This is a genomic window from Kitasatospora sp. NPDC059599, from assembly GCF_042735125.1.
Lineage (GTDB): Bacteria > Actinomycetota > Actinomycetes > Streptomycetales > Streptomycetaceae > Kitasatospora.
In genome coordinates, this window is record NZ_JBHWCL010000024.1 from 1 (window position 1) to 57,671 (window position 57,671).

The following is a 57,671-nucleotide window of genomic DNA, read 5'->3' on the forward strand; positions in this document are numbered from 1 at the left end:
CCACCCGGCCGTCCTGGTGCTGGTGGACGGCCGGGTGGCCGGGGTCCTGCCGGGGGAGGCGTTCGCGGACTGACGCGGCGTCAGATGTCGCTCGTGGGGGCGAGGATGGCGGAGACCACCCGGTCCAGCGTGCGGTCGAAGGCCTTGTCCGGGTCGGCGGGCGGGCCGGCGGTCGCGAACGCCTGCGCCAGGTGCGGGAATTCGCCGCCGGCCGCCGCCCGGCCGAGGTAACCGACCAGCTCGGCCTGCCACTTGGCGCCCGCGGCGGCCGTCTGCTCGTACTGTGCGAACTGGGTGACGAACCCGTTGAACAGCGCCATCGCCTCCATCCGGGCCCCGCCGCCCAGGCCGGTGGGGGCGGTGACGGCCAGGAAGTGGTCGGTGTAGCGCAGCGCGTTGGGGCCGATGCTGGGTCGGGCCAGCAGCAGTGTGGGCAGCCAGGGGTGGCGGCGGGAGATGCCGAGCTGCTGGTGGGCGAGGTCGGCGAGGTCGGCCCGGACGTCGCCGCTCGGCGCGGCCGGCAGCCGGTACTCGCCGGCGACCGCGTCGAGCATCAGGTCGAGCAGGTGCTCCTTCTTCGGCACGTAGTTGTAGAGCGACATGGTGCCCGCGCCGAGCACGGCCGCGACTCGGCGCATGGAGACCGCGTCCAGGCCCTCGGCGTCGGCGATCCCGATGGCCGCGGCCGCGATCGAGTCGCGGCTGTGGGCCGGGCGCGGGCCGCGGCCGGTGCGTTCGGGGCGCAACCAGATCAGTTCGGGTGCCTCGGGGGGCGTGGGCTTGGCCGGCCCGGGGCCGCCGGTCGCGGGCCCGCCGGTCGCGGAACTGTCGGTCACGGGCCCGCCGGTCACGGAACTGTCGGTCACGGGCCCTGCCTGGTCGGACGCGGCCGTGCTGGACGGCGTGGGCTTGCTGGACGGCACTGGAAGATCACCTCGCCCTCCCATCTTAGATACGTACGCCGTACGTAGTAGGGTGGCGTCCGCACGCACTTCTACGTACGCTGTACCTAGAGAAGGGCAGAGTCATGTCCGGCACCACCCGGCCCGCCATCGAGATGGCGGGCGTGGAGAAGCGCTTCGGCGCCACCGAGGCCCTGCGCGGCCTCGACCTCACCGTCCCGGCCGGCACCGTCTGCGGCCTCCTCGGCCCCAACGGCGCCGGCAAGACCACCGCCGTCCGCGTGCTCGCCACCCTGGTCGCCCCCGACCGCGGCGTCGCCCGGGTCGCCGGACACGACGTCGTCCGCGCCGCCGAGGACGTCCGCCGCGCCATCGGGCTCGCCGGGCAGCACGCCGCCGTCGACGAGGGCATCACCGGCCGCGACAACCTCCACCTGCTCGGCCGGCTGCACCGCCTCGGCGCCCGCCGGGCCCGGGCGCGCGCCGACGAACTGCTGACCCGCTTCGGGCTCGACGAAGCCGCCGACCGCCTGGTGCGCACCTACTCCGGCGGCATGCGGCGGCGCCTCGACCTCATCGCCAGCCTGGTCACCAGCCCGCCCGTGCTCTTCCTGGACGAGCCGACCACCGGGCTCGACCCGCGCAGCAGGCAGGAGATCTGGGACACCGTCAAGGAGTTGGCGGACGGCGGCACCACGGTGCTGCTCACCACCCAGTACCTGGAGGAGGCCGACCGGCTCGCCGACCACATCGTGGTCGTCGACCACGGCGCCGCCATCGCCACCGGACCGCCGGACCGGCTCAAGGCGGCGATCGGCAGCCAGGTCTCCGTCACCCTGGCCGATCCGCGGCAACTCGCCTCCACCGCCGTCGTGCTGTCGGCGATGACGGGAGGCGACGCGCGGGTGGACGTCGCCGAGCGGACCGTCACGGTGCTGACGGCCCCGGGCGCTTCCGTCCTGCTGCCCTCGCTGGTGCGGGAGTTGGACGGTGCCGGGGTCGTCGCGGAGGACGTCGCGGTGCGGGCGCCGTCGCTGGACGACGTGTTCCTGGCGCTGACCGACCGGCCGGCCGGAGGCTCCGGTGCGCCCGGAGGGTCCGCCGGGGGCGCGGAACCTGTCGGGGCCGCGGAACCTGCCGGGGCCGCGGAACCTGCCGGTTCCGTGGGGTCCGCCGGTGCCGCGGTGTCCGCCGAGGCCGGACGGGCCGCCTGATGGCCGCCATCGGGTCCGTGGCACCGCGCCCGTCCACCGTCGGCCGACTGGTTTCCGACACCTGGACGTCGATGCTCCGCATCCTGCTCAACTACCGCCACTCGCCGGGCTTGTTGGCCGCATCGCTGGGCGTCCCGGTGGTCATGGTGGTGGTCTTCGGCTACGTCTTCGGCAGTGCCATGCAGGTGCCGGGCGGCGGTGACTACCGGGAGTTCCTGATGCCCGGGCTGTTCGCCATGGTCGCCACCAACGGCGTCATGCCCACCATGGTCGGCGCCGCCCGCGACGTCGGGCGCGGGGTCACCGACCGGCTGCGTTCCATGCCGGTCTCCCGCACCGGCCTGCTGCTCGGGCAGACCCTCGCCGACCTGCTGGTCAGCGTGGTCGTGCTGGCGCTGCTGGCCCTGGTCGGCCTCGCGGCCGGCTGGCGCGCCCGGCACGGACTCGCCGACGCAGCCGGGGCGTTCGCACTGCTCCTGCTCTTCCGGTTCGTGATGACCTGGCTCGGCACGCTGCTCGGCCTGGCCGTCGGCAAGGAGGAGGCCGCCGGTCAACTCTCCGTCGTGGTCTTCCCGGTGGCGATGATCACCAACGCCTACGTGCCGACCCTCGGCATGCCCGGCTGGCTGCGCTTCGTCGCCGACTGGAACCCGATCAGCTCCGTCGTCCAGGCCTGCCGGGAGCTGTTCGGCAACCCCTCGGCAGCCGGTTCCGCCTGGCCCGTGCAGCACGCCTTGCTTGCCGCACTGCTCTGGAGCGCCGTGCTGCTCGCGCTCTGCATGCCGCTCGCCGTACGGAAGTTCGCCACGCACGGGCGCTGAGCAGGGCACCCCGGCGCGCCCGCGCAATGTGCTGGACAGGGCGGCCGGTGTGGTCTTGGGTGGGGCGCCATGGAGTACACCCACCTCGGCCGCACCGGCCTGACCGTCTCCCGCCTCTGCCTCGGCACCATGAACTTCGGCCCGCACACCGAAGAGGCCGACGCCCACCGCCTCATGGACACCGCCCACGAACGCGGCATCAACTTCTTCGACACCGCCAACGCCTACGGCCGCGACAGCGAGGGCAACCTCAAGGGTCGCACCGAGGAGATCATCGGACGCTGGTTCGCCCGCGGCGGCGGCCGTCGCGAGCGCACCGTCCTCGCCACCAAGGCCTACGCCGAGATGGGCGACTGGCCCAACGACGGCAAGCTCTCCGCGCTCGCCATCCGCAAGGCCGTCGAAGCCAGCCTGCGCCGGCTGCAGACCGACCACATCGACCTCTACCAGATGCACCACATCGACCGGGCGACGCCCTGGGAGGAGATCTGGCAGGCGATGGAGGTCCTGGTCGCCCAGGGCAAGATCGTCTACGTGGGCTCCAGCAACTTCGCCGGCTGGCACATCGCCCAGGCCCAGGAGGCGGCCCGCTCCCGCCACTTCCTCGGCCTGGTCAGCGAACAGTCGCTCTACAACCTGCTCGACCGCACGATCGAACTGGAGGTCGTCCCCGCACTCCAGCACTACGGCCTCGGGCTCATCCCGTGGTCCCCGCTGCGCAGCGGCCTGCTCGGCGGCGTCCTGCGCAAGGAGCGCGAGGGCACGCGCGGCCGCAGCGCCATGGGCTACGCGAGCGAACTCCTCGACAAGCACCGCGACCGCCTCCAGGCCTACGAGGACTTCGCCGACGAACTCGGCACCCACCCCGCGGACCTCGCCCTCGCCTGGCTGCTCTCCCGACCCGCCGTCACGGCCCCGATCATCGGCCCCCGCACCCCGGCCCACCTCGACGCGGCCCTCGCCGCGCTCGACCTCCGGCTCGACCGGAAGACCCTCGACCGCCTCGACGAACTCTTCCCGGGCCACCAGCCCGCCCCGGAGGACTACGCCTGGTAGGCGGCGCGGTCCCCGTGGTCAGGCCCGGCCCGGCTGTTCGGCCTGGGCCTGGGCGTGGGCCTGGGCCTGACGGCCGGAGCGGGCCCGGCCCGCTCCGGCTGTGGTAGCAAGGCAGGCATGAGCGAGACGAGGGGCCGGGGGGCGTACCACCACGGGGCGTTGCCGGAGGCGCTGGTGGCCGCGGCGTTCGAGGTGCTGGACGAGCAGGGGCAGGAGAGGGTGAGCGTCCGGGAGGTGGCGCGGCGGGCGGGGGTGTCCGCGGGCGACCGGCAGGCGCTGTTGACCGCGCTGGCGGACCGGGTGCTGGCGGACTTCGTGAGCTGGCAGGCGGCACAGGTGGCGGCCGCCGGTCAGGACGGCCGGTCGGTGATGCGGACGATCGGTCTGGGCTGCGTCCGGTACGCGCTGCACCATCCGCGGCGGTTCGAGCTGGTGCGTTCGCGGGTGTTCGCGGCCTCGCGGGAGCCCGAGCTGCGGGAGCAACTGGACGGCATCGACCGGGCGTTCACGGACCTGATCGTCGCGGACCAGGAGGCGGGCCGGTTGCGCCCCGGGGATCCGGCGCTGGTCGGCCTGGCCGGGCAGGCCCTGGTGTACGGGCTGGCGCAGATGATCGTGGACGGGTACCTGCCGGCCGGGAAGGCGGAGGAGGTGGCCGCGCAGGTGCTCGACACCTTCGGCCAAGGGATCGCCAACCGGCCTGTGCAGTAGTCGAATTGTGGCTGTAGCGAGCCTTGACCGGGTCATCGCGCGCTGATGTAATCACCGCTTACATGGATGCGGGTGCCGGTGCGGGGGCACCCGCGGTCAGCTGCGGGGAGGCCGGGATGTCCACGGATTCGACGGGGAGCGGGTTCGTCCGCTCGATGTTCGCCAAACCGCTGCCGGGCTACACCACCGCCGCCGCCACCGGCGACACCGTGGTGCTGCTCATCGGCATGCGGATCAACCGGTTCTGGGCCGTGCACCACTGGGGCCCGGTGATGTTCGCGATGTTCCGGATGCTGTACGAGCTGCGCCGCGGCTCCGCGCGCGGCCGCGAACGCGGCCTCCTCGGCCGCATCCTGCTCACCGCCTCGCCGCGCACCTACTACGTCGTCCAGTACTGGGAGTCGAAGGAGAAGCTGTACGGCTACGCGAGCGCGCCGGACGGCTTCCACCACACCGTGTGGGGCATCGCCAACCGCAAGCTGCGGGAGGGCAAGGCCCGCGGGCACGTCGGGCTCTGGCACGAGACGTACATCGTGCCGGAGGGCGGCTATGAGTCGATCTACTTCGACATGCCACCGTTCGGCCTGGCCGGCGCCACCGGTGCGCTCCCGGTCGAGGAGCGCGGACGCCACGCGGCCCAGCGGCTGGCCTACCGGTCGAGCGAGACCGGCGGCGCGGGGGACGCCGGCGGCGCCGGGAAGCGGGACGGGGACGTGGCCGTCGGGGACGGCGCGGCGGGCGCGTAGGTGGCGCCGACGGGCGAACCGGTGCCGTGATCGATCTCGGACTGAAGCCGGGCGGCCATCACCATCCAGACCACGAACGGGATCACGAACGCGATCCCCAGCACCGCCGTCACCCCGCCGAGTACGCCCAGCGCCGTCCTCTTCATGATTCCTCCCGCATCCCGTGCCGCTCCCGGCCCTGTGCCGCTCCAGGTCCTGTGTTGCTCCCAGCCTGTGTTGCTCCCGGCCTGGGTCGCTCCCAGTCCTGTGTCGCTCCTCGTCGGCGGCGTGATCACGTTAGGAGAACCCGCAGGTCGGCCGCCTGAGTACGGGTACTCAGGGAGTGTCGTGAGTCGGTCGGGCCGCCCGGCGTGAGAGCGTCGGGGGATGGTGGATCAGGGCAGCGCCGCGCGGCCGGTGCGGGTGGTGCACGAGGTGCCGTACCGGGCGCAGTGGGAGTCCCCGGAGCTGGTGCGGGAGATCGTCGACGGGCGGCTGGACGCGGCCGCCGACCCGCGCTGGGGGCAGTCCGGGGCGGTCGGCCCGGAGGAGTACGCGTGGTGGTCGTGGCGGCTGTGCGGGGTGGCCTGCCTGCGGATGGCGTTGGAGCACTGGTGGGGCGTGACGCCGACGGCGATGGCGCTGGCGGGCGAGTGCGTGGCGGCCGGCGCGTACGTGCGGGACGGTGAGAGCCTGCACGGGCTGATCCACGCGCCGTTCGCCGACTACGTCCGGCGGCGGTGGGGACTGGCCGCGCGGGCACGGGAGTTGACGCCCGAGGAAGTGTCGGCCGAGGTGGCCGGCGGGCGGTTGGTGATGGTGTCGGTGCACCCGTCGATCCGGGAGCCGGGCGGGCCGGAACCGGTGCGCCCCGGCGGCCACCTGGTGCTGGCCGTGGGCGCCACGGACACGGCGCTGCTGATCCACAACCCGTCCGGTTTCCCGGGGGAGTCGCAGTCCTTCGCGCGCGTGCCGTGGCGGTCGTTCGGGGCCTTCTACGCCGGGCGGGGGGTCGTGCTCGGCCCGCCCGAGCGCCGCGAGCCGTAGGTCGCCACGGGCCGCACGCCGTAGATAGTGGGTCGTGCAGGTCGCCGCGGGTCGTGCGGGCCGAGCGCCGCGGGCCCCGGCGGCGCTACGGATTGTCCGGCAGACCCACCGGGTTGACCGGCAACTCGCTGCGACACAGCGCCGACATCGGCTTCAGCGCCGCCGCCAACCGGTCGAGTTCGGCGCGCGGGTAGTCCTCCCACACCCGGGCGGCGGCCAGATCGGTGGCGGCCTCCAGGGCCTGGTGACGGATCCGGCCGAGCTCGGTGATCGCGCCCCCGGCGGTCAGCCAGCCGCGCTCGACCAGGCGCTCCGCGGCCGCCTCCCACTCGGCGTCCGTCCACCCGCGCAGCGGCTGCAGCGCCTCGCGCCGCACGTCCATCGCGCAGCGGACCACCAGTGCCTCGCAACCGTCCAGCCCGGCCGCCACCAGCGCGGCCACGTGGCCGTCCCCGCGGTGCTCGCGCATCACGGTCGCGGCCTGCCAGAGCCGCTCGTACACGCCGCTCGGCCGGGGCAGCCCGGCGTTCGCGGCGGCCAGCACCCGGCCCGCGCAGTCCAGCCGGGACGCGGCCTGCTCCAGGGTCTCCGCCACCAGCTCGACCTGCGCCCGGTCCACGTGCTCCAGCAGCCGGGCCAGCGTCGCCGCCGAGCCCTTCAGCCGGGCGGCCAGTGCCTCCTCCGGGCTCGCGTGCGACCACACCTCCGGCAGGGCGCGTTCGACCATCGTCGGGGAGAAGCTGAAGAACGCGGCGACCACCGGTGCCGCGTCCACCGCGCCGAGCGGGGCCGAGCGGCTCGCGAAGTAGCTGTGCAGCCGGCCGTGCAGCCCGGCCTCCTCGAAGGCGGCGCGGCCCTCGGGCAGGAAGTAGGTGACGGCGTGCACCGGCTCGAAGAGCCACCACAGGGCGCGGGCGGGGTGGACGAGATCGGCCATCGAGGGACCTTCCTCGGACGGAGCTCCGGGCGGGAGCGGGAGCTCGGCTGGTCGGGACGGCCCGGCGGGCGCCGTGACGGTCCGTGGCCCGGACCGCTGCGGCGGGTACGAGGACCGCTTCAAGGGCTGATGACCACGGCGACGGCCCCGGTAACCCCGGACGGGGTGTGATGACGGTCACGCGGGGGTCGCGCGTGCGGTCGGCGGTCGCACGGCACGAGATGATGGGGCGAGGCGCCCGTACCCGGGGAGCCCCCCAGCCCTCATGTGAAGGTAGTCGGTCATGGCCCAGATCAACCCCAGCATCCTGTCCGCGGACTTCGCCCGGCTCGCCGACGAGGCCGAGGCCGTCCGGGGTGCCGACTGGCTGCACGTGGACGTCATGGACAACCACTTCGTGCCCAACCTGACCCTGGGCGTCCCGGTGGTCGAGTCGCTCGCCCGCGCCACCGACACCCCGCTCGACCTCCACCTGATGATCGAGGACCCGGACCGCTGGGCCCCCCAGTACGTCGAGGCCGGCGCGGGCTCCGTCACCTTCCACGTCGAGGCCGCCGCCGCGCCCGTCCGGCTGGCCCGCGAGATCCGCGCCAAGGGCGCCCGGGCCTCGATGGCGCTCAAGCCCGGCACCCCGATCGAGCCGTACGAGGACCTGCTGCCCGAGCTCGACATGGTGCTCATCATGACCGTCGAGCCCGGCTTCGGCGGCCAGGCGTTCCTGGACATCATGCTGCCGAAGATCCGCCGCACCCGGGAGCTGATCGCCAAGCACGACCTGGAGCTGTGGCTGCAGGTGGACGGCGGCGTCGCCGCGAGCACCATCGAGCGCTGTGCCGAGGCGGGCGCGGACGTGTTCGTGGCCGGCTCCGCCGTGTACGGGGCGGAGGACCCGGCGGAGGCGGTCCGCAACCTGCGCGACCTCGCCGACCGGACCTCGGCGGACGCCTGGTGGTCCTGCCGGCACTGAGGCCCTGCGCCCCGGCGGGAACGGCTCGGGGCCGGACGGCCGCCGGACGGCCGTCGGATGGCCGGGCGCGAGTGGAGGAACCTCGGACCGTGATGGATGATCGGTGACGACGGACCCCTCTCCGCCCGGCCTTCCTCGTACGGTGGTGGAACCGCGATGAGCAACCTCGACCTCAAGCCCACCCCGACCGCCTGCGGTCGCGAGGCCAGCACCGGGCCGGTCCGAGACCTCCTGGCGGCCCGTCAAGTCCCGTTGGGTGGAAGCACGGTGGTGCGCCGCCTGCTCCCCAACCTCGGCCGCCGGATGGTCGGCGCCTGGTGCTTCGTCGACCACTACGGGCCCGACGACATCGCCGACGAACCCGGCATGCAGGTCCCGCCCCACCCGCACATGGGCCTGCAGACGGTCAGCTGGCTCCACCAGGGCGAAGTGCTGCACCGCGACAGCCTCGGCAGCCTGCAGACCGTCCGGCCGTACGAACTGGGCCTGATGACCTCCGGCCGCGCGATCTCCCACTCCGAGGAGTCGCCGCGCCCGCACGCCCGCCACCTGCACGGCGCCCAGCTCTGGGTCGCCCTCCCGGACGCCCACCGGCACACCGCCCCCGCCTTCGAACACCACCCCGACCTGCCCGTGGTCACCGCCCCCGGCCTGCGCGCCACCGTCATCCTCGGCACCCTCGACACCGCCACCTCGCCCGGCACCACCCACACCCCCCTGGTCGGCGCCGACCTCGCCCTCGCCGAGGGCGCGGACCTCCGGCTCCCCCTCGTCCCCGACTTCGAGTACGCCGTGCTCGCCATGTCCGGCCGCGTCGACGTCGACGGCGTCCCCGTCGAACCCGGCTCCATGCTCTACCTCGGCTGCGGCCGCCCCCACCTCCCCCTCCACGCCCGCACCGACGCGGCCGTCCTCCTCCTCGGCGGGGAACCCTTCGACGAGAAGATCGTCATGTGGTGGAACTTCATCGGGCGCTCCACCGAGGACATCGCGCGGGCCCGGGCGGACTGGATGACCGGCAACCGCTTCGGCGAGGTCCGCGGCTACGCCGGCGACCGCCTGCCCGCCCCCGAACTCCCCGCCACGCCGCTGAAACCGCGCGGACGGGCGCGCTGACCTGCGGAGACATAGCTCTCGGGATTGTGTCTGGGGCCTGCCGGCCGGTGTGCTCCGGGCGCTCCTCAGGTCCTGGAGCGAGGGACGCCCCCTCAACCGCGTCTCGCGGTCGGCGGAAATCCGGTCGTGGCTCGCGCCGGCAGCCACCAGGACGATCGGCCTGCGCTCGGCGCCGGCGAGGTCGGGCGGCGTGCCGAAGGTCACGGCGTCTTCTCCGTCGGGGTGGTTCGGGCGGGTCGCAGCTGCTGCGGGATCGGTACGTCCGGGGCGGCGAGGCGGAACAGCAGCCTCGGTCCGAGCCGTTCCGCCTGGTCGGTCCCGACGACCAGCACGAGGTCGCCCTCGGCGGCTGTCTCGAAGAGCCGCTGCTCCGGTCCGGGTTCGCACGGTCCGGAGCGGACGCGGTGGACGGATCCTGCTCCGAGCGCCCGGAGGGCGGCCTGCTCGACTGCGTCCAGCGGATCAGGTGTGAGGTGGGCGGCAAGCGGGGTGCTGACCGGCAGCAGCACCACGTGGTCGGCATCGCCGAGAGCGGCGCCGAGCTCGTCGGCGTGCGCACTGGTGCGGGCGAGGCCGTCCGGCTCCAGGACCACGATCAGCGAGCCCTCGGTGAGCATCCGGGCGGCCGTGACGTCCTGCGCGATCTCGCGAGGGTGCCGGGCACGGGAGTCCACCACGGTGATGCCGGACTGCGTGCCAACCGTGGCCAGCGAACGCTCGACGCCGCGGAAGGCGCCGGCTCGCTCGGCGAGGACCTGCGGGCCCTCGCCCAGGATCAGGGCGGTGGCGATGGCGGCGCACACGGCCAGGGCGTGGTGGCGGCCGGTGACCGGGAGGACGAAGGCGTGGTCCGTCCCCTCGTATCGCAGGGTGACGCGGAAGTCCTCGCCGGTCCAGCGGGGCCTCGTGATCCACACGACGTCGGTCGGGTCGGTGCCGACGGTGACCACATGCGGTCCGGGCCGGTCGCTCAGGCGCTCGCGCAGGATCTTCGCGCCGTTGTCCCAGGTGGGCAGGACGACGGTGCCGGCGCGGCGGGCGAGGAGCTCGGCGGCGTCGAGGCCGGCGATGTTGTCCTCGTAGTGCGGGGCGTTCGCGTCGGTGGTCAGGATGAGCGCGGCGGCGAAGCGGGGGCCGTGGTGGAGGAAGTGCGGTGCGGGGCGGTGCTGCCAGGCGCCGGGCGGAGCGGCTTCGTGGGTGGTGGTGTCCGGGCAGAAGTCCGCGACGATACGGCCGTCCCCGGCGTGGCCGGCGCTGCCGCCGCCGGCCGGGGTGTTCAAAACCCAGCCCGTCTGGCCGTCATCCAGCACGGCCGCCAGGGCGGCTGCCGCGCTCGCGGTGCTGTGACTGCCCGCCACCGCCACCGCCTCGGACCCCGCCCCGGCACAGATGGCCGTGAGCGCGACGGCCCGGCCGAGGATCGGCAGCCGCAGCACCTGGGCGTGGTCGAGCTCGGGATGTGCCCCGGCGAAGACACCCGACCACACCACGGCCGTCCGGTCGGTGCGCACGTGCTCAGGCTTGAAGCCCAGCCGCACCTGGACGCCGGCAGCGCTCAGCGCGGCCACCGCCAGGCTGTCCCGGTCGGCCTCGGGGACGCTGCCGGTGACGTCGGCGCCACTGCCGGCCAGCCACAGAGCCAGGCCCTCCATGCCGGGAGCGGCGACATCGACCAGGTGTACGGCCCTCAGCAGATCGGGCACGGCAGACGTGGCCGGGCCCGCGACGGGGTGGCTGCCGGGGTGGGTGGTGGTGTCCATCATGGTCTCCAAGGGGAAGTCAATGGAAGGAAGTTGAGCGAAGCGGGGAGGGAGCGACCCGCCGCCGATCCGGGGCACCGGGGACGCATGGCCGGCGGCGGGGCTGTGCCGGACCGAAGCGTGTCCGATCGGTGGACCGTGCTGTGTTGCCTTGGTCCTCTGCTGACCGCCGTTCAGCGTTGCGAGGTACTCGGTCCCGAGTTCACCGCCTCTGGCGGGTGAGGCATCGTCGAGGCTGTCCGTCCGGCCCTGGGCGCGCGGTGTTTTCCGCGGCTGCGGTGCCCGGGGGTTCCGGGGAGCGTCTGCGACCAGGTGGCTACCGGGTTGCCGAGCCAGCGGGTGGCGGGAGGGACCGCCTCGCCGCGCATGACCAGCGAGGCCGCGCCGACCGACGAGCCCGGCCCGAGGGTGGCGCCCGGAAGGATGATCGAGTGCGGTCCGATCGACGAGCCCTCGGCCAGGCGCACCTCGTCCAGCCGCATCACCCGGTCGTGGAACAGGTGGGTCTGCAGCACCACCCCGCGGTTGACGCTGGCGCCGTCGTCCACCCGCACCAGGTCGGTCTCCGGCAGCCAGTGCGTCTCGCACCACACACCCCGGCCGATCCGGGCGCCCAAGCTGCGCAGCCAGATGTTCAGGAACGGCGTGCCGATCAGGGTCGAGCCCAGCCACGGCATGGCGAGCTCCTCGACGAAGGTGTCGTAGAGCTCGTTGCGCCAGACGAAGGTCGACCAGAGCGGGTGCTCGGCGGCCCGGAACCGGCCCAGCAGCAGCCACTTCACCAGGGTGGTGGTCAGGCAGGCGGCGATGCCGGCGCCGAGCAGCACCGGACCGCCGCAGGCGATGGCGGCCGCCAGGCCGTCGGTGCCCATCACGTCCTGCAGGGCGGCGAAGGTCAGGTCGCCCAGCAGCGCGCTGCACACCACCGGCAGGAACCGGCACAGCTCCACCGCGGCCCGCGCCAGCACCAGCCGCCGGGGCGGGTCGTAGGTGCGGCTCGGGTCGCCGGTGTCCGCGACTCGGGGCAGCGCGATGCCCGGCCGGCCGAGCCAGGACGAGCCCGGCGTGGCGTGCGGCGGCGTGTCGGCCAGCACGCCGACCAACGCGTCGTCCGGCAGCTCGCGGCCGGCCGCGACGATGCCGGAGTTGCCCACGAAGGCCCGTCGGCCGACCCGGGCCGCCCCGAGCCGCAGCCAGCCGCCGCGCACCTCGAACGGTGCGACCAGGGCGTCGTCGGCAAGGAACGCGCCGTCGTCCACCCGCATCAGCCCGGGCAGCGTGAGCACCGTCGAGGCCTCCACCCGGCGCCCGACCGTCGCGCCCAGCAGCCGCAGCCAGACCGGCGTGAAAAGGCTGGCGTAGAACGGGAAGAGCGAGCCGCGCGCGGTGTCCATCAGCCGCGCGACCACCCAGACGCACCAGCCGACCCGGCCGTGCACCGGGTGGTACCCCGGCCTGATCGGCCGGCTGAACAGCCGGACCAGCAGCGCCAGCAGCAGCGCGTGGCAGCTTACCGCGACCGCCACCAGCACCGGCGTCACCAGCATCAGCTGCAGCAGCGCGGAGCCCAGCGTCCGGTCGGTGTCCAGCAGCGGACAGGCGAGCGCCAGGGCCGGCGCGGCGGAGGCCGGCGGCAGCAGACCGAAGCCGAACAGGCCGAGGCCGTAGGCGAGTTCCCAGCGGCGGGACCGGTGATGCTCGGGGCGAGGCCAGCCGGAACCCGCAGGGGCGGCGTCGGGGGCCGGGCGGGCCGGCGAGCCGTGCACGTGCGCGTCGGCCGGTACCGGGTCGAGTACGCAGCTGCCGGGGGCGACGTCGGCCCGGGCACCGACCCGGGCACCCGGCATAAGGGTGGACCGAGTGCCGACCCGGGCGCCCTCGCCGACCTCGACCGCGCCCAGGTGCAGCAGGTCGCCGTCCAGCCACCAGCCGGCCAGGTCGACCTCGGGCTCGATCGAGCAGCCCGCGCCGAACCGGCCGAGGCCGCTCACCGGCGGCATCGCGTGCATATGGACGTCTTCACCGATCTCACAGCCAAGTGCTCGGGCGTAGTAGCCGGCCAATGGGGTACCAGCCACTACTGCGACGTTGAACATCGCGACCGTCCGCTCGGCGGCCCACAGCCGCAGGTGCACCGAGCCGCCGCGCGGATAGCTGCCGGGCTTCACCCCGGTGGTCAGCAGCCGGGCCGTGCCGGCCCCGATCACCAGCCGCCCGGGGACGCTGGACAGCACCGCCCAGCCGATGAGGATCAGCCACCACGGGGTGTACGGCGACCGCAACAGGGTGCCGCCGGACAGGTTGTCCAGCGCGGCGAGGCCGAGCACCCAGCGCAGGCTGCCGACCGTGTACAGCACGGCGAGTACCAGGAACTGCACCGGACCGGCCCGGCGCGGGGTCGGCCGGACGGTCCGCTGCTCGCGCGGCGGGCCGCCCAACTCGTCCAGTCTGGCGGCCATGTCGAGCAGGCCGGGGTGGGCGTAGAGGTCCGCGATCGAGACGGCGGGGTACCGCTCCCGCAGCGCCGAGACCAGCTTGGCGGCGGACAGGCTGGTGCCGCCGAGCGCGAAGAAGTCGCCGCCGGCGCCGACCGGGGTGCCCAGCAGCGCCTCCCATTGCCCGGCCAGCCAGCCGGCCGTACCGGTCGGGCGCGGGCCGTCGGCGCCGGCCGGGCCGGTGGTGGCGAGCGGCCAAGGCAGGGCGCTCCGGTCGACCTTGCCGGAGGTCTTGGTGGGCAACCGGTCCACCACGCCGAGCACCGGTACCAGCGACTGCGGCAGTCGCTCCAGCAGGAGTGAACGGGCGGCGGCCGGGTCGAACGGGGCGCCGTCGTGCAGCACCAGATAGCCGACCAGCACCTCGCCGCCGGCCGGGGTCCTGCGCACGGCCGCCGCGGCAGCCCGTACCCTCGGCAGTGCCTGCAGCGCGGCGTCCACCTCGCCCAGTTCGATCCGACGGCCGGCCAGCTTGATCTGCTCGTCGGCGCGGCCTATGAAGACCAGGCCCTCCGGCTCGGCCCGCACCAGGTCACCGGTGCGGTAGACCCGCGGGCTGCGCAGGTAGGGGCTGCGGCCGTACTTCTGTGCGTCCTTCTCCGGGTCCAGGTAGCGGGCGGCTCCGACGCCGCCGATCACCAGCTCACCGGTCTCGTGCCAGGCGACCGGCTTGCCCTCGCCGTCCACCACGCCGATCTCCCAGCCGTCCAGCGGGGCGCCGATCCGCACCGGCTGCCCGGGATGCATCTGCGCGGCGGTGGCGACCACAGTGGTCTCGGTCGGACCGTAGGTGTTCCAGAACTCCCGGCCGGGCACCGCGATCCGCTCGACCAGCTCGGGCGGGCAGACCTCGCCGCCGACGATCACCAGGCGGACCTGGGCCAGGCACTCCGCCGGCCAGAGCGCGAGCAGCGTCGGCACGGTGGAGACCACGGTGATGCCGCGCTCGACCAGCCAGGGCCCGAGGTCGGTGCCGGCCTTGACCAGCGAGCGTGGCGCGGGCACCAGGCAGGCGCCGTGCCGCCAGGCCAGCCACATCTCCTCGCAGGAGGCGTCGAAGGCGACGGACAGGCCGGCCAGCACCCGGTCGCCCGGGCCGAGCGGCCGGCGCTGCAGGAACAGCCGGGCCTCGGCGTCCACGAAGGCCGCCGCCGAGCGGTGGGTGACGGCGACGCCCTTGGGGCGGCCGGTGGTGCCGGAGGTGAAGATGATCCAGGCGTCGTCGGCCGGCGACGGCCAGGCCGGCTGCCCGCCGGGGTGGACGTGCGGGGTGGGCGTGATGGTGCGGCCGGCCCCGAGCACCGCGCAGACCTGGGCGTCCTGCCAGATCATCTCGGCCCGCTCGTCCGGGTCGTCGGCGTCCACCGGGACGTACGCGGCGCCGACCCGCAGCACGGCGAGGATGGCGAGGTAGAGGTCGGCGGTGCCGGACGGCACCCGCACACCGACCCGGTCGCCCCGGCCGATCCCCGCGGCGGCGAGCCGGCCGGCGAACTCGACGACCCGGTGCAGCAGCGTGCGGTAGTCGAGCACCTCGCCGCCGGCGTCCAGCGCGGGGGTGTGCGGGCAGGCCTCGGCGGCCGCCACGAGGGTGTCGAGCAGCGTGCGGGCCGGGGCGGCCGGGGCGAGCGGCCAGAGCGCCCCGGCAGTTACGTCCGGAGCGACCTCGCCGGGACTTTCCGCCCCGAAATACTCGCATGTCTCCATCGAATTTCTCCATCGGCAGGGCTTCTCGACTCTCTGCCGACGGGACTCCTCATCCGCCGGCAGTCGAGAGGGCGTGCGGACACCGCGGCAATCACTCCGAAGTACACGGATGAACAGAGCATCAAATGCCATTCCATGCCGGGTCTGATCTGGGGTTCGATCTCACGAGGGTCAGATGCCGGACTGAGCATCGTACGGCGGGCTGACGTAGGAATCCGGTGGGTGAGAGGTGTTCTCGTATCCGCTGAAGGGCAGCGGCTGGGGCTGGGGAAGGCCTGTCGTCGTGATCTTCATACCTCCTGGCGGAATCGACTGCGGAGGGTCGGCTTCGTGATCGCACGTGCCGTTCGTGGCCGTTGCACCGTGATGGGTTGAAACCGGGTCGGTGTCCGGTCCGGCGGATCGATCGCCAGTCGTCACCTCGGGAACGGCAGCGGGGGCCCGTGACTTGGATGGCAACTGCGGGACGGGAGGGGAGGTTTCCGGCCTGTGGTGCGCCGCCGAGCGTATAGGCATAACGACGTCAAGGTCCGATGGCGGCGTATGCCTTAAGGGGCTGCTAAGGATTCGCTCATTCTCGTCCGTGGCCCGCAAAGGCGCTCGCTGGTGCAGGGCACCGCAGGTCGGGGCCGATGCGGTGGTGGCTGCGACGCCTTTGTCGCCATGGAGTGGCTCACCGGAAGCGTGTCGGAAATGTCGGCCGTGCCCGTCGGGCCGGGTGAGTACTCTCCTGAATGAGCAAAACCTTATGTGTCGTTTAGGAATGGCGCTGAACGGAGCATCGAGCGTGTGGATCTCCTAGCATCCATGTCACCAGCGCCGCACCTGCCAGCGGCATAACAGCGAAGAGAGTTGTGCCAATGCACTCCAGAGCACGATGTCAGCGCTGCAGTTTCGACGGGCCCGGCACCGGCCACATCTGCAATCCACAAGCCGACGCCTCGTTCCCACAGGACTCCCGCCTCGATCTGCGCATCCCGCCGTACCTCCTGGAGCTCGATGCTCCGGAGGCGGGAAGCGAGGCGGAGACAATCGTGCTCCCGGTCATCAGCGAACTGGATCCGTCCGCCGAGCGCCGCGCCGGTGATCCCGGTCCCGGAAGACGCCGAGATCCGCAGTCGTCCGGGGCTGCCGCCCGCCGGTTCACCCGCAGGACGGTGCTGATCGTCGCGCTGGCCCTGACGGTGGGGGTGGTCCTGTATACGCAGATATCGGGACTGACCGCGCCGGCCGGCTCCGGGGACGGGACGTCGGTGGCCATCCCCGGCGGCCCGGTTGGGCAGAACGACTTCTCGCTCCCGCCGTTCGCGTCGCCGTCCCCGCAGCAGGCCGGTACCACACCGGGTTCCGTCGCGTCGGCGCCGGTCGGCACCACTCGCTCGGACCCGCCCGTAGCCCCTGCCGCCCAGGTGCTGGTGGACGCCGCGTCCGGCAACTGCCTGACGGCCGGCCCGGACGGCAGCCTGCAGATCTGGACCTGCGACGGGCGCGCGACGCAGCAGTGGACCCATACCGCCGCCGACGAAATGCGCACAGCCAACAGCACGCTCTGCCTCGCTCCCGCACAGGACTTCGGGCAGGACGGTACCCGGGTGATGACCATCCTCTGCACCGGATCGGCCAGCCAGAAGTGGACCGTGCGCCCGGACGGCAATCTGGCCCACGCCAGATCCGGGCTGTGCCTGGACGTACTTGACGGATACCGGGCCAACGGCACCCCGCTCCAACTGTGGACCTGCCCCGGCCCGGCCGGCCCGGCCTGACAACGCCGTTGCCGCCGAGCCGAATCGCACGGTCCGCCCGCTCTGGGAACACGCCGCCGAAGTCGGTGCCCCCGCGGCGGTATCGGTGTACAGCGTGGGCCGGAACACCATCGGCGTCAACGCCAACCGCCGCCTGCCGGCCACCGATCTGACCACCCCGGGCGGGCGCGCGAACACCACGACATCCGGCGACCAGTTGCCGGTCTTCGGCGAATCCCCCGCCCTGCCCGCCCTCGACGTGGACCTCTCGCCCGGCGAATCCGCGGCCACCGAAGAACCCGCGAGCGCGCAACCCGCCACCGCCCCATGGGATACCGGCGAACTCAACGCGATGCTTGTCGCCGGGCGCCAGCAGTACCCGGCCGGACAGGCGGCGCTCCAACAGCAGCTCTACCCGGCCGTGGCCCGGACACCCGCCACGTTCTGGGCCCCGGCAATCGCGCCCGCGCTCGGTACCGCCACCTCCTTCGACGTCCGACGACAAAAGGATCAACGTATGCTCAGAACACTGAACAGACACCAGTCCCGGGCCGACGGAGGCCGGGTGTTCACGCTCAGCCTGACTCTCGGCGGGCTGCTCGCCGTCGGCGCGTCCTTGCTGAGCGTCTCCTTCGCCGACACCGTCCCCGTCGCCGCCCCGCCCGCCACCTCCGACCCGGACTGCACGCTCACCGTGCCCGACGCACCACTCAGCGACCGCGGGCTGGCCACCCCCTATGTTCTGACAGCCACCGACCCCGCCAAGGGCCCTTGCCACGAGAGCAACCCGCGCCAGGCGGTCTTCGTGCAGGCCACCGTGCTCGACCCGGACACCGGAGCGGTCTTCGTCTACAACCCGTTGGTGACCGACAGGGGCAGTGAGCCCGCCGTCGCCCCGGTTCTGCCCAAGCTGCCCGAACACGCTGTCGTCGGCATCTGGTTCAGCTTCGACGGCAATACCCTCACCCTGGCCGGCCACGCTGCCGCCGGCAAGTGCGCAGGCCGATCGCCGGTGCAGCCGTTCGGCCAGTTCGCCTCCTGCAATGCCGCCGAGTTCTTCAGGTCTGCGTGGTCCGCGCAGAGCGCCAGTCGGCTCGTCGTGCCGCCGCTGGGCACGGCGCGTGACGGCAGCCCCTGCCCGACCACCCGCGACCTGGGCATCGTCGGGCAGGACCACGACGGCAACGTGACCACCGAGTACCTGATCACTGCACGCGGCGCGACAGCACAGCGGACCGCTGCCACCACCGGCCGGCTTTCCGGCTCGACCGTGGCGCGCAGCGTCGTCGCACCGTCCGTCGGCAGCGACAACCTGCTGCTCACGAACTTCATCGACCCGGCGCTCGGCTGCACCCCGTGGACGGCTCCCGACTTGGCAGACCCGGGCAGTAGGGTCACCTCGCTCGCGCTGAACGAGCTCCAGGTAGCCAACTTCAAGGCATCGCCCGTGGGCCTGGCCCCGCTCACGGGAAGCCCCACCGGCCCAACGCGCGTGGGAGGCAAGGACCGGACCCGGCAGTTCCCCGCTGACGGCAACCCGCCGTCGGCCGATCACGCCACAACCGCCGATCTTCGTACCTACTGTCAGGCGCTCGCCACCGTGGAAACCCAACGGCTCCTACGAGACAAGGAGTTCACTGCCAAGGCCGCCTCGCCACAGCCCGGACGCACGCTGTTCGACTTCCTGAACCAGCGGTTGGCCGACTCCTTCACCGGCCTCGGCTGCCGCCCGGTCCTCGCGCCGGCCCCCAGCCAGGCAGCCGGCGGTACGCCGACCGCCATGCCCGGCCAGATCCCGTCGGCCTTCGGCAACCACTTCTGAGCTTGTCGCTCAACCTCGCCGGTCAATCGACCTGCTGAGATCCCCCGGGAACCGGGGACAGACGACGCGGCCGTTCTCCACGCTTCGAAATGTCAGGTGACGAAGTACGAGGGAACGGCCGCTGCGTGTGAGTCTCCCAGCCGACGAGATGCTGGTCGTCATGGGTCACGGACTGCGGCTACGACGTCGCTGACACGCAGGGACGGAATGCGTGGCGTGCGGGAGACCTCCCGCGCGCCACGCCGCCTGCGATCCGCGGGCGGTCCGGCCGTGCCCCCTGCGTGCGGTGCCGGTGTCCGGGTCCCTGGTCAGCCCATGGTGAAGAGGAAGCTGCCGGAGTTGTAGTAGTTCGGCAGGTGCACCAGAAACGATCCTGGATGCGGTGGATGCGCCTTCGTCCAGTCCTGGGGGCCCAGGAGGTGCGCGGGATAGTCGCTGGAGGGGACCGGTGGAACGAACAGGAGGTGGAATGCGGCTGCCTGGGCGTCCGGAGCGAATCGCCAGAGTTGCTCGGCCGTATCGGATCGGCAGGCCGTGAGGGTGACAGCGACACCGTTTCCGCCCGTGGTGGTGCCGTCGAGACACGTCCCGGTGCCGGTGTTGCGCAGCTGGTAGGTGTCCTGTCCGGCCGGTAGCCGCTGCCAGCGCTGGGCCGCCTGGCCGTTGCACGGCTGGAGCTGGAGCTGGAGCTGGAGCTGGAGCTGGAGCTGGCCGGCGGTCTGTGCGGCGGTCGTGGGGCCGACGCAGAGCTCCGAGCCGAGGTTGACGAGCGGAAGACCTGCGGCAACCGAGTGCGTGGGCGAAGGGGTGGTGTTGGTGGGCGTGGCGGTCATCGGTGGGGTGGGCGACGGGGAGGTGTCGATGGGAGCCGCGGCGGAGGCGGAGGGCGGCAGGGAGGACATGGCGGCCGGGCCGATTTCCGGGGGCGCATCGTCGGAGCCGTTGGTCGGCAGCGATCTGCTGGGAGCGGGCAGGGTCGGGGCGTCGACCGGCTGCGGATGTTCTCCGGCCCTCTCCACTGTGCTGAGGAGCAGTCCGGCGATGGCGAGTGCGGCCAGGGCACCGGCGCCTGCCGCGGCGAAGGGTATGAGCAGGCGCCAACCGGTTCGGCCGTCGGTGCGTGCCGCTCGGGGCAGGCGCCGGTTCCTGTCGTGGGTGCCGGGGTCGGAACCGTCGGAAGTCGGATCGATGGGCGTCGGGTCCTGGGGCTCCTGCCCGGGTACGAGGGCCGTGGCCGATGGCGGTGATCCCGCATCCCACAGCACCAGTGCGTTGAGCAGGGCGGGCCGCTGCCAGGTCCGGATGGTGTCCAGGTCCGCCCGGACACTTCGGCAGCTCTCGCACCTGGCGAGGTGGCGGTCGAGGTCCTTGGGTTCGCCGCCGGTGGTGTGCCGGACGCTGTCGCCGAGTTGTGCGGCCAGGTGCCGGCAGGAGCGCTGGGGCGCGCGGGAGGCGTATGTCTGGAGGCAGGCGTCCTGAAGGCGGCACTCGGCAGGGCTCTCGGCCCGCGGCGTACGGGCCGGCGACCCGGCCGCGTCATCGAGGCGCTGCCACAGGTCCTCCTGCCGCGCCGCGGGCAGGCTCTCGAACGCGCTCAGGATGAGCGAGTCCGCTTCCGCCGCGGCGAGCGCCGCACGCGCCGACGCAGCTCCGTCGCCAGAACGGGGAAGGTCTGCGAGCCAGGCGGTGAAGGCCGGGCTCAGAGCCGATCCGCGTCCCGTGTCGGCCCACTCGGCCGCAGTCCTGGTCACCTCGGCCAAAAGCTGCAGGCGGCTCGGGCCCGGGTGGCCGCCGGGACCGCCGGCTTCCACTGCTCGCTGCCACGCCTCGTTCGCGAGCTCCTGCGCGGTGCGGCCGTCGGCGCAGCACGTGTTGGCGTACGCCGACACGGCCTCCTGGTGGCGGTTCGTCGGCTGGGTGGCGCTGGGTTCGTCCGGCTGCCGGCTGCCCGGGAGCCGGTGTGCGGAATCGGCTTCCGGGATCGTCGCGGTCCCCGAATGTGGCATCTTCACTCCTGAGCATGCCGGTGGGAAGGCAAGTGGTCGGACAGTCACTGCTCGGCCCGGCGCGAGGGCGGGGCCAGGCGCTGCAGGCCGGCCGGAGGATGCCGTGGGTGAGGCACTCCGTGCGGCGCTGTGGCCAGTGGATTCAATGGCGGGCGTTCCCCCGGGGGGATCTCCGGACCCGGCGCCGCCGAGGTCCGCCGGTGGCGACCTTGGCGGGGGAATTTACCAGCTGGTAGCGGTCCGCAAAAGGTGATGATCCATCAGTGTGCGAATTAACTGTGAGACGCTCCGTCAGCAACGGGTTGGTCCCGGTCTGTTTTCGGGCTCGTGTCCAATGGAGTTGAGCCTCGCTGTGTTGCGGTCCGTCAGCCGTGTCGGCCGCGCGGCTTCTGCGCTGCCCGTCGGCGGTTGCGCCAACGGCGGCCGAGGGGCCGTCGGTCCTGGGCCGCCAGCCCGAGGTCCACCTCCACCCGTGCTCCGCCCAGCGGGCCGGGCCCGATGCGAAGGCGGCCGCGGGTGGACTCGGCCGCGCTGCGCGCGATGTCCAGGCCGAGGCCGGTCGATCCGGCACCGCTGGTTCCTCGGGAGAGCGCGACGGCTGGGTCCGCGATCCCGGGCCCGTCGTCCTCGACCACCAGGACGACGCTCTGGGCTGTCCGCCGTACGCTCACGGCGAAACGGGTGCCGTCCGGGGTGTGCCGGAACACGTTGCCCACCAGGGCGTCGACCACGGCCGCGACGTGATCGCCCGGCAGCTGAACGGGCGTCGGTTCGTCCGTCGCCTCGAAGGTGCAGGCCCGACCCTGTTGCTCGGCGAGGACGGCCCAGAAGCCGACGCGGTGGGCGGCGACCTCGGACACCTGGCATGACTCACCCGGGGCCGGTCCGGGCAGTCCGGTGCCCATGGCACGTGGCGCGTGGCCGGACTCGACCCTGGTGGACCTGGTGGACAGGGGCGTGCGGGCGGCGACGATGATCGCATCCAGTTCGTCCTCGAGTTGTTCGACCGCCGTCGCCAGCTGGGGCGCGGCCGGCGTGGGGCCGATCCGTTCGGCTGCGAGGCGCAGTGCGGTCATCGGGGTACGCAGGCGGTGCGACAGGTCGGCCACCAGCTCCCGCTCGGTCGCCAGCAGCTGCCTGACCCGGTCGGCCATGGTGTTGAAGGCGTCGCCGACCGCTCTGAGGTCGGGCGGGCCGGTGGGTTCGACGCGGACGTCGAGGTCGCCCGCGCCAAGGGCTGCTGCGGCGTGGGACAGCTTGCGGGAGGCGCGTACCACGCGGGCGCCGAGGCGGTCGGCGACCAGCACCGATCCGACGACCAGGCTCGTGGCGAGCAGGGCCATGATGGTCCAGGCCCGGGCCAGTCCGCGGTTCAGCTCCGAGTCGGGCACGAACTCCTCGACCACGGCGATCTGGTCGCGCCCGAGCAGGACGGGTTGGAGGTAGTCCCGGCCTCCGGGAACGTCGCCGATCAGAGCGGTCCTGCCCCACACCGCCCGATTCAGCAACGGGGTGCCGGAATGGGTGGTGCCCAGCCGGCTGCCGTCGGGCAGATGGATGCAGAGGCGGCCCGTCGTGTCCGTGCGGGCCACCGCCGCGGCGAGATCGGCCTGGTCCGGGACCAGCGTCAGCAGCGGCATCGTGGCGGCCACGCGCTGCTCGGCGGCGAGCATCGCCTGGGTCTGGACGTGGGTGCGCAGGAGCAGGGCAAGCGGGACGAGGAACGACACGGTGACCATGACCGTCACGGCGAGTGCGACCGTGGCAAGGGCGGACCTCACCGGGGCGAGACCAGCTTCACGCCGACGCCCCGGACGGTGTGGAGGAAGCGCGGCCGGGCGGCGCGCTCGCCCAACTTCCGGCGCAGGCAGGACAGGTGCACGTCCACGGTCTGCTCGTCCACGTAGGTCTGCCGCCACACCTCGGCGAGCAGCTGTCGTTTGGAGATCACCCTGTCGGCGTTCAGTGCCAGGAACGACAGCAGGTCGAACTCGCGTCGGGTCAGGCTGATCTCCCGGCCGGCGAGATGGACCGTCCGGGCGAGCGGGTCGATCCGCAACTCGCCGAGTACCAAAGGCTCGTGGTTCATCTTGGCGACTCCGTCCCCAGGTGCGAGCGTGCGGGCCGGGCTGCTGCAGCGACGCAGGACGGCGGTCAGGCGGGCGAGCAACTGCCCGCCGGAGAAAGGCTTGACCAGATAGTCGTCCGCACCCGCGTTGAGCAGTTTGATGATCTCGGCGTCGTCGTCCCGCGCGGTTGCCACCAGCACTGGGACCTGGGACAGTCCGCGGATCATCTTCAACGCGTCGGCGCCGTCGAGGTCCGGCAGGCCGAGGTCCAGCACCACCGCGTCCGGCTGCCACTGGGCGACCTCACGCAGTGCGCCGAACCCGTCGGGGGAACTGCGCACCACCAGTTGATGGCCGGCCAGCAGCTCTATCAGGGAGGCACGGATGGCGGGGTCGTCTTCCACGACGAGGACGGACGTCATGGCGCACACCGTAGCCGACGGGCCGATCCGGCTGACAGTGTCTTCGAACCGGTGGGCGGGCAGGGGCGGGTACACCGGGCCATCCGGTTGGCCACGGCCCCGGCCGTCATGGATTTCCGCTGGTCAGCGAGGTGATGCAGGCGGGATTCGGTGAATTTTAGCGGAGGCTTAGGGCTTTCTTAGTGGAGGCACAGCGAGCGCTCTCGGCCGGGTGGCCGCGGTTGCCGGAGTAGCATGGTCCGCCCTCAGGAGCTGTCGACACACCATCGGCGGTGGCATCGGTCGGCACCGTTCGTGGACGGTTCCGGCGGGCACGGTGGGATGCCGCGCGAGCTCGCCCGCCGCCTCCGTCGCCCCTGCCACCACCCGGCCGGGAGCACGAGCACGCCCAACGCGGCCGGTGTGGACGGGGGCTGCGTCGGGAAGTGATCGGGATCGGGAGACGGTCGAGCGTGCCCCAGGCCTTCGGCCGCGGTCGGCAGCGAGGAGAACGAAGCGGGTGCGTCCAGGTGCCGGATCCGCGGGACCGGCCAGACGATCGCAACCGCCCGACCCACCACGCTCGTCAGCGGAATGGTTCCTTGGCCCGGACTCCCCATGTGGAAGCGGGAGTCGGCGGACACATCGCGGTGGTCACCCATCACCCAGATCCGTCCCATGGGTACGGTGACGTCGAAGGTCTGTTGAGAAGGCGCATTGCCCGGCGCGAGATAGGGCTCGTTCACCGCGACGCCATTGACGGTGATCCTGCCGTGGTCGTCGCAGCAGGCCACCGTGTCGCCGCCGACCCCGATCACCCGCTTGATCAGGTTCCGCCTGTCGTCCGCGGGGAACAGGCCGGCGAAGGAGAGAGCGGTCGTCACCGTTCGCAACACCGGCCCGCCCGACGTGTTCTGTCGGTCCGTCTCCAGCCAGCCGCCGGGGTCATGGAACACCACCACGTCACCGCGGTGCGGCCGGTCGCCGAACCACGGGCTGAGCTTGTCGACGACGACCCGGTCGCCGATGTCGAGCGTGTTCTCCATCGAGCCTGACGGAATCACGAACATCTGCATCAGGAAGGTCTTCAGCAGCAGGGCCAGCACCAGTGCCACCAGAGTGATCAGTGGCAGCTCGAACAGGCGGGAACGTCTCCTCCGGCGCACCGCACGCCGGGCGACCCTGCGCCGCTCGGCCCGCCCCCGAGTGGAACGATGGCACATCCGCCGCCGCGAACCGCGAAAGCATTGAGTTCTCATCGGCCCGAGCTTAGCGACTGTCCGGAGTAAAGCCGGTGGCCGTTCCCTCATTTCAAATCCACTGACCCGAGCGCAGCCCATCCGTCTGCGGTGAAGGCGAATTCACATCACTTGCCGATATAGCTGCGCTAAGTCTTCTCTAACTGGTTTTCGGCAATGCTCGTCCGCATGTTCCCGAACCCGGAACGTTCCCACCCTCCGGAGGAGTCCGTGCGATCTCGATCGTTTGCCCTGTCCGCTGCCCTGGCCGTGCTGTCGCTGGCCGCCGTCTCGTTGAGCGCCAATGCTGCGCTGACACCGCAGACTGCGGCCGCCCGAACGGCACTGCCGGAGACCATGTCCCCGGCCGTGTCCCATTCCCAGTGGCAGGACACCCTCGCTGCCGGCCAGCCGATGGCGGTCTCCGTCAACCTCAAACTGCGCAACACCGCAGCCCTCGACCGGTTCCTCGCAGCCGTCTCCAACCCGGGTGACCCGCTGTACGGGAAGTACCTGACGCCCGACCAGTTCTCGGCCGAATACGGCCCGACCCAGGGCGACGTGGACAAGGTCACCCGTTTCCTCGCATCCCAGGGCCTGACCGTCACCGGGGTGAGTGCCAACCGGCAGGTGGTCAACGTCGGCGGCACGGTCGACCGGATCGCCGCGGCCTTCGCGACCCACGAGAGCATGTACGTCGACGGCGAGCAGCACCGAACCTTCCACGCCAACGACACCCCCGCGTCGGTGCCGTCCGACCTGGCCTCCGTCGTCGCGGGGGTCGTCGGCCTCGACGACCACACCAGCCGCACCACCCGCATAGCCGGACCGGACGCCTCGACCCCGGCCGCCACCCCGGGCGGATTCGGCCCGGCCCAGTACGACGGCGCCTACAACCTGGACAAGGTCGGCACGAACGGAGCCGGCACCACGGTCGCCCTCTGGGAGTTCGACGGTTACCGGTCCTCCGACCTGACCACGTACGACCGCAGGTTCGGACTGTCCGGCCCGGCCGTGCGAACCGTCCCGGTGGACGGCGCGGACTTCGACGCCCACCCCGGCCAGGGCCAGGGCGAGGTCGAGCTGGACAGCGAAATCGTGCGCGGCGTCGCCCCCAACGCCCAGCAATTGATCTACGAGGCACCCAACAGCGACCAGGGCGAGGTCGACATGGCAGCCAGGATCGTCGCGGACAACAAGGCCTCGGTCATCTCGATCTCCTGGGGCTCCTGCGAGCCGGACACCACCGTCTCGATCATGACCGCGGTCAACAACTCCTTCAAGCAGGCCGCCGCCCAGGGCATCTCGATCTTCTCGGCCTCCGGCGACGACGGCTCGCGCGACTGCAGCCGCTCCGCCAGCGGCCCCGGCGTGCCCGTGGTCGACTTCCCGGCCTCCAGCCCGCACAACACCGGCGTCGGCGGCACCAACCTGAGGCTGAGTGGCAACACCTACTCCGCCGAGAGCGCCTGGATCACCTCGGGCGGCGGCACCTCCAAGGTCTTCGCCAAACCGACCTTTCAGAACGGCACCGGCGTCAACGCCGCTCGGCGCACCGTACCGGACGTCTCCTCCGACGCCGATCCCGCCACCGGCTTCGCGATCTTCACTCAGGGTAAGGCCGGCCCCGGCTGGCAGATCGTCGGCGGTACCTCGGCGGCCGCTCCACTGTGGGCGGGCTTCACCGCACTGTACGACCAGAAGGCCAAGGCGGCAGGCCGGGCAGTGCTGGGCGAGGTGAACCCGAAGCTCTACGCGCTGGCCAACTCCGGCGGCGGCCGGTCGGCGTTCCACGACGTGACCACCGGCGGAAACCAGGACTTCCGTGCCAGGCCCGGCTACGACCAGGTCACCGGCTTGGGCACCCCGGTGGCCGACCAGCTGGCCGACCGGCTGCTCGCCGCCCACCGCTGAACGGGACGGCCCGAACGGAACAGCCCCGCCCGACCTTGAAGCCGCGTACGGCGAAGGCCGCTGACGAACGCACGAGGTTCCGCTTGCCCGGTGGCCCGGTGGCCCGGTGGCCCGGTGGCCCGGTGGCCCGGTGGCCCGGTGGCCCGGTGGCCCGGTGGCTCCCGATGGCCTTCCACTCGGCGTCGTCGAATCGGTGCTGAGCGGGCCCCGGCGGTACCGACTGAGCCTGGAATGAGCGCTCCCTTAGGGAAGTCGAAAGTTCCGCGCTGACGGTGTTCTCGACACGCCGACAGGCCGTACGGTCTCTCTCACCAAGCCCGGTACGGGCAGCACGGCACCGGGCCCACCTCATCCGTCCACGCCGCCTGCCGGGCGACCGGCATGCGGGCCCACGCCGACGCACGTCGGGCCGGTGGCCATCATCTGCCGACGCGCATTCCCCACCACAATCCGCACCTTAAGGATCGTCCGTGAACGACATGGCCATCCCGGCTGTCACAGCCGCCCCTGAAGGAGGCGCCGAGCTGCGTCTCGTGGTCCGTCTCGACTGGCAACGCGTCGCCGAACTCGGACTTCTCGCGTCCGAGTTGGCCAGTGAGCTGAAGCGGCCGGTCACTCTCGACGAAGCGGTGAGCCACCAGCTGGCCTTCCGTACCCGCCCGGTGGCTCCGGTTCACGGCACCGCCGGAACCCTCGCCGGCACCACGCCGACGACGACGGTGATGCCACTGTCCGGCGCGGCGGCCGTCGAAGCCCCTGGCCAGGCGCCGGTCGCGGCGGGCAAGCAGGCCGGACCCGCGTCGCTGGAGAGCGGCCCGTCGGGCCGGCCCGCAGCCGTCGCGTCCGGTCAGTCTGCGGTACGGCAGGCAACCGCGCCGGCACAGGCCGACGACAAGAACGCTCATCCGCTGGTCACCGCAGGGTGACTGCCGAGGCCGGACAGGTACCGCCCTCCTGGTCGGGTTCGTCCGGCTCCGGAATGCCCACCGGTCGGCCGACCGAGCCGAGCGGTGGGCCGACGGCCATGCCGACGTCCGACCCGGCCTACCCGCACACCGGCATGCCGACCGCGGCAGGCAGTGCCCGGACGCCGGTCTACAGCAGTCACTGGCAGAGCGCCACCCGCCGGGCGCGGAGGCGCACCGGCATCCAGGCGGTGGGTCTCCCAGCGCTTTCCCCGGCGCCACACGGCTGATGTCGTCCGGCGCCGGGAAACCCACGCTCATGTGCACCGGGTTCGCGCCGACCGCCGGGCCACCATCACTATCGGACAAGGACAGAGCTTGAGGAATTCGACAAGGCCACGTCGCAAGTCCCCGCAGGACACCGTGATGCGGCTTCGCGCGGCCGCCGCCGGCACGGCGCCGGAGCTGCCGAGGCCCCCGGTCCCGGTTCTGGCCGCCGCCGTCGTGGTGGTGCTCGCCGTGGTCGCCACGGTGTTGCAGGCTCTCCAGCTCCCCGCGACGGCGCACAACCGCAGCGGCACGGAGGCGGTGCACCGGTTCGTCGACTTCTTCTTCGGCGTGCTGACGCTGATGGCCCTCAGCGGCAGTGTCACGCTCGGACTCCTGGCAGCCGAGCGAAGGATGCTGACGCCGCGCCACAGGGTCGCGGTGCAGGCCCTCCACCGCGCCGTCTCCGTGGCGGCCGTGGTGACGCTGGTGATCCACATCGCCAACAAGGTCGCCGAGGGGCATGCCGCTCCTGCGGCGGCCGTGGTGCCGTTCGCTCCCGGCACCCGGTTCGTGGTCGGCGTCGGCACCATCGCCGCCGAACTGCTCGTCCTCGCCGCCGTGACCGGCGCACTGCGCGGACGGTTCACCGCCGACCCCCGCCTCACCCGGCTGTGGCGGCCCACGCACTGGGTCGCCTACGCCTCGTGGCCGCTCGCCCTCGCGCACGGGCTGGAGGCCGGGCGACCGGCCAGGGGCTGGGTCGTGTGGTCGTACGGCGTCAACATGGCTGCGGTGGCACTCGTCCTGCTCATCAAGTTCCTGTACGGAGCCGGACGCAACACCACTGGCGTCAACGCCAACCGCCGCCTGATGGCCGTGGACCTCGTCGATTCCGGCGAGGAGGCGGGCTACCCTGCGATCGGCGACCAGTTGCCCGTCTTCGGCGAGTCCTCCGCACTGTTGGCGCTGGACGTGGAGATTCCGGACGCCCGGCCGGCGGCGACGCCGGAACCCGCCTCGGCTGCCCCCGTGCCCGCCCCGGCGCCCATGGACCCAGCCGCCCTGCAATGGGACACCGGTGAGCTGAACGCCCTGCTCGACGTCGGCCGTCAGCAGTACCTGGCCGAGCAGGCGGCGTTCCAGCAGCAGCAACAACAGATGCAACAGCGGGACCAGTTCACGACGGATGTCTGGGACACCGGCGAACTCAACGCGATGCTCTACGGAGGGGATCAGCAGTACCTAGTGGAGCAGGCGGCGTTCCAGCAGCAACAGCAGGCCGAGTACCCCCAGCAGTCGTATGTCCAGCAGTACCCGCCCCAGGCGTACGCCGGCAACCCCGGGTACCCGCAGGAACCCGACACGGGCCCGCAGTTCCCGCCCGCGGAGGGGGCCTGGGCCGGTCCCGGCTACGGGTACCAGCCCACGTGGACACAGCCCTTCGGTTACGGCGTCGACTCCTGGCCGAACGGATGACGGCCGTCACCGCGGACGTCCCGGAGGTCATTCGGATGGGACCGCCCCGGCTCACCGCCGGGCTCGACCAGTACATCCGGATGGGCTACGAGGCCCATCTCGCCGTGCACGGGCCACTGCCCCGGTACGGCGCGCCGGAGCTGGTCGACCTCGCCCAGCGGATCGGGCTGGCCGGGAAGGGCGGCGCCGCCTTTCCCTTCGCGCGCAAGCTCCAGGCTGTGATCGACTCCACGCGGCGCCTGCGTCTGCCCGCGGCCGTCGTGGTCAACGCCACCGAGGGCGAGCCGGGCAGCGCCAAGGACCGGATGCTGCTCGCCCGCGCCCCGCACCTCGTCCTGGACGGGGCGCTGCTGGTCGGCGAGGCGCTGCGAGCCGAGAGCGTTGCCGTCGGCGTGGACGAGGGCAGCCCGGGCGTCACCTCGATGCCCGCCGCGGTCGCGGAACGCCGCTCCCGGCTGCCGATCCGGGTCGTGCAGCAGCCGGCCCGCTTCGTCTCCGGCGAGTCCGGTGCGCTGATCCGCGGCATCAACGGGCTGGTCGCCCTGCCGCCGAGCCGCAAGGTCCGCTCCTCCGACGGCGGACTCGGCGGTGTGGACGGGCTGCCGACGCTGCTTTCCAACGCCGAGACGTACGCCCAACTGGCCGTCGCCGCCCGGCTCGGAGCGGAGGCGTACCGCGCCGTCGGCCCCGACGCCGAGCCCGGAACGGTGCTGCTCACGGTCAACCGGCCGGGCGCCCGGCGGCCCGTGGTGGTGGAGGCCCCCGCCGGGACCCCGCTCGGCGCGGTGCTGGACGCCTGCGGGACCGGGCCGGGCCAAGGAGTGCTGGTCGGCGGCTACCACGGAATGTTCCTGGACGCGGCGTCGGCGGTGTCCGCTCCCTGCTCCCGGGCCGGGATGCGGCAGTCCGGGGGCACGTTCGGCGCCGGGATCGTCATCCCGCTGCCTGAGGACACCTGTCCGCTGGGCGAGGCGTACCGGATCGTCCAGTGGCTGGCCGCGGAGTCGGCAGGCCAGTGCGGCCCCTGCCGACGCGGACTGCCGGAGCTGGCAGGAGCCTTCGGCGCGATGGTGGCCGGCAGCGGCAGCCGGGCGGTGGAGGAGGCCCGTCGGCTCGCCGCCGCGGTGGTGGGACAGGGAGCCTGTTCCCACCCCGATGGTTCCGCCGGGTTCGTCCGGTCCGCGCTCAGCGCCTTCAGCGAGGACGTCCGCGCGCACACGGAGGGCGCCGGCTGCGGACGGCGGGTGCGCGCAGTGCTGCCGACTGTTCCCTGGAGCCCGGACCGGGGCGTCGGTGAGGTCGGCCGGGTGAACCTGAAGGTGGACTGGGCCCTGTGCGACGGGCACGGACTGTGCGCGGACATCGCCCCGGAGCTGTTCACGCTCGACCGGCACGGCTTCCCGGTGGTCAGCGAGGGCCCCGTGCCGGTCTGGCTGACGCTGTCCGCCAAACGGGCGGTCAACCAGTGCCCGGCCTTGGCCCTTCGCTTCGCCGTGTCCGGCCGCTGAGACGGATGGCCAGGCGATCTAGGGGTCGGCCCGGTCGCCCCCCGGTGGGACCAGCACGAGTCGGCAGCCTGCTCATCCGGACGATCTGGCGGACAACCCCGCAGTGATCGAGGCCGAGACCCGGGGGCTTCGACCACATGATCCACGACGAGGCCGCGAACCCCGTGCGCCCTCGCGTGGAATCCATGAGTGACCATCAGTTGTGATGCTCGCGCTCGTCCGGCAGGAACACGGGCACCCGGGCGGCGTCGGTCAGCTCCTCGATCCGGGGCTTTCAAATCCTGCCGTCCCGACTGGAGTTCGCTCCATTGTCGCCGTTCAGGGCCTTGTTTCACGAGAGTGAAGCGGGGCCCTTGATCGTTTTCAGGGCCTGCCGCTCACAACTTCTCACGTCGGTGATGATCACGGGCAGCCGAGCAGCTCGCCGAGCTTCCCCGACCCTGTCCCTGAGTCTCTGCGGGTCGGGGCGCACGTAGACCCGCTTCGTGACGCTGAGGTCCGAGTGACCGGTCCAGGCGGAGACCACGGTCTCCGGGACGCCGTTGTTGGCCATCCAGGAGAGCGTGGCGTGCCGGGCGCCGTAGAGGCGAACCTTGCGAACGCCGGCGGTCTCCATGAGCTTGTACGCCTCGCGCCGGAGCCTTTCCGTCTTGAGCGGGTTTCCCAGCTCGTCCACGAGAACATATCCGGTGTCGTTGTAGGCGGGTCCGGCCGCGAGTTTCTCCACCGCCGGGATGGCCTTGGAATTCTTCAAGGCCTTGCGGACGGGTCCGGCAGCGGCCAAGGACCACCCCCCTTCGAGTGCCTGGTGAAGCGCAACATGAGGCATTCCTTAGCGGAGTCGGAATTTCAGGCTGGAGAGCGCTCCACGCGCCGAATACCGTCTATGTTCGTTCTCGCCAGGTCGCGGACCAGGGCAACTCGTCAACCGATCTGGCCTCTTCGCGCGTACCCGGAAGAAGGCTGGGCACCACTCCGTGCCGGCGCGCAGACACCTCAAACCACCGCGAAATACGGAGGCACCGACAGATGAACGTCATCCGTGCTGTTCCAGGACCCGTTGCCGGCGACGACGCACGGCACGTGGTGCGCTCCACCCCGGGACCGTCCTCGCCCTGACCGGGCCGGACCGCGGCCGCCGGTGATGCTGTCCGCGATCAAGCCCGTCACACCGTCCGTGACGCCGTCCCTCGTGCCGTCGCCGATCCAACCGTTGATCCCGCTGTGGTTCCGTCGGCGAGCCTGGCCGTGGTCCCTTCCGGGGCCAGGCCGAGCGTTCGGAGCCGGACCGTCCCATCGTGGCAGCCGTCCCGTGCTGCCGCATCATCCCCTCGTCGGCCGCGCCGTCCGTGGACCGTTGCGCGTGGCTCATCACCGCACGGACCACCAGGGCCCACCCGGACCAGTTCCCGTGGGTTCCCCACGGCCCTGACCTCCGGGTGCAGAAGAGGAAGAGCCCCATGTCATCCATGAGGAAGAAGCGTAGATCGGGAACAGCCGCCTACGGCCTCCCCCGGGTGAGCCGCCCTCCAAGGTCGTACGCCACCCTCCTGATCGTCGTCGCGACGATCCTCACCGCAGCGGCCCTGGTGTACCCGATGGTGACGTCGACCGGTGCCTATAGCAGCGCCCCGGTGAGCGACACCCAAGCAGCAACACAGACACCCACGGGGCCGCTCACCACCCTCGACCGTGACTTCGTCAAGCGGGTTCGGCTGGCCGGACTGTGGGAGATTCCCGCAGGCCGGATGGCCCTCGCGAAGGGCACCAGCCCCGCAGTCAAGATGGCCGGCCAACACCTGATCCAAGGTCACACCGACCTCGACAAGGCGGTGCTGACCGCCGCCCAGACCCTGGATCTGGAAGTGCCCACCGAGCCCTCGGCACAGCAGCAGGGCTGGCTCAAGCAGTTGGATGCCGCGCAGGGCGCGGACTTCGACGAGCAATTCGCGAACATCCTGCGCAGCGCCCACGGGCAGGTGTTCGCGGTCGTGGCCCAAGTGCGCGCCAGCACCCAGAACTCCACGGTCCGGGCTCTTGCGAACACGGCCAACGCCACCGTGCTCGACCACATGAACGTCCTGGAGGACACCCGACTCGTGAAATTCGACAAGCTCACCCCGCTACCGACCGGTTCGGCCGCTCCGTCCCCGAGCCCCACGCCGGCGTCCGCCGGATCGACCCGCTAGACGACCGGATGAAGGCCGTCTGCGGCCTGTCCGGTAGGCCTGATCCCGTTTGAGGAGAGTGCAGAACATGAAGTCTCGTAAACGTGACACGTCGAGGAGAAGGGCCGGCGCCCTGCTGTTGGCGGCGATCCTGGGTATCGGCGCGGCCGGGACGGCCGGGGCGGTGGCCTTCGCCGGCGAGCGTCCGTGGGGGAGTGCGCGGTCGGCGTCCCCGCAGCTCGGTACCGTCGCCTGCGCCGACGCCGGGGTGGCCCTGAACGAGGTGCCGGAAGCGTCCCAGGACGCGGTCGACAAGAACCTCGCCGAGCTCGACGTCCAGGTGGCGGACGCGTACGACCGGCTGTCCGCGCCCGCCCCGGGCGACAACGAGAACCGCGTCATGGGCGATCTCGCCAACAAGCGCGCGGACACTCTGAAGAAGCTGGCGGACGGCGCCGGTCCGGACTCCGGTCTGCCGCAGGACCTGTCGGGCATGGCGAAGTGCACGGTCAGGCACGACCTGGTGGCTCAGGACGCGGCCAAGGGGTTCAGTGCCGACGGCGTGGGCGGCGCCGTCGCCCAGACCAAGCCGGCCGCACAGGTGAAATCCTTCCCCAAGAAGGGGTTCGTCGACATCAAGACGGTGTCCCCGAACGTCCCGGCGCCCGTCAAGAAGGGGTCGGCCACCGGCTCCTTCACGTCCCAGTGCGGGCGCAACGAGAACCGCCACCTCAACCCCGACAACGTGATCGTCGCGCCCGGTGTGAGCAACGGAGCGCACCACATGCACGACTACGTGGGGAACGTGGCCACGGACGCGTTCGCCTCCAACAGCAAACTCGCCGCCTCGGGCACCACGTGCACCAACGGCGACGGGTCGGCGTACTACTGGCCCGTCCTGCGCGTCTTCGACGGCACCAACGAGAAGGACGCCAAGGCGCCCGGTGGTGGCAAGGACAAGAACGTCGGACGGATCCTGCAGCCGGCCGAGGCGAACATCACGTACACCTCCAGTGTCGGGAACCCCGTCCAGCCGATGAAGCGGTTCCTGCGCATCATCACCGGCGACGCCAAGGCCTTCACCAACGGGCCGGCGAACGCCCGTGCGTCGTGGAGCTGCACGGGCTTCGAGAACCGCCAGGTCATCGACAAGTACCCGATCTGCCCGCAGGGGAGCAGGGTCGTCCGGACGCTGAAGTTCCCGGACTGCTGGGACGGCAAGAACATCGACAGCGCCAACCACCGGACCCACACGGCGTTCTCCGACAAGTCGGGCGCGTGCCCGAAGAAGTTCAAGGCGATCCCGCAACTGACGCAGCGCATCACCTACGACGTGCCGGCCGGGGTCCGGTTCGCCGTCGACAGCTTCCCCGAGCAGCTCCACAACCCGATCACCGATCACGGTGACTTCATCAACAACATGAACCAGGGTCTGCTGGACCAGATGGTCGGTTGCATCAACCAGGGGCGTCGCTGCGGGTGACCCACCCCGTCCGGGGCCGACCCGCGCATGACGGCCGGGGCCGCTGCGCGGTACATCGAGCCGCAGGGCCCGTGCCGCCGGCTCGGGGCCCACACTCCGGGCGCTGCCGCTCCTCCTCGCGCGTGGCCCGTGCGGCCCGGGGCGCTCGTCGGGGCGGCGGGCCGATCGAGAGGTTCCGGAGGGCTATCGACCCTGAAACCCACGTCCCGGGTCCGCGGACCGGCGTTCGACGCCGGACCGGATCACCAGGGACGCGCAAATCCACGGAAGGCCAGATTCCACCGATGGAAAGGCAAGGAACATGTTGACGAAGCGATACGGACTGGTGGGGCTCTGCGTCCTGCTGGTCGGGCTCCTGGTGATGGCCCTGATGGGCAGCATGAGCAGCAGCGCGAAGACGCCGTCCGGGTCGGACACCGGCCAACTGGTGGGCGCGCAGGACGCCGCGCCGGCCGGCAGCGGATCCTACGGCGCGTACGACTCCAACGGCGGTGCCAGCGCGTCGCCGTCCGCGGGCGGGGGTCAGGCCGGCGGAGCGCTGACCGTGCGCAACGACGCCAAGCTCGGCATGGTGGTCACCGACGGCCAGGGCTTCACCCTCTACCGGTTCGACAAGGACACCGCCAAGCCCCCGATGTCCAACTGCAACGACGGCTGCGCCAAGACCTGGCCGCCGGTCACCAAGGAGGGCACGACCGCGGGCAGCGGGATCGACGCCGGCGCGATCGGCGAGGTCACGCGGGCCGACGGATCGAAGCAGCTGACGCTGGGTGGCTGGCCGGTCTACCGCTACGCGCAGGACACCGCGGCCGGCGACACCAAGGGCCAGGGTGTCGGCGGCGTCTGGTTCGCCGTGGCGCCCGACGGCAAGAAGGCGGCCGCCTCGGCCCCCGGTGCGTCGGCCTACCCGTCGGAGATGCCGACCGATGCGGCTCCGACGTCCCAGCCGGCGCAGCCCGCCCCGGGTGGAGCCCAGGTCTCGGTGGCCACCCAGCCGCAGCTCGGCCCGATCGTCGTGGACGCGCAAGGCATGACGCTGTACCAGTACGCCAAGGACCCGTCCTGGCCGATGCGTTCCCTCTGCGAGGGCCAGTGCGCGATGACCTGGAAGCCGGCGCCCGCCGTCGACCCGACCCAGGTCAAGGGTGTGAACCCGAAGCTGATCGGCAAGATGCAGCGCTCCGACGGCACCTGGCAGCTGTCCGTCAACTGCAAGCCCGTCTACACCTACACGGGCGACAAGGCCCCCGGTGACGCCAACGGGAACGGCAAGGACAACCTGTGGTCGGCGATCAACCCCACGGGGAAGCCGGTGACCGGTAAGTGACGGCCGGGGACTCCACCGTGGCGGCCGTCCGGCCGCAGCGGACCGTCCGTCGCGCGCTCCAGTGGCTCGCGCTGACCGTCCTGCTCGGCCTGGGTGTCGTCGAACTGCTCGGCGGGGCAGGAGGACTGCTCGCCTCGCCGCAGACGTCGGCCCACGCTGCCCGGGCCTCGGTGGAGGACCTGGCCCAGCGGATCGGCTGCACGGCCGACATCACCGCCGACACCACGGACCTCCGCCAGGGGCTGTGCAGCCTCGGCGAAAACGAGGTCTGGATAGCCACCTTCCCGACCAACGGGGCCCAGACGGCCTGGACGTCGGAGGCCGAGGCGTACGGAGGGTCGTACCTGGTGGGTGACCGGTGGGTGGTCGTCGTGTCCGACACCACGGCGGACCTCCTGCACGCGAAGCTGGGCGGGGTCATCACCAGCGGCGCCGACCACACCGGGCACGCCGATCACGGCTATCACACCGGCCACGATCCGTCAGGGACCGGTTGACCCTGGCGAGCGTTTGATCGATCGGGCGGTGGCGACGCCACGGGACTCCCCGGCCCTGAGCCGCGGAGTCCTGTGGCGTCGCCACCGCTGTCGCAGTCCGGGCGTCCCCGGGGGCGCCCAGCCCCCGCACAGGGCTCCGAAATTGCCTCACGCTGCTGACCTCGGGCGATGCGCTCGATCCCTGGCCGGGCGTGATCGGTCCCCGTGTTCGTGCGGACGATCCACCTGCTGGCCATGCGGGTCCGCGGTCCGAAGGTGCCCATGCCGTGGGCCAGGGCCCTGCGTGCCATCGTGTGCGGTCTCCATCGCGTCCAAGGCTGACGATCTGCTGACCACAGATGGTCCGCCACACCCCTGACCTGGGAAGAAACGCAAATCACGTGGTATGTGGTGGAACTTCATCGGGCGCTCCACCGAGGACATCGCGCGGGCCCGGGAGGACTGGACGACCGGCGACCGCTTCGGCGAGGCCACGGCTACGCGGGCGACCGCCTGCCGGCCCCGGAACTCCCCGCGCTGCCGCTGAAGGCCCGCGGACGGGAGCGCTGAGGGGCCGCTGCGCGGCCGGGTGCCGTCCGGGGCGGCGGAGGCGGGTGGGGTGGGTGGGGGCGGTTGTCGCAGAGCTGTGACAGGCGGGGGCCGGATCCCTCAGGGGATCCTCATGACGTGCACGTATGGTCCTTCGCATGGCAGAGAAGGCGGCGGGGGCGGGTATGCGGAAGTTCGGGCACGGGGTGCGGCTGATCGGGATCAGTGTCGTGGCCGGTGCGGTGGCGGCGGGGATCGCGCTGCCCGCGGTGGCGGCGGCCGGGTTGGGTGCCCAGTCGGCGGCGGACGACTTCCAGAACCTGCCGGACGACTTCAAGACGCCGGCGCTGTCGCAGGCCTCGACGATCCTCGATGCCCGGGGCGGCACGATCGCCACCGTGTACGACCGCGACCGCACCGTCGTCCCGGGGGACCAGATATCCCCGCTGGTGAAGACCGCGCTGGTGGACGTCGAGGACAACCGCTTCTACGAGCACGGCGCGATCGACCTCAAGGGGGTGCTGCGCGCCGTCGACAAGAACGCGTCCTCGGGCACCACTGCGCAGGGCGCGTCGACGCTGACCCAGCAGTACGTGAAGAACGTCTTCGTGGACGAGGCGGGTGACGACCCGCAGAAGGTCGCGGAGGCGCAGCGGCAGACGATCGGCCGCAAGATCCAGGAGCTGAAGTACGCGATCAAGGTCGAGGAGACGCTGGGCAAGGACCAGATCCTCACCAACTACCTGAACATCACCTTCTTCGGGGAGAAGGCCTACGGCATCGAGGCGGCCGCGCACCGGTACTTCGGCGTGCACGCCAAGGACCTCACCCTGCCGCAGGCCGCGATGCTGGCCGGCCTGGTGCAGTCGCCCAGCGGCTACGACCCGACGGTCAACCCGACCGCGGCCAAGGACCGGCGTGACACCGTGCTGCGCAAGATGGCCGAGTACGGGCACATCACCAAGGACCAGGCCCAGCAGGCGATCGCGACCCCGCTGGGGCTCAACGTCCAGGCGTCGCAGCAGGGTTGCATCCTGGCCAAGCAGGGCGAGGGCTTCTTCTGCGACTACGTGCGCCAGGTGGTGCTCACCGACCCGGCCTTCGGGAAGACGGCGGCCGAGCGGCAGGCGGTGTGGAAGCGCGGTGGGCTGCAGATCCACACCACGCTCGACCCCAAGGCGCAGGCCGCCCTCTACTCCTCGGTGACCGGCCACGTGAACGCCGGCGACCAGGCGGCGACCGCGATGAGCATCGTCGAGCCGGGCACCGGCAAGATCCTCGCGATGGGCCAGAGCCGCCCGTACGGCGTCGACGACAAGCAGCACCAGACGCAGATCAACTACAACGCCCCCAAGTCCCTGGGCGGCGGGCTCGGCTTCCCGACCGGCTCGACGTTCAAGCCGATCGTCGCGGCGGCGGCCCTGGAGAGCGGCCTCACGCCGAGCCAGAGCTACACCACCGACTACAGCATCCCGTGGCCGGCGATGAAGGACTGCTCGGGCGGCAGGTTCCCGTCGGCCGGGCAGGTGCACAACGACAGCACGAGCCTCACCGGCCAGTTCGACATGAAGACGGCGATGGCGCAGTCGGTCAACACCTACTTCGCGAAGCTGGAGGCCGACACCGGGCTCTGCAACGTCGCCCAGATGACCAACAAGCTCGGCATCACCCAGCAGGCCGGCGGTGAGAAGCTCCAGGTGGTGCCGTCGATGACGCTCGGCAGCAACGACCTGACCCCGCTGGCGATGGCGGGCGTCTACGCGGCCTTCGCCGCCCACGGCACCTACTGCGCGCCGACCGCCATCACCTCGGTCACCGGCCCGGACGGCAAGCAGGTCGCCGTGCCGCAGGCGAACTGCTCCTCGGTGATGTCCGCGGACACCGCCGACACCGTCACCGCGATGCTCAAGGGCGTCGTGGACGACGGCACCGGCAAGATGGCCGGCCTCACCGCCCGGGACAGCGCGGGCAAGACCGGCACCACCAACGAGAGCCGGCAGGTCTGGTTCGTCGGCTACACCCCGGAGATGGCCGGTGCCACGGTCGTCAGCGACACCGACAACCCGAAGCCGCTGGACGGCCAGCGGATCGGCGGCAAGGTGATCGACCAGGCCTTCGGTGGCACCCTGGCCGGTCCGATCTGGCGCGACGCCTTGGACGGCGCGCTCGACGGCACGCCGGCGGGCACGTTCCCGCCGGTCCAGCTGCCGTAAGGGACCGCGTCGCGCGGACCGGAGGCCGTCGGCCCGCCTTCCCCTCGGGAGGGCGGGTCGACGGCTTCGTCGTGGCGGTGGCCGCTGGGGAGGTCGCGGCTGCCGGCCGGTCGGGCGGGCGTGGTGGTCGGTGGGGCGGACGCGACGGGCGGTCGGAGTCGGGGACGGTCGGAGTCGGTCGGGCGGATTCGGTCAGGCGGGGGCGGATTCGGTCGGGCGGAAATGATCAGCGGTCGGGGAGAACGGCGAGGGCGTCGATCTCGACGAGCATTCCGGAGAGGAGGCCGACGACGACCGTGGTGCGGGCGGGAAAGGGGTGGCCGAGGAATGCGCCGTAAGCGGCGTCCATGGCGGGGAAATCGTCCGCGTGTGCGAGATATACGCGCAGCATGACGGCGTCGGCGAGGGACGATCCCTCGGACCGGAGAATGGCGTCGATGTTCCGGAGCGTCTGCGTGGTCTGTTCGGCGACGCCGCCGGGGACGAGTTCTCCGGTCGCCGGGTCGGTGCCGCCCTGGCCGGCGACCTGGAGGAGGGCGCCGCGGCGGGCGCCCTGGGAGTAGCTGCCGACCGGGGTGGGTGCGGAGGAGGTCTGGACGGCAATCCTGGACATATGCACGTTTCTAGTCGCGGGTGGGGAGGCGGGGCAAGGAAACGGAGGCTTCCGGATCCGGACATGGCTTGATGTAGACACCTCAAGCAGGGTGGGCGAAGCGCCGATGATCGGTCCGATGCGGGAATGCCGCCCGTGCGCGGACGGATCGGTCGGCGGCCGGGGTGCCGGGCGCGGAATCCGACGATCAAGGTTCGGGTATTGCGGAGGTCTCAACTCCGATGTTAGGCATAGAGATGATCGCCCTACGACCGGGGAGCTGATCGCATGTCTCTGGTGCTCGCCGGTAATCCGGCCGCCGTGCCGATCAGCGTATTCGGGTGGGGTGTCCACCGGCGCTGCCGGTGCAGTTCAGGGGTTATCAGGGATGGGTCACGGGGGTTTCCTGATGCTTGAACCGTTCGGCCTCGGGCCGGAAAGCGAATGCCTTTACCTGACGATGCTCCGCAACCCCGACGCCGACCTCGGGAAGATCGCGGGCAGCCTGGGGTGGGACGAGAACGGGACGGCGGCGCAGATCGCCAAGCTCGCCGACCTGGGCCTGCTGCGGCCCTCCTGCGACGCGCCGGACCTCTGGTACGCCGTCAGCCCGGAGGTCGGGCTGCAGGACCTGCTGGCCCGGCAGCGGGTCGAACTGGCGCGTAGCCGGAGCCGGATCGAGGAGGGCAACGCGGCGCTCCAGGTGCTCCGCAGCGAGTTCGCCGACCGGCGGCTCACCACGATGGACGTGGAGGAGTTCACCGGCACCGACACGGTCTGCGACCAGGTGTGGCGGCTCTCCCGCGAGGCACGGCACGAGGTCCTGGCCTTCGTGCCCGGCGGCCCGCAGCCGCCGGAGTCGCTCGCGACCAGCCGCGCGGCCCACCAGGACCTGCGGACGCGCGGCGTCGAGGCCCGGTCGATCTACCTCAACACCGCCCGCAACGACCCGGCGACCCGCACCCACCTGCGGTGGCTCCAGGAACGCGGCGTCGAGGTGCGCACGGTCGCGCTGCTGCCGCCGTGGATGATCCTCTTCGACCAGGAGCACGCGCTGCTCTCGGTCGACCCGGACGACGTCCAGGGCAAGGCCGCGATCCTGCTGTCCGGCCGGGGGACGGCCGCGATCGCGGCGCTGGCCTCGCTGTTCGACCAGTCCTGGCAGCAGGCGGCACCGTTCGGGGCGCCGGTCCGGGAACGGGACCCGGGTGCCGCCGGGGTCGAACTGGCCGGTGACACCAAGGCCGTGCTGCAGCTGCTGCACGAGGGCTACACGGACGAGCAGGCGGGCCGCAAGCTGGGCATCTCCAGCCGGACGGTCGGCCGGATCGCGGGCAAGCTGATGACCCGGCTGGGCGCCCGGAGCCGCTTCCAGGCGGGTGCGCTGGCCTCCCGCGAGGGCTGGCTCGATCAGTGACCGTCCCCGCCGGGGCGGTGCGGAGGGCGCCTGCGGCGGCGGTGCGGGGCGGGCGGACGGGGGACCTGCGGAAAGGGGCGGACAGGGGACCGGCGCAGGCTCCGGGCGGCGTCCCGGGCGCGGTCCTTTGAGCGCCCCCGGCGCCCGTGCCATGCTCGTCGGCATGCTGCGACGCCGGGTCGGGATCGGACTCGTCGGGCGGGACGACGAACTCGGAGACCTGCTCGGCGCGTTGGACCGCGTCCGGACCGGGGAGCCCGCAGCCGTCGTGGTGGTCGGTGAGGCGGGCATCGGCAAGACCCGGCTGATCGAGGAGTTCACGGCCGCCGCCGGGCGTTCCGGCGCGCTGGTGCTGACCGGGCGTTGCGTCGACACCCGGCCGGAGCTGCCCTACCTGCCGTTCGCCGAGCTCGCCCTACAGGCGACGGCGGCCGGCCGGCTGCTCGAACACGAGGGCGTGCTGGGCCTGTTGACCGCCGGACCGGCGGCAGAGGCGGGCGGGCGGCCGCCGAGCCGGGTGCGGATGTTCTCGGCGGTTCTGGCGGCCGTGCGGGAGCTGGCCCGGGAGACGCCGGTGGTGCTGGTGATCGAGGACCTGCACTGGGCCGACCGGTCCAGCCTGGACCTGCTGACGTTCCTGCTGTCCCGGCTGGGCCCCGGGCCCGTGCTGACCGTCGCGAGCCACCGCAGCGACGACCTGGAGCGGTGCCACCCGCTGCGCCGGGTGCTGGCCGAGCTGTACCGGCTGCCGGGCGTGCACCGGCTCGAACTCGCCCCGCTGACCGAGGAGGTGATCCTCGACCTGGTGCGGGCGCTGGCGGCGCCGACGGAGGGCGGACCGCCGCCGGAGGACGCCGAGCTCGACCGCATCGCCCGGCGCTGCGACGGCAACCCGTTCTTCGCCGAGGAGCTGGTCACCGCCGCGACGAGCACCCGGACGGGTACCCGGGCGAGCGTCCGGACGGGCACCTGGACGGGTTCCCGGTCCGTCGGTCCGACCGGCAGCCTGTCGGAGGTCCTGACCGCTCGGGTCGAGCGTCTCGCGGACCCGACCCGGCTGCTGCTCCGCGCCGTCGCCGTGGTCGGCCGCCCGGCGCCGGCCGAAACCCTGGGGGCGCTCGCCGAGCTGGGGGGCGCGAACCTGGACGACGCACTCCAACAGGCCCTGGACCACGGTGTCCTGATCACCGAGGAGCCGCCCGGGACCGTCACCGGCGCCGCGTGGAGCACATCCGTCGAGTGGACCACGTCCGCAGCGCGGACCGCAGCCGTCGAGTGGACCACATCCGCAGGGCCGGCCGGTGCCGTCGGCGCGGTCGCCACCGAGAGCTACGGCTTCCGGCACGCCCTCCTGCGCGAATCGGTGTACGGCGGCCTGCTCCCCGGCCTGCGCGCCCGGCTGCACGCCCGCTGCGCCGCCCTGCTGGAACGGTCCCGGGGCAGCGCCGCCGAGGTGGCCTTCCACGCGCTGGCCGCGCACGACCTCCCGCTGGCGTTGGACGCCAGCGTGCGCGCCGCCCGGGACGCCGCGCACCGGGGTGCGTTCGGCGAGGTGCTGGCGCACGGTGAGCGCGCCCTCGACCTGTGGCCGCGCGTGCCCGACGCGGCCGCCGTCACCGGGACGAGCGCGGTCGGCCTGACCCGGCTGGCCGCGATGGGCGCGGGCGACAGCGGTGAGCCCGAACGGGCCCTGGCTCTGCAGGAGAAGGCCGTCGAACTCGCCGAGGCGGACGGCGATCCGGTGGTCGCGGCGGCCACCCGGCTGCGGTACGGGCTGCGGTTGCTGGAGTTCCCCGGACAGGCCGAACGGGCCGCCCGGCAGGCCGGGATCGCGCTGCGGCTGCTGGCCGCCGGGCCGCCGTCCGCCGACCGGGCCTGGAGCCATGCGCTGCTCGCCCGCGCCCTGCACCGGCTCGGCCGGACGGAGGAGGCGTCCGAGCAGGCCGCGAGCGCCGTCCGGGACGCGCAGGCGGCCGGCGCACAGGCGGCGTTCGCGCCGGGAACGGACCCCTACGGGCCGGAGTGCGACGCGCTGGGTGCGGAGGCCGACGCGCGGATCACGCTGGCCTTCGCCGGGCTGCGCCGGCCCGGCGCCGCCGCGGTCCTGGCCGACATGCGCCAACACGGCGGCGTGTCGGGCCACTTCGGGGTCGAACTGCGGGCGCACTACGGGCTGGGGCTGACCAGGCTGCTGGCCGGTGACCCGGCCGGGGCGGTGGCCGAGTTCGTGGCCGGCGAGGAGCGGGCCGAGCGGACCGGGACCACCTGGAGCGAGTACGGCCTACGGCTGCGGACGGCCCGCGCGGTCGCGCTCTTCCGGGCCGGCGACTGGGCCGGGGCCGGGGCGGCGCTACGGCCGGACCATACCCCTCCGTCGGAGCTGATCATTCGTCAACTTCATGCGACAGAGTCTGTGTTGGTGGCCGCTCGGGGCGAGGAGGTCGATGGGGGCGGCCGGGAACCGGTCCCTCCGCACCTCGCACTGCTCGCCGCGCAGGCGCTCGCCGAGGCGGCGCTGTGGCGGGGCCGGCCGGAGGAGGCCGCCGACCTGGTCCGGCGGGCGCTCGACCGGGACCGCGGCGAGGACTCGGCGGCCCGGCGGGCGGAGGAGCTGCCGCTGTGCGCGCTCGGCGCGACCGCGTACGGCCGGCTCGGCGACGCCGGGGCGGTGGCCGCGCTCGCGGCGCGGGCCCGCGCGCGGGCCGAGGGCGCGCCGTCCCGCGGCTGGTCGGCCTGGATCGAGGCCGAGCACCGGACCGCGCTCGGCGAGACCACCGCCGAGCAGTGGGCCGCAGTCGCCGAGGCCTTCGCGGCCGGCGACGGCAGTGGTGGAGGCGGTGGCGGAGGCCGTGGAGGCGGCGACCCGTACCGTCGGGCGCAGGCGCTCTGGCGGCGCGCCGAGGTGCTGGTCCGCACCCGCGTGGCGGGCGCCGGCCGCCGAGCCGGCCACGCGACGAGGGCACAGGCGGGCGCAGACCTGGCGCAGGCGGCCCGGATCGCCCGCCGGCTCGGCGCGGCCCCGCTGCTGGCGGCCGTCGAGGACCTGGCAGGACGGATCGGGGTCCGGTCGGCGGGGGCAGCGGGTCGGGTCGCGGAAGCCGGAAACGGACCGCTCACCGAGCGGGAACGCTCGGTGCTTGCCCTGGTGGCCCAGGGCCTCACCAACCGGGAGGTGGGCGAGCGGTTGTTCATCAGCGAGAAGACCGTCAGCGTCCACCTGACCCGGGTGATGGCCAAGCTCGGTGCGGGAAGCCGGACCGAGGCGGTGGACGCCGCCCACCGGCAGCGCCTGCTCGGGCCGCCGTCGCAGTCGTGAACCGCCGCAGTCCTGGTCTGCCGCAGTGCTGAACAGCCGCTGCCCCGAACCGTCGCAGCCCCGAACCGTTGCAGCCCTGGACCGTCGCTGCCCCGAACCGTCGCGCCCGCGAAGGGCCTTCGAGCGGCCCGAACCGTCGCGGCGCGGCGTCCCCTTACCCGGCCCTTACCCCCACCCGGCGGACACCCGCCGACACGACGTGATCTCCCGATGTGCCGCCCCGCCGTCCGGCCGAGACTGGTCCGCGCCCGCGCATGATCCCCGCGCGGCCACGTGACTCTCCACAGGGGGAAGGACCCATGAAGGAACTGCTCGCCGACGTCACACCGCTGCGGCGGTCCCCAGGCTTCCGGAGACTGTTCGTCGGCCAGTGCCTGACCATGGTGGGCAGCCAGGTGACCCAGGTCGCGGTGCCCTGGCAGGTGTACTCGGTCTCGCACTCCTCCGTCGCCCTCGGCATGGTCGGCCTCGCCGCGCTGCTGCCGATCGTCGTCTTCGGCATCTACGGCGGGGCGATCGCCGACTCGATGGACCGCCGCCGGCTGATCCTGATCACCTCCTCCGGTTCGGCCGCGGTGAGCGTCGCCCTGGTGGTGCAGGCGGTCGCGCACGCCGACAGCCTCTGGCTCCTCTACACCTGCGTCACCGTCCAGGCCGCGTTCTTCGCGATCGACCTGCCGACCCGGCGGGCGCTGCTGCCCCGGCTGGTCGAGCCGGAGGACCTGCCCGCCGCCAACGCCCTGTTGCTGCTGGTCTTCACCGTCGGCATCGTCGGGGGGCCGCTGGCGGCCGGCGCGACGGTCTCCCTCGGCGGGTACGGCGCCGCGTACGCGGTGGACGTGGCCTGCTTCGTGCTCGCCATCACGTTCATCGCCGGACTGCCGGCCGTCCTGCCCGAGGGCGGCGGGCGGCGTGCCGACCTGTCCTCGGTGCTGGAGGGCATCCGGTACCTCAAGTCCCGTCCGGTGCTGTGGATGTGCTACGTCCTGGACCTCAACTCGACGGTCTTCGCGATGCCCACGGCGCTCTTCCCGGTCCTCGCGGTGGAGCGCTTCCACGGCGGCCCGGAACTGGCCGGCTACCTGTCGGCGGCGCTGGCGAGCGGGGCGTTCCTGGGGTCGATGTTCGGCGGCTGGATGCCGAAGGTCCGCCGGCTCGGACGGGCCGCGCTGCTGGCCGTGCTCGCCTGGGGCGTCTCGCTGGGGGCACTCGGGCTGGCGGGCTCGCTGTGGCTCGCCATGCTGCTGCTCGCGGTCGCCGGGTACGCCGACACGGTCAGCGCGGTCGAGCGGTCGTCGATCCTGCAGCACGAGACCCCGGACGAACTGCGCGGGCGGACCTCCGGGGTGCTCACGGTGGTCGGCGCCGGCGGGCCGCGGCTCGGTGACGTCCGGGCGGGCCTGGTGGCGGCGGCCTGCGGGCCCGCGGTCGCGGCGGTGGCGGGCGGGGTGGCCTGCGTGGTCGGGGCGCTGGCGCTGGCGAAGGCGGTGCCGGAGTTCACCCGCTACCGGATGGCGGAGGAGGCCGCCGGGGCCGGGGAGGCCGCTGCGGGGACGGTGCCCGCGGATCCGGCCGCGCGAACGGCCCCAGCGGATCCGGCGGCGGGGACGGCGCCCGCGACGCCGCCGTCCGCGGCCGCGCAGCCCGGCGGGACGAAGAGGAGTGAACCGGACGGATCGGGGCAGGCGACCGCCGCACGGTCGTCGGCCACGCCGTAACCGGAATGAGCCGACGACCGGGCGACCGTCAGACCTCCGGGGCTCCGGCCCCGGGGTGCTGGGCCGGGCTGTCGGCGGACAGTCCGGCCCAGCGGGGCTCCCGCCCCTCCGCGAAGGCGCGGGGGCCCTCGACGGCGTCCCGGCTGTGGCGACGCCGCTCCTCCCAGGTGAAGCGGGTGCCGAAGGCTTCGGCGAGCGGCAGGTCGAGCGAGGCCAGGGCGGCCTCCTTGATCGCGTAGAGGGACAGCGGCGCGCAGCGCAGCACGTCCCGTACCCAGGCCTCGGTGCGGGCGTCGAGTTCCTCGGCCGGCACGACCTCGTTCACCAGGCCGAACCGCAGCGCCGCGGCGGCGTCCAACCGCCGGCCGGTCAGCAGGTGGCCCATCGCGGTCTTCAGCGGCAGCTGGCGGACCAGCCGGAACACGCCGCCCGCGCCCGGCATCAGCCCGAGGCCCGCCTCCGGCAGCGCGAACACCGCGCGTTCGGAGGCGATCACCAGGTCGCAGGCGAGGGCGAGTTCGAAGCCGCCGCCGAGCGCGTAGCCGTCCACCCGGGCGATCACGGGCTTGACCAGGCCGAAGCGCTCGGTCAGCCGGGGGTGGCCGGGCAGGCCGCGACTGCCGAAGGAGGTACGCGGTCCGCCCTCGGCGTCGAGCCGGGCGCGTTCGTGCAGGTCCTGGCCGACCGAGAAGGCCCGGTCGCCCGCGCCGGTGAGCACGGCCAGCCGGATCCGGTCGTCGGCCTGGACGTCGTCCCACACCTCGGCCAGTTCGGCGTGGGTGCGCAGGTCCATCGCGTTGAGGACCTCCGGGCGGTCGATGGTGACCCGGGCGACGTGGCCGTCCTTCACGTAGCGCACGCGCGGACGCCCGTGCGCCGCGGGGGCCTTGACCGCCGAACCGTTCGCCGCATCCCCGCTCACGGTGTCGCCGTCCCCGCGCCCGGTTGTGCCGTCCCGGCTCACGGCGTCGCCGTCCCCGCGCCCGGCCGCGCCGAGAAGCGCCCGGCCTTCGCCAGGACGTCCGGGTCGAACAGCCGCAGCGCCTGCTGGAGGGCGAACTCGGCCATGTACCGGCGGAACGCGTCCTCCGGTTCCTCCGCGAGGTTGAGCATCCGCCGGTTGGCCAGTACGGCCGGGCCGCGCAGCGACCGCAGGGCCCGTTCGACGGCTGCGTCCACCTCCTCGGGTTCGACCACCTCGTCGGCCAGCAGCCGGGCGTCGGGCTCGGCGGCGCGGATGCGGCGGCCGCCGAGCACCAGGGAGCGGGACCGCCGGGCGCCCATCGCCCGGCCGAGGCGGAAGTTGGCCGCGCCGGGCACGATGCCCTCCTGGGCGGCGGGCAGGCTGAAGAACGCGTCCGCGGCGGCGATCACGTGGTCGAACACCAGCAGCAGCTGGGCGCCGCCGCCGATGGCGAAGGTGTCGACGGCCGCGACCCACGGTTTCTCCACCGTCCGGCGGTCCCAGCGCGGACGGCCGTCGGGGTGGGCGGCGGTGCCGCGGCCGGGACCGGCGCCGCCGACCGCACCGGCGCCGGGTCCGTCGACGGGGAGCACCCCGCGGATCAGCTTGTGGATGTAGCCCAGTTCGCGCCGCAGCAGGAAGTCGACCAGGGGGATGCCGCCGCCGTGCAGGCTCCTGAGGTTGATGCCCGCGCTGAACACCCGCCGGCCGGCGTACCGGGGGTGGCTCATGACGCCGCCGCGGAGCAGGCCGACCTCGGTGCCCGGGTCGAGCAGGGTGAGGTCGACGGCGGTCTCCATGTCGTCGACCTGGCGCGGGTCCTCGGCGTTGAGGCAGTCCTCCCGGACCATGGTGAGCCGCGCGGCGCCGTCCGTGCGCTCGATCCGGACCGAGCCGAGGTCGGCGCGGCCGGTGGCGGTGAACTCCGGCAGCAGGGCCAGGGCGCGGCCGGTGGGGCGCAGCATGGCGTCCAGCAGGTGGGGGCCGGCGGTGGGCGAGGTGAGGACGTGCCGGAAGAACAGGCCCTGGTCGATCTCCCGGCCTTCCTTCTCGGCCTGCGGCAGGGCGTGTTCGGCTGCCAGCGCCTCGGCGCCGGGCACCAGTCCGGGGAAGGCGAGGGCGGCGTCGGCGGCGAGTTCGGCGATGCGCGGGTGCCGGGTGCGGCCGGCGGTGAGCTCGTCGTGGACGGCGTCGACGTGGGCCGTCAGGAACAGGTGGCGCAGGCCGCGGGCCTCGTCGTGCGCCCGGGCCGCGGTGGCGCGTTCGGCGGGGGTGCGGTGGCCGGGCGGGGGCAGCGCGGCGAGCCTGCCCTCGCAGCGTTCGGCGGCGAGGGCCAGGGCCTTGCGGGCGGAGGGGAGCCCGCCCCGGACGTCGTGGCGGGCGCTCATGCCGTCCCACCGGCCGCCGTCGTGCCGTCCGCCGTTGTGCCGGCCGCCGTCGTGCCGTCCGCCGTGCGCCGCAGGACCCGGTCGCAGGCGGCCAGGTGCACGCCGAGGGCCTCCTCGAAGGTGGTGGTGCCCGCGTCGAACATCAGCTGGCGGCGGATGGCCAGTTCGGCTCCGGACAGGGCCGTGGGCGGTGCTTCGGGCAGGGTCCCGGACAGCGTCCCGAGCCGTTCCGCGGCGGCCGCCAGTGCGCCGGTCACGTCGTCGGAGACCTCGTCGACCAGGTGGACCGACCGGGCCCGGAAGGCGTCGACCGGCTCGCCGAACAGCAGGGCCCGGCGGACGGTCGCGATGCCCGCGCCCTGGCGCGCGAGCCGGTAGAGCGCCATCCCCGGCCAGGTGCCGCTCGCGCCGCCGCCGGTCACCGGCACGACCAGCCGGGCAGTGGTGGTGGCGATCCGGTAGTCGGCGGCGAGCAGGACGTCCAGGGCGGTGCCGCCGCAGTCGCCGTCCGCCACGGCCAGGGTGAGAGCGGGCAGTCGCTCCAGTAGGCGCAGTCCGCGCTCCCACTTGCTCACCAGGCCGACCGTCAGGCCGTCGGTCCAGCCCGGCCCGGGCGCGCCCGCGACGCGCAGCACCAGCCGGGCGCCCGGGCCGCGTTGGACCCGGTCGCAGGCCTGGGCGACGGCGGCCACGGAGGCCGCCGACAGCGGTCGGCTGCCGTCGATCGCGAGGGTCACCACGTCGGTCCCGTCCATGTCCGCCCCTGTTCCCGTCCCTGTCGGCGCGCCGGTCGGCGCGCCGGTCCGCGTGCCTGCCCCGTCCCGGTCCGCGTGCCTGTCCCTGTCCCGTTCGTCACCACTGCACCAGCGCCGTCTCGATCGTCGAACCCGGGCCCATCGTCATCAGCACGCCGTACTTGCCGGGGCGCACGACCCGTTCGCGCAGTAGGCGTTCGTAGGAGAACAGGAAGGAGCCGCTGGACAGGTTGCCGTAGTCGCGCAGGACGCCGGTGGTGTGGCGGACGTCGTGGCGGGTGAGCCCGAGGTTGAGCCGGACCGCGTCGATGACCTTCTTGCCGCCGGAGTGCACCAGCCACTGGGCGATGTCGCCGCGCCGCAGGCCCGCGCCGGACAGCAGGCCGTCGACGACCCGTTCGGCGTTGGCGCCCACCACGTACGGGATCTCCGGGTCGAGGAAGAAGCTGAACCGAACCTGCTCGTCGTCCCAGTCGTAGCGCATCGCGCCCAGGGCGTCGGTGATGATGCGGCTGGCGAAGGAGAGGATCCGCGGGCCGCGCGGGGCGGCCTCCCCGTCCGGGCCCGCCGCCGGTGCGGCCTCCTCACCCGCGACCACCGCGATCGCGGCCGCGCCGTCGCCGAACAGGCTGTTCACGACGGCTGTGCGCAGGGTGTCGTCGAAGGCGTACGCGGCCGAGCAGGCCTCGGCGCAGACCATCACGGCCACCTGTCCGGGGTGGGCGGCGGCCCACGCGGCGACTGCGTTGAGGGCGTTGAGTCCGGCGTTGCAGCCCATCCCGACGACGTCGACCCGGTGGCAGTCCGGTGCGATTCCGAGCTCGCGGATCAGCAGGGCGGTCAGGCCGGGGGTGAGGTAGCCGGTGGTGGTGACGCAGCACAGGTAGTCGATGTCGCAGAGGCCGAGCCCGGCGTCGGCGAGGCAGTCGAGCAGGGCCCGCGCGCCCATGTCGACGGCCAGCCGGCGGTGCTTGGCGAGCAGTTCGCCCTGGGACTCGGGCAGGCAGCGGCCGCGCTCGTCCCGGGGCGGGAGGGTCAGATGGCGGCGTTCGATGGCGCTGTTCAGGAAGACCGAGCGGACCTTGGGGTCCTCGATCCCGAAGATGTCGAGCAGTTCGCGCTGGGTGTACGACTCGGGCGTCACCGCGGTGCCGACGCCGGTGATGCGCGGCGCGGTCAGGGCGCGGGCCGGGCCGGGGACGGCGGCGGGGGCGGGTCCGGGGCCAGGGCCCTCGTCGGGGCCGGGGGCGCGGGACCAGGTGAGGGAGGAGGGGCGGCTCTGGCAGCGGACGGGGTCGGCGGGCGCCGCCGTGTCGACGGGGGCCCCGACGGTGTCGACGGTGCCGGGGGCGCTGACGGTGCTGAGGGTCATCGGTAGGTCCATCCCCACCGGCGGCGGGTGCCGCGCGGTGTCCGGGGGCTGCGGGTACGGTCCGGGCGTGGTGCGCGGTCACGGTCGGGGCCGGGTGTGCGGTCACGGTCGGAACGGGGTGGGCGGGTACGGTCCGGGCGTGGTGCGCGGTCACGGTCCGGGCGGGACGTGAGGGAACCGTCCGGGCGGGTCGTGCCGGTGCGGGTCGTGGGGGTCAACGGAGCGGCCTCCCTCCACCGGACGCCTCCGCCTCGACGAACCGCGCCAGGCGCGCGATCCCCTCGGCGATGTCGTGCTCGGTGAGGTAACTGGTGGACAGGCGGATGCCGTGGGTCCCGCCGCCGTGCGGGTGGAAGTACGACAGCGGCGTCCAGATCACGCCGTACTGCCGGGCCGAGCGGGCCAGCGCCGCGTTGTCGGCGGCGAACGGTACGTCCAGGGCCAGGAAGAACCCGCCCTCGGGGTGGGTCCAGCGCACCCCGAGGGCTTCCCGGCGCGCGGGCGGGAAGCACTCCGCCAGGCGGCGCAGGGTGGCCCGCATGGTGTCGCCGTAGTAGGCGGAGCTCTCGGCGTTGAGCCGGCCGGTGTGGCCGTCGGCGGCGAGCAGCATCCCCGCCACCACGGCCTGGCCGAGCGGGGAGGTGTTCACCGTGACCATGCTCTTGATCTTGGTGAGTTCGGCGGCGAGCAGCCCGGTGCGTCCCGCCCGGTCGGTCACCGGCTGGTCGGCGACGACGTAGCCGACCCGGGCGCCGGGGAACAGCGTCTTGGCGTACGAGCCGAGGTGGACCACCCGGGGGCCGCGGTGGCCGGCCCGTCGGAGGTCGAGGGCTTTGAGCGTGGGCAGCTGCGCCCCGGGGCTGACCATCCGGTACGGGCTGTCCTCCAGCAGGAGCAGGTCCAACTCGTCGGCCAGGTCGAGGAGTCGGTGCCGGGTCGCGAGCGGCACGGTGGTGCCGCGCGGATTGGCGTGGTCCGGGATCAGGTAGCAGGCCCGCGGCCGGCGGCCCCGGGCGCGCTCGGCGAGCACCGCCTCCCGCAGTGCGGCGCAGTCGAAGCCGCCGTCGCGGTCGTGGACCGGCGCGGTCTCGACGTCGAGCACCCGGGCCGCCCCGGCGATGCCGACGTAGCACGGGCTGGCCACCAGCAGCACGTCCTCCGGCCGGGCGTGCAGCGCGCGCACCGCGAGCAGCATCGCCTCCTGGCAGCCGACCGTCACCACCACGGCCTCCGGGGGGACGTCGATCCCCTCGTCCTTGCGCAGCGAGTCGGCGACCAGCTCCCGGATCCGCCCGGCGGTCGGGCCGTACTGGAACAGCGCGTCGCGGACCTGCCCGGGGGAGGCGCCGGTCTCCGCCAAGTGGTCGAGGTAGCGGCGCAGATGGGCGAAGACCTGCTCGACGTCGAAGAAGCCGTCGTACGGTCGGCCGGGGGCGAAGGAGATCGCCTCCGGGTAGCGCGTGGTGATCTCGTTGAGGAAGTTCATCGTGTCCAGCAGTGGATCCGACACGCTGGCGTGCAGGTCGTCGGTGGTCAACACGTCGTTCGCCTCCCGGAGTTGCCCGGAAGTACGGCGGCGATCCGCTCCAGTACGGCGGCGTCCCCGGCGTACGGGTGGTGCGGCCGGGGCCAGTTGACCACCAGGTCGGTGAACCCGAGGTCGGCGAGGAGGCCCGTCGCGTCCTCGAAGGCGGCCGGGGAGTCGAGGACGCCGCCGACCGTCGCGCCGGTGTGCAGCAGCCGGCGCAGCGTCCCCGGGTCCCGCCCGGCCTCCGCGCAGGCCTCGTCCAGCGCGGTCCGCTGCCGGGCGAGCAGCGGCAGCGCCTCGCGGTACGGCAGGGCGTCGAACCGGCCGGGCGTGCCGTTGGTGATCCAGATGTCGGCGTACCCGGCGGCCAGCCGCATCGCCCGCGGGCCCCCGGCGGCCACCGCGAGGGGGACCCGGGGCCGCCGGACGCAGCCGGGACGCATCCGGGCGCCGTGCGCGCCGTAGTAACGGCCGCTGTGGTCGGTGACCGGCCGGCGCAGCAGCAGGTCGGTGAGGTGGACGAACTCGGCGAAGCGGTCGGCCCGTTCGGCCGCGGGGCGGCCCCGGCCGGTCAGCACGGTGCCGTCGTGGCCGCCCGCGCCCGCGCCGAGCCCGCAGACCATCCGGCCGCCGGAGATGTCGTCGATCGTCATGACCTCCTTGGCGAAGGGGACGGGGTGGCGGAACTCGGGTGTGGCGACCAGCGTGCCCAGCTCGATCCGCGAGGTGACGGCGGCTGCGGCGGCCAGGGTCGGCAGACAGCCGAACCAGGGTTCGTCGCGCAGCCACCGCCAGCTCAGGTGGTCGTGCGTCCAGGCGTGGTCGAAGCCCAACTCCTCGGCCCGGAGCCATCGTTCGCGGGCCTCGGGCCAGCGGTGCTCGGGGAGGATCACGATGCCGACGCGCATGACCGCCCCTCCCGCGGGCGCACGGTGGCCGCGGACCCGGCCGTGCCGGCGGTCGGACGCACGGCCGGACGCACGACCGGGCCCACGGCCGGACGCACGACCGGGCCCACGACCGGACTCACGACCGGGCCCACGGCCGGACGCACGACCGGGCCCACGGCCGGACGCACGACCGGGCTCACGGCCGGACGCCGGTGACGAGCCCGTGTTCGTACGGGAGGTCCGGGACGGTTCCGACGTCCACGAACCCGGCCCGGCCGAGCCAGCGTTCGTAGTCGTCCGCCGGGTAGGCCATCCCCTGGCCGGTGGCCAGCACGTTGAGGTAGAGCGAGAGCCGTGCGCCGTAGAGGCCGCGCTGCTCGTCGTCGGCCGCGTGGTACCCGTACACCGCGACCCTCCCGCCGGGCGGCAGGGCGTCGAAGGCCTTGGTCAGCAGGGCCAGGATCTGGTCGCCGTCGAAGACCTCGAGGCAGTGGCTGAAGAGCACGCACTGCGCGTCGCGCGGGAACGGGTCGAGGAAGATGTCGCCGGGGTGCAGCGCGACCCGGTCGGCGAGCGGCTCGGCCATCCGGCGGCTGCCGATCTCGGCGACGCCCGGCACGTCGAAGACGGTGAACCGCACGCCGGGGTGGGCGGCGGCCAGCGCCTTGGCGGTGGTGCCGTCGCCGCCGCCGACGTCCAGGACGTGCTCGACGCCGGCCAGGTCCAGGTGGTCGACGATCCCGCTCATCGACCGCAGGGTGAACGCGGTCATCGAGCGGTGCAGCACCTCCTGCAGCTCGGGGCGGTGCTCCAGCCGCTGGTAGAGGGTGGGTTCGGAGCCGGGGTACGCGGCGAGCGCGGTGTTCTCGCCGCTGCGCAGGGCCTCGGTGAGGTGTGCGAACGCCGGGTAGTAGATCCGCTGCCAGCCGGCCAGGATGTCCCCCCAGTCGTCCTCGCCGCCGGACGCGAAGAAGTCCTCGGCGACCGGGGTGTTCCGGTACGCGCCGCCGTCGCGCCGGATCAGCTCGGTGGTGCACAGCGCGAACAGCAGCACCCGCAGCTGGTGCGCGGGCAGGCCGAGGGCGGCCCGGACCTCGTCGAAGGAGGACTTCGGGTGCCGCGACAGGTGCGTGAAGACGCCCAGCTCCGCGCCGGCGACGACGGCGTTGAACAGTGCGGGGCCGTTGGCGATCAGGTGGAAGCGCTCCAGCACCCGGTCCCGGTCGTCGGTGCCGTGCGCAGCGCAGGTGTCCCGGGCATCCCCGGTGTCGTGGGGGTCGCGGGTACCGTGGGGGTCGTGGGGGTCTCGGGTGCCGGTCATCCGAGGTAGTCCTCCGGCCCGCCGTCGCGCACGGTGTCGAGGGTGAAGCAGTGGAACCCGCCGCCGAACAGTCGGCGGTGGCGGTGCACCACCGGGACGACGGTGAAGCGGGCCCGTTCCAGGGTGCGGATCAGCTCCGGGCAGGCGGCGTTGACCAGGACGGTCTCCTCGTCCACCGAGAGCACGTTGAGGTCGATGTACTTGCTGGTGAGGATCAGGTCGTCGTCCTCGTACTGCGGGAAGTTGTTCACCTCCGGCACCGGCGGGACGATCAGGTCCCAGGTGCGCAGCGGCTCGGGCAGCAACTCGGCGACCTGCTCATTGCGCACCAGCAGCGTGCCGGGCCGCAGCGCGAGCACCATGCTGTCGATGTGGCTGTCGCTGAGCCGGTGGACGCGGTGGAAGCGGAACCGGCCCTCGAAGTGGCGCTCCAGCCAGTCGACGGCGAGGGCGTGGTTGGCGGTGGAGACGTTGACGACCACGTCGCGGCCGAGCCGCAGGCACTGCGCGCCGTCGAACATCATCTCGAAGCCGACGTCGTACGGGGAGGACCGCGGGTTCCGGACCGGCTCGGTCGGGCCGCCGGCCGAGCTGTCGGCGTAGGACGGGTCGAAGGAGGCGTCCGTCATCAGCGGGCGCGGCATGACCGTCCAGCGGGCGCCGGAGGCGAAGTACTCGGCGAACACCGGGGTGAGCAGCTGGGTCTCGAAGTAGCGGGAGCGGATCATCGGCGGCGTCTCGACGATCTCGTCGCCGAGCACCAGGGTGTTGTCCCGCAGGTTGAGCGGCGGTACGACGGCGGCCGACCACGCCGGGGTGCGCACCTCGACGGTGGCCTTGTCCAGCGGCAGCGGGCGCAGCACCTTCACGCCGAGGGAGCGCAGGGTGGCGGCGATGCCCTCGATGTCCTCGGTGAGCTCGTCGACGTAGCGCTGCTTGATCGGCGACTGGCCGGTGCGGCCGACAGCCCCACCGGCCCCGACAGCCCCACCGGCCCCACCGGCGCCGTCACCGGCGGGCCGGTCGTCGGATCCCGGGGCGGTGAGCCGGGGGTAGTACCACTCGGAACGGACCAGGTTGTCGTGGTGGAAGAGGTCGAAGGAGAGCTCGCGCTCGTGCGAGGTGTAGTTCTCGGCCGAGCCGACGACCACCTCGCGCAGCCTCGACCACTCGTCGTAGCTGTTCAGCGGTGCCATGGTTGATCCTCCGTCGGGTGCGGCGTCAGGCCGCGGTGGGCAGGAACAGGGACTCGACCCGCTCGCGGACGGCCTCGGCGGCCTCGAAGTCCTCGGCGATCGCACAGAACCGCACGGTGCCGTCGGCGTGGCTGAACGCCTTCACCAGGACGACGCCGGTGCGCGTGGTCCGGTCGTAGGCGAGGCCGGCCTCGGCGAGCTTGTCGGCGGCGGCCCGGAACGAGGGCACCGGCCACCTGCAGTACTCCACGAGCACCCGGCTGTCGGCGTAGTCCGGGCCGACCAGCTGGCGGCCGATGACGGTGTAGATGTGCGTGGAGCCGGTGATCCGCCCGTTGTACTCGGTGAACATCACCTCGCCGTCGGCGGTCACGATGGCGTCGGCGCAGAACTGGCCGCGGAAGCCCATCATCCGCAGCGCCTCGCACAACCGGCCGCCGGCGGCGACCAGTTCGGGCAGCGCGCGGGGCGGCAGCGCGGGGGAGGGGATGACCTGGGCGTTGGCGACCGGCGCGGAGAGCATCTCGCCGTGCTCGGAGAAGACCGGGCCGTCGTCGGTGATGACGAACTCCACGAAGATGCCGCGGCTGTCGGGGACGTAGCGCTCGACCACGGCCGGGTAGCGGCTGCCGTTGGTGGCCCAGTCCCAGCGCTCGTCCAGGTAGGCGCGGATCGCGGCGCGGTCGGGGAGGACGAGGACCCGCTCGGCACCGACCGGGCGGTAGCCGTCGACGGGGCTGACGATCTCGTTGCCCAGGCCGCCGCAGGAGTAGTCGCGCTTGACCATCGCCGGGTGGCCCTTGGCGAACAGGCCGGCGATGACCTCCTCCGCGTCGACCCTGTTGGTGCAGACCCCGCCCTCCGGCAGCGGCACGCCGGACCCGGCCGCGACGGCGCGGAAGACCGCCTTGCTGTTGAGGAGCATCCCGCCGCCCTGGCCGACGAAGGCGTGGCCCGGGACGGCCTCCAGGAAGCCGAGCGCGCGGCCCAGTTCGACCACCGAGGCCTCCGGCGTCAGCGGGACGACGGCCTCCACCGGCCGGTCGGCGATGGCCTTGGCGAGGTCCTCGCGGAACCCGGGGTTCGCCAGCCGGTCGGCGGTGAGCAGGTCGGTCCCGGCGGCGCCGGGAGGCGGCACCAGCACCTGGAAGGCGGAGCGCGGGGTGCCGGTCAGGGCGGTGATGTAGTCGACCAGCTCCTCCTCCGGCTCCTGCGGCAGGACGACGATGTCGTCCGGCTGCGCGAACCAGATGAGCAGTTGGGCGGAGGCGGCGGCCGTCTTCAGGTGCGCCTGCGGCAGCAGCACCGGGTCGCCGGCGAGTTCGTCGGTGAAGCAGTTGCCGATCAGCAGCCGGGGCATGGCGGTCTTCCTTCCGGGGAGGTACGTGCGGGACGTGTGCGGCGGGAGAGAGACACGGGCGGGACGCGGGCGGGAGGAGCGGTGCAGGGCGCTGTGCTTCCGGGGGAGACGGGCCGGGGCAGTGGGACGTGGCCCGTGGGCCCGGGGGACTACGGACGGACGTAGACGCCCTGCTCCTCGTACGCCCGGATCCGGGCGCGGTCGCGGTCGACCGTGGCGAGCGACGGCGCGGCGAGGTAGACGTAGCCGGGGACGGTGGCCAGGTCGACGGTCTGCGGCACGGGCTGCCCGGTGGCGAGCGGTGCGCTGAGTTCCACGAAGGACTCCAGTGCGCGGTAGTGCTCCTGCCAGGCGTCCGAACCGGCCACCCCGGCCCGGTGGTTGGACAGGTAGACCTGGCGCAGCTCGTGCGACCAGCGCAGGTCCTCGTCCGGGAAGGCCGCGAAGGCCGCCGGGTCGGTCAGGGCGAGGGCGTACAGGTGGACGTGGGACGTGCCGAGGTACTTCTCGTGCACCCAGGGGTGGATGGAGCCCATCAGCCGGGCGCCGGTCTCGATCAGCACCGGTCCGGCCGGGGTGAGCATCACCTCGCTGTGCGCGGCGCCGTGGGCGATGCCGAGCGCGGTGACGGCCTCCTTGGTGTACGCCACCACCTCCTCGCCCCGCGGGTCGGAGCGCGGGACCGGCTCGTGGTAGTCGTACACCGGCGAGCCGTGCGGGCCCTTGTCCTTGGCACACCTGAGGATCTCGGCGACCTTGTGCACGCCGTCCCGGGAGACGGTGTTGACGATGTACTCGTCGCCCTCCAGGTAGTCCTGGACGAGCACCG

General features: G+C 72.9%; 42 protein-coding genes and 1 pseudogene (1 of these 43 running past the window's edge). 23 read left to right on the forward strand and 20 right to left on the reverse strand.

The window, feature by feature from the left end:
* Positions 1–80: 80 nt before the first annotated feature.
* Complete coding sequence (locus ACFV04_RS11660; protein ID WP_380528570.1) at positions 81–836, reverse strand: TetR/AcrR family transcriptional regulator; 756 nt, start codon at positions 834–836, stop codon at positions 81–83.
* Positions 837–1,027: 191 nt separating this feature from the next.
* On the opposite strand from ACFV04_RS11660, the gene ACFV04_RS11665 reads away from it, so the two are divergent.
* From ACFV04_RS11665 to ACFV04_RS11690, 6 genes are all read left to right on the forward strand, one after another.
* The gene (locus ACFV04_RS11665) at positions 1,028–2,116 is read left to right on the forward strand and encodes an ATP-binding cassette domain-containing protein (protein WP_380528572.1); all 1,089 of its coding nucleotides are present in this window, start codon (positions 1,028–1,030) and stop codon (positions 2,114–2,116) included.
* A gap of 17 nt (positions 2,117–2,133) precedes the next feature.
* Positions 2,134–2,937 (forward strand): ABC transporter permease, encoded by an 804-nt coding sequence (locus tag ACFV04_RS11670; RefSeq protein WP_380338576.1) that lies wholly within the window; start codon positions 2,134–2,136, stop codon positions 2,935–2,937.
* 69 nt (positions 2,938–3,006) lie between these two features.
* Positions 3,007–3,993, forward strand: coding sequence for an aldo/keto reductase (locus ACFV04_RS11675; RefSeq protein WP_380528574.1), 987 nt, complete (start codon positions 3,007–3,009; stop codon positions 3,991–3,993).
* A 117-nt stretch (positions 3,994–4,110) separates the two neighbouring features.
* Positions 4,111–4,704 carry a TetR/AcrR family transcriptional regulator gene (locus tag ACFV04_RS11680; protein WP_380528575.1) on the forward strand — a complete coding sequence of 198 codons (594 nt, stop codon included), beginning with the start codon at positions 4,111–4,113 and terminating at the stop codon, positions 4,702–4,704.
* A 155-nt stretch (positions 4,705–4,859) separates the two neighbouring features.
* Positions 4,860–5,450 carry a DUF4188 domain-containing protein gene (locus tag ACFV04_RS11685; RefSeq protein ID WP_380338756.1) on the forward strand — a complete coding sequence of 197 codons (591 nt, stop codon included), beginning with the start codon at positions 4,860–4,862 and terminating at the stop codon, positions 5,448–5,450.
* Between the two features lie 366 nt (positions 5,451–5,816).
* Positions 5,817–6,476, forward strand: coding sequence for a C39 family peptidase (locus ACFV04_RS11690; RefSeq protein WP_380338583.1), 660 nt, complete (start codon positions 5,817–5,819; stop codon positions 6,474–6,476).
* A gap of 85 nt (positions 6,477–6,561) precedes the next feature.
* Here ACFV04_RS11690 and ACFV04_RS11695 read toward each other — a convergent pair whose 3' ends face one another.
* Positions 6,562–7,413 carry a hypothetical protein gene (locus tag ACFV04_RS11695; protein ID WP_360261869.1) on the reverse strand — a complete coding sequence of 284 codons (852 nt, stop codon included), beginning with the start codon at positions 7,411–7,413 and terminating at the stop codon, positions 6,562–6,564.
* 283 nt (positions 7,414–7,696) lie between these two features.
* On the opposite strand from ACFV04_RS11695, the gene rpe reads away from it, so the two are divergent.
* On the forward strand, positions 7,697–8,380 hold the full coding sequence (gene rpe, locus ACFV04_RS11700) for a ribulose-phosphate 3-epimerase (protein ID WP_380338588.1): 684 nt from the start codon (positions 7,697–7,699) through the stop codon (positions 8,378–8,380).
* Between the two features lie 156 nt (positions 8,381–8,536).
* Complete coding sequence (locus ACFV04_RS11705) at positions 8,537–9,496, forward strand: pirin family protein (RefSeq protein WP_380528578.1); 960 nt, start codon at positions 8,537–8,539, stop codon at positions 9,494–9,496.
* Between the two features lie 200 nt (positions 9,497–9,696).
* On the opposite strand, the gene ACFV04_RS11710 is transcribed toward ACFV04_RS11705, so the two are convergent.
* Positions 9,697–11,256, reverse strand: a complete 1,560-nt coding sequence (locus tag ACFV04_RS11710) for a glutamate ligase domain-containing protein (protein ID WP_380528579.1) — start codon at positions 11,254–11,256, stop codon at positions 9,697–9,699.
* 173 nt (positions 11,257–11,429) lie between these two features.
* The gene (locus ACFV04_RS11715; protein ID WP_380528581.1) at positions 11,430–15,458 is read right to left on the reverse strand and encodes a Pls/PosA family non-ribosomal peptide synthetase; all 4,029 of its coding nucleotides are present in this window, start codon (positions 15,456–15,458) and stop codon (positions 11,430–11,432) included.
* 860 nt (positions 15,459–16,318) lie between these two features.
* On the opposite strand from ACFV04_RS11715, the gene ACFV04_RS11720 reads away from it, so the two are divergent.
* Positions 16,319–17,221: a ricin-type beta-trefoil lectin domain protein gene (locus ACFV04_RS11720; protein WP_380338596.1), complete on the forward strand. Its 903-nt coding sequence runs from the start codon at positions 16,319–16,321 to the stop codon at positions 17,219–17,221.
* A gap of 94 nt (positions 17,222–17,315) precedes the next feature.
* Positions 17,316–19,022, forward strand: a complete 1,707-nt coding sequence (locus ACFV04_RS11725) for a hypothetical protein (RefSeq protein WP_380528583.1) — start codon at positions 17,316–17,318, stop codon at positions 19,020–19,022.
* Between the two features lie 308 nt (positions 19,023–19,330).
* On the opposite strand, the gene ACFV04_RS11730 is transcribed toward ACFV04_RS11725, so the two are convergent.
* The 4 genes from ACFV04_RS11730 to lepB all read right to left on the reverse strand — a co-directional run bounded on the left by ACFV04_RS11730 (position 19,331) and on the right by lepB (position 24,838).
* Positions 19,331–21,028 (reverse strand): RICIN domain-containing protein, encoded by a 1,698-nt coding sequence (locus ACFV04_RS11730; protein ID WP_380528585.1) that lies wholly within the window; start codon positions 21,026–21,028, stop codon positions 19,331–19,333.
* Positions 21,029–21,393: 365 nt separating this feature from the next.
* Positions 21,394–22,809 (reverse strand): sensor histidine kinase, encoded by a 1,416-nt coding sequence (locus ACFV04_RS11735; protein ID WP_380338605.1) that lies wholly within the window; start codon positions 22,807–22,809, stop codon positions 21,394–21,396.
* Positions 22,806–23,519 carry a response regulator transcription factor gene (locus ACFV04_RS11740; protein ID WP_380338608.1) on the reverse strand — a complete coding sequence of 238 codons (714 nt, stop codon included), beginning with the start codon at positions 23,517–23,519 and terminating at the stop codon, positions 22,806–22,808. The genes ACFV04_RS11735 and ACFV04_RS11740 overlap by 4 nt, the downstream gene beginning before the upstream one ends.
* Before the next feature lie 245 nt (positions 23,520–23,764).
* Entirely contained in the window at positions 23,765–24,838 is a 1,074-nt protein-coding gene (gene lepB / locus ACFV04_RS11745) for a signal peptidase I (protein ID WP_380528587.1), read from the reverse strand.
* Between the two features lie 267 nt (positions 24,839–25,105).
* Here lepB and ACFV04_RS11750 point away from each other — a divergent pair, with 267 nt between their 5' ends.
* From ACFV04_RS11750 to ACFV04_RS11765, 4 genes are all read left to right on the forward strand, one after another.
* The gene (locus ACFV04_RS11750; protein ID WP_380528589.1) at positions 25,106–26,650 is read left to right on the forward strand and encodes a protease pro-enzyme activation domain-containing protein; all 1,545 of its coding nucleotides are present in this window, start codon (positions 25,106–25,108) and stop codon (positions 26,648–26,650) included.
* Between the two features lie 470 nt (positions 26,651–27,120).
* Positions 27,121–27,576, forward strand: a complete 456-nt coding sequence (locus ACFV04_RS11755; protein WP_380338617.1) for a hypothetical protein — start codon at positions 27,121–27,123, stop codon at positions 27,574–27,576.
* A 405-nt stretch (positions 27,577–27,981) separates the two neighbouring features.
* On the forward strand, positions 27,982–29,301 hold the full coding sequence (locus ACFV04_RS11760) for a hypothetical protein (RefSeq protein WP_380338620.1): 1,320 nt from the start codon (positions 27,982–27,984) through the stop codon (positions 29,299–29,301).
* A 35-nt stretch (positions 29,302–29,336) separates the two neighbouring features.
* Positions 29,337–30,809: an NADH-ubiquinone oxidoreductase-F iron-sulfur binding region domain-containing protein gene (locus ACFV04_RS11765; RefSeq protein ID WP_380338623.1), complete on the forward strand. Its 1,473-nt coding sequence runs from the start codon at positions 29,337–29,339 to the stop codon at positions 30,807–30,809.
* Between the two features lie 331 nt (positions 30,810–31,140).
* On the opposite strand, the gene ACFV04_RS11770 is transcribed toward ACFV04_RS11765, so the two are convergent.
* Entirely contained in the window at positions 31,141–31,593 is a 453-nt protein-coding gene (locus ACFV04_RS11770) for a tyrosine-type recombinase/integrase (protein ID WP_380338626.1), read from the reverse strand.
* A 676-nt stretch (positions 31,594–32,269) separates the two neighbouring features.
* Between ACFV04_RS11770 and ACFV04_RS11775 the strand changes: the two genes are divergently transcribed.
* From ACFV04_RS11775 to ACFV04_RS11800, 6 genes and pseudogenes are all read left to right on the forward strand, one after another.
* Positions 32,270–32,998, forward strand: coding sequence for a DUF4142 domain-containing protein (locus tag ACFV04_RS11775; RefSeq protein ID WP_380338629.1), 729 nt, complete (start codon positions 32,270–32,272; stop codon positions 32,996–32,998).
* A 67-nt stretch (positions 32,999–33,065) separates the two neighbouring features.
* Positions 33,066–34,460: a DUF1996 domain-containing protein gene (locus ACFV04_RS11780; RefSeq protein WP_380338631.1), complete on the forward strand. Its 1,395-nt coding sequence runs from the start codon at positions 33,066–33,068 to the stop codon at positions 34,458–34,460.
* A gap of 301 nt (positions 34,461–34,761) precedes the next feature.
* Positions 34,762–35,787, forward strand: a complete 1,026-nt coding sequence (locus tag ACFV04_RS11785; RefSeq protein WP_380528592.1) for an SCO0930 family lipoprotein — start codon at positions 34,762–34,764, stop codon at positions 35,785–35,787.
* The gene (locus ACFV04_RS11790) at positions 35,784–36,284 is read left to right on the forward strand and encodes a hypothetical protein (protein ID WP_380528594.1); all 501 of its coding nucleotides are present in this window, start codon (positions 35,784–35,786) and stop codon (positions 36,282–36,284) included. The genes ACFV04_RS11785 and ACFV04_RS11790 overlap by 4 nt, the downstream gene beginning before the upstream one ends.
* Positions 36,285–36,669: 385 nt before the next feature.
* Positions 36,670–36,833, forward strand: a pseudogene (locus ACFV04_RS11795) (pirin family protein); the annotation flags it as partial.
* Between the two features lie 137 nt (positions 36,834–36,970).
* Positions 36,971–39,025, forward strand: a complete 2,055-nt coding sequence (locus ACFV04_RS11800) for a transglycosylase domain-containing protein (RefSeq protein ID WP_380528596.1) — start codon at positions 36,971–36,973, stop codon at positions 39,023–39,025.
* Positions 39,026–39,251: 226 nt separating this feature from the next.
* Here ACFV04_RS11800 and ACFV04_RS11805 read toward each other — a convergent pair whose 3' ends face one another.
* A complete protein-coding gene (locus ACFV04_RS11805; protein WP_380338641.1) occupies positions 39,252–39,638 on the reverse strand; it encodes a RidA family protein in 387 nt (128 codons plus the stop codon).
* Between the two features lie 439 nt (positions 39,639–40,077).
* On the opposite strand from ACFV04_RS11805, the gene ACFV04_RS11810 reads away from it, so the two are divergent.
* From ACFV04_RS11810 to ACFV04_RS11820, 3 genes are all read left to right on the forward strand, one after another.
* A complete protein-coding gene (locus ACFV04_RS11810) occupies positions 40,078–41,034 on the forward strand; it encodes a LuxR C-terminal-related transcriptional regulator (RefSeq protein WP_380338644.1) in 957 nt (318 codons plus the stop codon).
* Positions 41,035–41,197: 163 nt separating this feature from the next.
* Positions 41,198–44,350: an AAA family ATPase gene (locus tag ACFV04_RS11815; RefSeq protein WP_380528598.1), complete on the forward strand. Its 3,153-nt coding sequence runs from the start codon at positions 41,198–41,200 to the stop codon at positions 44,348–44,350.
* Between the two features lie 299 nt (positions 44,351–44,649).
* Complete coding sequence (locus ACFV04_RS11820) at positions 44,650–46,068, forward strand: MFS transporter (RefSeq protein WP_380528600.1); 1,419 nt, start codon at positions 44,650–44,652, stop codon at positions 46,066–46,068.
* 28 nt (positions 46,069–46,096) lie between these two features.
* On the opposite strand, the gene dpgD is transcribed toward ACFV04_RS11820, so the two are convergent.
* The 10 genes from dpgD to ACFV04_RS11870 form a co-directional block, all read right to left on the reverse strand.
* Positions 46,097–46,990: an enoyl-CoA-hydratase DpgD gene (dpgD, locus tag ACFV04_RS11825; protein ID WP_380338653.1), complete on the reverse strand. Its 894-nt coding sequence runs from the start codon at positions 46,988–46,990 to the stop codon at positions 46,097–46,099.
* A 38-nt stretch (positions 46,991–47,028) separates the two neighbouring features.
* Complete coding sequence (locus ACFV04_RS11830; protein WP_380338656.1) at positions 47,029–48,420, reverse strand: enoyl-CoA hydratase/isomerase family protein; 1,392 nt, start codon at positions 48,418–48,420, stop codon at positions 47,029–47,031.
* Positions 48,417–49,175: an enoyl-CoA-hydratase DpgB gene (gene dpgB, locus ACFV04_RS11835; RefSeq protein ID WP_380528603.1), complete on the reverse strand. Its 759-nt coding sequence runs from the start codon at positions 49,173–49,175 to the stop codon at positions 48,417–48,419. Before dpgB ends, ACFV04_RS11830 begins: the two co-directional genes overlap by 4 nt.
* 97 nt (positions 49,176–49,272) lie before the next feature.
* Positions 49,273–50,547, reverse strand: a complete 1,275-nt coding sequence (gene dpgA, locus ACFV04_RS11840) for a 3,5-dihydroxyphenylacetyl-CoA synthase DpgA (protein ID WP_380528605.1) — start codon at positions 50,545–50,547, stop codon at positions 49,273–49,275.
* Between the two features lie 214 nt (positions 50,548–50,761).
* Complete coding sequence (locus ACFV04_RS11845) at positions 50,762–52,033, reverse strand: PLP-dependent aminotransferase family protein (RefSeq protein ID WP_380338761.1); 1,272 nt, start codon at positions 52,031–52,033, stop codon at positions 50,762–50,764.
* A 47-nt stretch (positions 52,034–52,080) separates the two neighbouring features.
* The gene (locus ACFV04_RS11850; protein ID WP_380528607.1) at positions 52,081–52,983 is read right to left on the reverse strand and encodes an LLM class flavin-dependent oxidoreductase; all 903 of its coding nucleotides are present in this window, start codon (positions 52,981–52,983) and stop codon (positions 52,081–52,083) included.
* 178 nt (positions 52,984–53,161) lie between these two features.
* Positions 53,162–54,286, reverse strand: a complete 1,125-nt coding sequence (locus tag ACFV04_RS11855) for a methyltransferase (RefSeq protein ID WP_380528609.1) — start codon at positions 54,284–54,286, stop codon at positions 53,162–53,164.
* Complete coding sequence (locus ACFV04_RS11860) at positions 54,283–55,482, reverse strand: glycine amidinotransferase (protein ID WP_380528611.1); 1,200 nt, start codon at positions 55,480–55,482, stop codon at positions 54,283–54,285. Before ACFV04_RS11860 ends, ACFV04_RS11855 begins: the two co-directional genes overlap by 4 nt.
* A 25-nt stretch (positions 55,483–55,507) precedes the next feature.
* Positions 55,508–56,842, reverse strand: a complete 1,335-nt coding sequence (locus tag ACFV04_RS11865; RefSeq protein ID WP_380338673.1) for a peptide ligase PGM1-related protein — start codon at positions 56,840–56,842, stop codon at positions 55,508–55,510.
* Between the two features lie 149 nt (positions 56,843–56,991).
* A protein-coding gene (locus ACFV04_RS11870) for an ATP-grasp domain-containing protein (protein WP_380338676.1) crosses the window boundary here: on the reverse strand, positions 56,992–57,671 show its 3' portion. 556 nt of this gene lie beyond the right edge of the window; 680 of the gene's 1,236 nt are visible here — the last part of the coding sequence; its start codon lies beyond the right edge, outside the window; the stop codon is at positions 56,992–56,994.

Coding starts and splice junctions, on each gene's coding strand:
- ACFV04_RS11675 (WP_380528574.1), top strand. CDS start 3,007: ATGGAGTACACCCACCTCGGCCGCACCGGCCTGACCGTCTCCCGCCTC.
- ACFV04_RS11815 (WP_380528598.1), top strand. CDS start 41,198: ATGCTGCGACGCCGGGTCGGGATCGGACTCGTCGGGCGGGACGACGAA.
- ACFV04_RS11845 (WP_380338761.1), bottom strand. CDS start 52,033: ATGAACTTCCTCAACGAGATCACCACGCGCTACCCGGAGGCGATCTCC.
- ACFV04_RS11730 (WP_380528585.1), bottom strand. CDS start 21,028: ATGCCACATTCGGGGACCGCGACGATCCCGGAAGCCGATTCCGCACAC.
- ACFV04_RS11820 (WP_380528600.1), top strand. CDS start 44,650: ATGAAGGAACTGCTCGCCGACGTCACACCGCTGCGGCGGTCCCCAGGC.
- ACFV04_RS11765 (WP_380338623.1), top strand. CDS start 29,337: ATGGGACCGCCCCGGCTCACCGCCGGGCTCGACCAGTACATCCGGATG.
- ACFV04_RS11685 (WP_380338756.1), top strand. CDS start 4,860: ATGTTCGCCAAACCGCTGCCGGGCTACACCACCGCCGCCGCCACCGGC.
- ACFV04_RS11865 (WP_380338673.1), bottom strand. CDS start 56,842: ATGCCCCGGCTGCTGATCGGCAACTGCTTCACCGACGAACTCGCCGGC.
- ACFV04_RS11690 (WP_380338583.1), top strand. CDS start 5,817: ATGGTGGATCAGGGCAGCGCCGCGCGGCCGGTGCGGGTGGTGCACGAG.
- ACFV04_RS11785 (WP_380528592.1), top strand. CDS start 34,762: ATGTTGACGAAGCGATACGGACTGGTGGGGCTCTGCGTCCTGCTGGTC.
- ACFV04_RS11830 (WP_380338656.1), bottom strand. CDS start 48,420: ATGAGCGCCCGCCACGACGTCCGGGGCGGGCTCCCCTCCGCCCGCAAG.
- ACFV04_RS11680 (WP_380528575.1), top strand. CDS start 4,111: ATGAGCGAGACGAGGGGCCGGGGGGCGTACCACCACGGGGCGTTGCCG.
- ACFV04_RS11740 (WP_380338608.1), bottom strand. CDS start 23,519: ATGACGTCCGTCCTCGTCGTGGAAGACGACCCCGCCATCCGTGCCTCC.
- ACFV04_RS11800 (WP_380528596.1), top strand. CDS start 36,971: ATGGCAGAGAAGGCGGCGGGGGCGGGTATGCGGAAGTTCGGGCACGGG.
- ACFV04_RS11855 (WP_380528609.1), bottom strand. CDS start 54,286: ATGACCGGCACCCGAGACCCCCACGACCCCCACGGTACCCGCGACCCC.
- dpgA (WP_380528605.1), bottom strand. CDS start 50,547: ATGACCCTCAGCACCGTCAGCGCCCCCGGCACCGTCGACACCGTCGGG.
- ACFV04_RS11780 (WP_380338631.1), top strand. CDS start 33,066: ATGAAGTCTCGTAAACGTGACACGTCGAGGAGAAGGGCCGGCGCCCTG.
- ACFV04_RS11860 (WP_380528611.1), bottom strand. CDS start 55,482: ATGGCACCGCTGAACAGCTACGACGAGTGGTCGAGGCTGCGCGAGGTG.
- ACFV04_RS11810 (WP_380338644.1), top strand. CDS start 40,078: ATGCTCCGCAACCCCGACGCCGACCTCGGGAAGATCGCGGGCAGCCTG.
- ACFV04_RS11805 (WP_380338641.1), bottom strand. CDS start 39,638: ATGTCCAGGATTGCCGTCCAGACCTCCTCCGCACCCACCCCGGTCGGC.
- ACFV04_RS11715 (WP_380528581.1), bottom strand. CDS start 15,458: ATGGAGACATGCGAGTATTTCGGGGCGGAAAGTCCCGGCGAGGTCGCT.
- ACFV04_RS11665 (WP_380528572.1), top strand. CDS start 1,028: ATGTCCGGCACCACCCGGCCCGCCATCGAGATGGCGGGCGTGGAGAAG.
- ACFV04_RS11850 (WP_380528607.1), bottom strand. CDS start 52,983: ATGCGCGTCGGCATCGTGATCCTCCCCGAGCACCGCTGGCCCGAGGCC.
- ACFV04_RS11710 (WP_380528579.1), bottom strand. CDS start 11,256: ATGGACACCACCACCCACCCCGGCAGCCACCCCGTCGCGGGCCCGGCC.
- ACFV04_RS11775 (WP_380338629.1), top strand. CDS start 32,270: ATGTCATCCATGAGGAAGAAGCGTAGATCGGGAACAGCCGCCTACGGC.
- ACFV04_RS11705 (WP_380528578.1), top strand. CDS start 8,537: ATGAGCAACCTCGACCTCAAGCCCACCCCGACCGCCTGCGGTCGCGAG.
- lepB (WP_380528587.1), bottom strand. CDS start 24,838: ATGGGCTGCGCTCGGGTCAGTGGATTTGAAATGAGGGAACGGCCACCG.
- dpgB (WP_380528603.1), bottom strand. CDS start 49,175: ATGGACGGGACCGACGTGGTGACCCTCGCGATCGACGGCAGCCGACCG.
- ACFV04_RS11695 (WP_360261869.1), bottom strand. CDS start 7,413: ATGGCCGATCTCGTCCACCCCGCCCGCGCCCTGTGGTGGCTCTTCGAG.
- rpe (WP_380338588.1), top strand. CDS start 7,697: ATGGCCCAGATCAACCCCAGCATCCTGTCCGCGGACTTCGCCCGGCTC.
- ACFV04_RS11720 (WP_380338596.1), top strand. CDS start 16,319: ATGCACTCCAGAGCACGATGTCAGCGCTGCAGTTTCGACGGGCCCGGC.
- ACFV04_RS11760 (WP_380338620.1), top strand. CDS start 27,982: ATGCGGCTTCGCGCGGCCGCCGCCGGCACGGCGCCGGAGCTGCCGAGG.